General features: G+C 66.4%; 51 protein-coding genes and 2 pseudogenes (2 of these 53 cut by a window edge). 23 read left to right on the plus strand and 30 right to left on the minus strand.

The features are described 5' to 3' along the window. Positions 1-115 carry the 3' portion of a DUF2252 domain-containing protein gene (locus CCZ28_RS09220; RefSeq protein WP_140217550.1) on the plus strand. It extends 1,079 nt beyond the left edge of the window, so 115 of the gene's 1,194 nt are visible here — the last part of the coding sequence; the start codon falls outside the window, past its left edge; its stop codon occupies positions 113-115. An 8-nt stretch (positions 116-123) separates the two neighbouring features. Here CCZ28_RS09220 and CCZ28_RS09225 read toward each other — a convergent pair whose 3' ends face one another. Next, entirely contained in the window at positions 124-828 is a 705-nt protein-coding gene (locus CCZ28_RS09225; protein ID WP_140217551.1) for an MgtC/SapB family protein, read from the minus strand. Between the two features lie 406 nt (positions 829-1,234). Between CCZ28_RS09225 and CCZ28_RS09230 the strand changes: the two genes are divergently transcribed. Continuing rightward, entirely contained in the window at positions 1,235-3,847 is a 2,613-nt protein-coding gene (locus CCZ28_RS09230) for an excinuclease ABC subunit UvrA (RefSeq protein WP_140217552.1), read from the plus strand. Here CCZ28_RS09230 and CCZ28_RS09235 read toward each other — a convergent pair. After that, positions 3,844-4,977, minus strand: a complete 1,134-nt coding sequence (locus CCZ28_RS09235) for an MFS transporter (RefSeq protein WP_240795281.1) — start codon at positions 4,975-4,977, stop codon at positions 3,844-3,846. The two genes, CCZ28_RS09230 and CCZ28_RS09235, sit on opposite strands and share 4 nt — an antisense overlap. A gap of 191 nt (positions 4,978-5,168) precedes the next feature. On the opposite strand from CCZ28_RS09235, the gene cobF reads away from it, so the two are divergent. After that, entirely contained in the window at positions 5,169-5,930 is a 762-nt protein-coding gene (cobF, locus tag CCZ28_RS09240; RefSeq protein ID WP_140217554.1) for a precorrin-6A synthase (deacetylating), read from the plus strand. A gap of 1 nt (position 5,931) precedes the next feature. Here cobF and CCZ28_RS09245 read toward each other — a convergent pair whose 3' ends face one another. After that, positions 5,932-6,450 (minus strand): GNAT family N-acetyltransferase, encoded by a 519-nt coding sequence (locus tag CCZ28_RS09245; protein ID WP_240795256.1) that lies wholly within the window; start codon positions 6,448-6,450, stop codon positions 5,932-5,934. 112 nt (positions 6,451-6,562) lie between these two features. On the opposite strand from CCZ28_RS09245, the gene CCZ28_RS09250 reads away from it, so the two are divergent. From CCZ28_RS09250 to CCZ28_RS09260, 3 genes are all read left to right on the plus strand, one after another. Continuing rightward, positions 6,563-6,973, plus strand: a complete 411-nt coding sequence (locus tag CCZ28_RS09250; protein ID WP_167509227.1) for a hypothetical protein — start codon at positions 6,563-6,565, stop codon at positions 6,971-6,973. Between the two features lie 89 nt (positions 6,974-7,062). Then, the gene (locus CCZ28_RS09255) at positions 7,063-8,442 is read left to right on the plus strand and encodes a PepSY-associated TM helix domain-containing protein (protein ID WP_140217555.1); all 1,380 of its coding nucleotides are present in this window, start codon (positions 7,063-7,065) and stop codon (positions 8,440-8,442) included. A 305-nt stretch (positions 8,443-8,747) separates the two neighbouring features. Beyond that, on the plus strand, positions 8,748-9,356 hold the full coding sequence (locus CCZ28_RS09260) for an FMN-dependent NADH-azoreductase (RefSeq protein ID WP_140217556.1): 609 nt from the start codon (positions 8,748-8,750) through the stop codon (positions 9,354-9,356). Positions 9,357-9,603: 247 nt separating this feature from the next. Here CCZ28_RS09260 and hutC read toward each other — a convergent pair whose 3' ends face one another. The 7 genes and pseudogenes from hutC to CCZ28_RS09290 all read right to left on the minus strand — a co-directional run bounded on the left by hutC (position 9,604) and on the right by CCZ28_RS09290 (position 16,887). Further along, positions 9,604-10,317: a histidine utilization repressor gene (gene hutC / locus CCZ28_RS09265; protein WP_140217557.1), complete on the minus strand. Its 714-nt coding sequence runs from the start codon at positions 10,315-10,317 to the stop codon at positions 9,604-9,606. An 82-nt stretch (positions 10,318-10,399) separates the two neighbouring features. Next, complete coding sequence (hutH, locus tag CCZ28_RS09270; RefSeq protein ID WP_140217558.1) at positions 10,400-11,932, minus strand: histidine ammonia-lyase; 1,533 nt, start codon at positions 11,930-11,932, stop codon at positions 10,400-10,402. Beyond that, positions 11,929-12,053, minus strand: a pseudogene (locus CCZ28_RS25085) (hypothetical protein); the annotation flags it as partial. The gene hutH and the pseudogene CCZ28_RS25085, both read right to left, overlap by 4 nt. Positions 12,054-12,403: 350 nt before the next feature. Beyond that, a complete protein-coding gene (locus CCZ28_RS09275) occupies positions 12,404-13,123 on the minus strand; it encodes an HAD family hydrolase (RefSeq protein ID WP_140217559.1) in 720 nt (239 codons plus the stop codon). Next, a complete protein-coding gene (locus CCZ28_RS09280; protein WP_140217560.1) occupies positions 13,120-14,814 on the minus strand; it encodes an ABC transporter permease subunit in 1,695 nt (564 codons plus the stop codon). The genes CCZ28_RS09275 and CCZ28_RS09280 overlap by 4 nt, the downstream gene beginning before the upstream one ends. Continuing rightward, on the minus strand, positions 14,811-15,851 hold the full coding sequence (locus CCZ28_RS09285) for an ABC transporter ATP-binding protein (RefSeq protein WP_140217561.1): 1,041 nt from the start codon (positions 15,849-15,851) through the stop codon (positions 14,811-14,813). The genes CCZ28_RS09280 and CCZ28_RS09285 overlap by 4 nt, the downstream gene beginning before the upstream one ends. Before the next feature lie 22 nt (positions 15,852-15,873). After that, on the minus strand, positions 15,874-16,887 hold the full coding sequence (locus CCZ28_RS09290) for an ABC transporter substrate-binding protein (protein ID WP_140217562.1): 1,014 nt from the start codon (positions 16,885-16,887) through the stop codon (positions 15,874-15,876). A gap of 266 nt (positions 16,888-17,153) precedes the next feature. On the opposite strand from CCZ28_RS09290, the gene CCZ28_RS09295 reads away from it, so the two are divergent. Further along, the gene (locus CCZ28_RS09295; RefSeq protein ID WP_140217563.1) at positions 17,154-17,963 is read left to right on the plus strand and encodes a DeoR/GlpR family DNA-binding transcription regulator; all 810 of its coding nucleotides are present in this window, start codon (positions 17,154-17,156) and stop codon (positions 17,961-17,963) included. Positions 17,964-17,984: 21 nt separating this feature from the next. Here CCZ28_RS09295 and CCZ28_RS09300 read toward each other — a convergent pair whose 3' ends face one another. The 3 genes and pseudogenes from CCZ28_RS09300 to CCZ28_RS09310 form a co-directional block, all read right to left on the minus strand. Further along, complete coding sequence (locus CCZ28_RS09300) at positions 17,985-18,866, minus strand: transglutaminase family protein (RefSeq protein ID WP_140217564.1); 882 nt, start codon at positions 18,864-18,866, stop codon at positions 17,985-17,987. Continuing rightward, a complete protein-coding gene (locus CCZ28_RS09305) occupies positions 18,866-21,346 on the minus strand; it encodes a circularly permuted type 2 ATP-grasp protein (RefSeq protein ID WP_140217565.1) in 2,481 nt (826 codons plus the stop codon). The genes CCZ28_RS09300 and CCZ28_RS09305 overlap by 1 nt, the downstream gene beginning before the upstream one ends. A gap of 2 nt (positions 21,347-21,348) precedes the next feature. After that, a pseudogene (locus tag CCZ28_RS09310) lies at positions 21,349-24,653 on the minus strand (DUF2126 domain-containing protein). Between the two features lie 198 nt (positions 24,654-24,851). Here CCZ28_RS09310 and CCZ28_RS09315 point away from each other — a divergent pair. Continuing rightward, positions 24,852-26,051, plus strand: coding sequence for a zinc-binding metallopeptidase family protein (locus tag CCZ28_RS09315; RefSeq protein WP_140217566.1), 1,200 nt, complete (start codon positions 24,852-24,854; stop codon positions 26,049-26,051). A 15-nt stretch (positions 26,052-26,066) separates the two neighbouring features. On the opposite strand, the gene CCZ28_RS09320 is transcribed toward CCZ28_RS09315, so the two are convergent. Together CCZ28_RS09320 and erdR are read right to left on the minus strand one after the other, a co-directional pair. Continuing rightward, on the minus strand, positions 26,067-26,447 hold the full coding sequence (locus CCZ28_RS09320; protein WP_205894653.1) for a diacylglycerol kinase: 381 nt from the start codon (positions 26,445-26,447) through the stop codon (positions 26,067-26,069). 126 nt (positions 26,448-26,573) lie between these two features. Continuing rightward, a complete protein-coding gene (gene erdR, locus CCZ28_RS09325) occupies positions 26,574-27,224 on the minus strand; it encodes a response regulator transcription factor ErdR (protein ID WP_140217568.1) in 651 nt (216 codons plus the stop codon). Positions 27,225-27,407: 183 nt separating this feature from the next. Here erdR and CCZ28_RS09330 point away from each other — a divergent pair, with 183 nt between their 5' ends. After that, positions 27,408-28,304 carry a DMT family transporter gene (locus CCZ28_RS09330; RefSeq protein WP_140217569.1) on the plus strand — a complete coding sequence of 299 codons (897 nt, stop codon included), beginning with the start codon at positions 27,408-27,410 and terminating at the stop codon, positions 28,302-28,304. A gap of 192 nt (positions 28,305-28,496) precedes the next feature. Here the strand turns inward: CCZ28_RS09330 and CCZ28_RS09335 are convergent, their stop codons facing one another. Beyond that, the gene (locus CCZ28_RS09335) at positions 28,497-29,237 is read right to left on the minus strand and encodes a tRNA-uridine aminocarboxypropyltransferase (protein ID WP_140217570.1); all 741 of its coding nucleotides are present in this window, start codon (positions 29,235-29,237) and stop codon (positions 28,497-28,499) included. A gap of 141 nt (positions 29,238-29,378) precedes the next feature. Between CCZ28_RS09335 and CCZ28_RS09340 the strand changes: the two genes are divergently transcribed. Then, entirely contained in the window at positions 29,379-29,786 is a 408-nt protein-coding gene (locus CCZ28_RS09340; RefSeq protein WP_140217571.1) for a quorum-sensing-regulated virulence factor family protein, read from the plus strand. A 15-nt stretch (positions 29,787-29,801) separates the two neighbouring features. Then, entirely contained in the window at positions 29,802-30,878 is a 1,077-nt protein-coding gene (locus CCZ28_RS09345; RefSeq protein WP_140217572.1) for a TIGR00730 family Rossman fold protein, read from the plus strand. Between the two features lie 230 nt (positions 30,879-31,108). Here the strand turns inward: CCZ28_RS09345 and recX are convergent, their stop codons facing one another. From recX to CCZ28_RS09360, 3 genes are all read right to left on the minus strand, one after another. Continuing rightward, entirely contained in the window at positions 31,109-31,549 is a 441-nt protein-coding gene (gene recX / locus CCZ28_RS09350) for a recombination regulator RecX (protein WP_437179198.1), read from the minus strand. Between the two features lie 219 nt (positions 31,550-31,768). Continuing rightward, positions 31,769-32,812: a recombinase RecA gene (recA, locus tag CCZ28_RS09355; protein ID WP_140217574.1), complete on the minus strand. Its 1,044-nt coding sequence runs from the start codon at positions 32,810-32,812 to the stop codon at positions 31,769-31,771. 87 nt (positions 32,813-32,899) lie between these two features. Continuing rightward, entirely contained in the window at positions 32,900-33,400 is a 501-nt protein-coding gene (locus CCZ28_RS09360; protein WP_140217575.1) for a CinA family protein, read from the minus strand. A gap of 164 nt (positions 33,401-33,564) precedes the next feature. Here CCZ28_RS09360 and CCZ28_RS09365 point away from each other — a divergent pair, with 164 nt between their 5' ends. From CCZ28_RS09365 to fdxA, 9 genes are all read left to right on the plus strand, one after another. Next, positions 33,565-34,608: a LacI family DNA-binding transcriptional regulator gene (locus CCZ28_RS09365; protein ID WP_140217576.1), complete on the plus strand. Its 1,044-nt coding sequence runs from the start codon at positions 33,565-33,567 to the stop codon at positions 34,606-34,608. A 61-nt stretch (positions 34,609-34,669) separates the two neighbouring features. After that, entirely contained in the window at positions 34,670-35,452 is a 783-nt protein-coding gene (locus CCZ28_RS09370) for a sugar phosphate isomerase/epimerase family protein (protein ID WP_140217577.1), read from the plus strand. After that, the gene (locus tag CCZ28_RS09375) at positions 35,445-36,374 is read left to right on the plus strand and encodes a sugar kinase (protein ID WP_140217578.1); all 930 of its coding nucleotides are present in this window, start codon (positions 35,445-35,447) and stop codon (positions 36,372-36,374) included. Before CCZ28_RS09370 ends, CCZ28_RS09375 begins: the two co-directional genes overlap by 8 nt. Positions 36,375-36,424: 50 nt before the next feature. Then, on the plus strand, positions 36,425-37,708 hold the full coding sequence (locus tag CCZ28_RS09380; protein ID WP_140217579.1) for an MFS transporter: 1,284 nt from the start codon (positions 36,425-36,427) through the stop codon (positions 37,706-37,708). Positions 37,709-37,723: 15 nt separating this feature from the next. Continuing rightward, positions 37,724-38,707, plus strand: coding sequence for a 2-hydroxyacid dehydrogenase (locus CCZ28_RS09385; RefSeq protein ID WP_140217580.1), 984 nt, complete (start codon positions 37,724-37,726; stop codon positions 38,705-38,707). A 52-nt stretch (positions 38,708-38,759) separates the two neighbouring features. Further along, positions 38,760-38,966: a hypothetical protein gene (locus CCZ28_RS09390; protein WP_140217581.1), complete on the plus strand. Its 207-nt coding sequence runs from the start codon at positions 38,760-38,762 to the stop codon at positions 38,964-38,966. Between the two features lie 79 nt (positions 38,967-39,045). Then, entirely contained in the window at positions 39,046-40,995 is a 1,950-nt protein-coding gene (locus CCZ28_RS09395; protein ID WP_140217582.1) for an ATP-binding protein, read from the plus strand. A gap of 93 nt (positions 40,996-41,088) precedes the next feature. Further along, positions 41,089-43,665, plus strand: a complete 2,577-nt coding sequence (mutS, locus tag CCZ28_RS09400; RefSeq protein ID WP_140217583.1) for a DNA mismatch repair protein MutS — start codon at positions 41,089-41,091, stop codon at positions 43,663-43,665. Between the two features lie 68 nt (positions 43,666-43,733). Then, positions 43,734-44,057, plus strand: coding sequence for a ferredoxin FdxA (gene fdxA / locus CCZ28_RS09405; RefSeq protein WP_007159459.1), 324 nt, complete (start codon positions 43,734-43,736; stop codon positions 44,055-44,057). Between the two features lie 407 nt (positions 44,058-44,464). On the opposite strand, the gene rpoS is transcribed toward fdxA, so the two are convergent. The 8 genes from rpoS to CCZ28_RS09445 all read right to left on the minus strand — a co-directional run bounded on the left by rpoS (position 44,465) and on the right by CCZ28_RS09445 (position 51,604). Beyond that, positions 44,465-45,457 carry an RNA polymerase sigma factor RpoS gene (gene rpoS, locus CCZ28_RS09410; RefSeq protein ID WP_140217584.1) on the minus strand — a complete coding sequence of 331 codons (993 nt, stop codon included), beginning with the start codon at positions 45,455-45,457 and terminating at the stop codon, positions 44,465-44,467. Positions 45,458-45,567: 110 nt separating this feature from the next. Then, positions 45,568-46,410 (minus strand): peptidoglycan DD-metalloendopeptidase family protein, encoded by an 843-nt coding sequence (locus CCZ28_RS09415; protein WP_140217585.1) that lies wholly within the window; start codon positions 46,408-46,410, stop codon positions 45,568-45,570. A gap of 171 nt (positions 46,411-46,581) precedes the next feature. Continuing rightward, the gene (locus CCZ28_RS09420) at positions 46,582-47,220 is read right to left on the minus strand and encodes a protein-L-isoaspartate(D-aspartate) O-methyltransferase (protein ID WP_167371488.1); all 639 of its coding nucleotides are present in this window, start codon (positions 47,218-47,220) and stop codon (positions 46,582-46,584) included. Positions 47,221-47,258: 38 nt separating this feature from the next. Next, positions 47,259-48,014: a 5'/3'-nucleotidase SurE gene (surE, locus tag CCZ28_RS09425; RefSeq protein ID WP_140217586.1), complete on the minus strand. Its 756-nt coding sequence runs from the start codon at positions 48,012-48,014 to the stop codon at positions 47,259-47,261. After that, complete coding sequence (gene truD, locus CCZ28_RS09430; protein ID WP_140217587.1) at positions 48,002-49,060, minus strand: tRNA pseudouridine(13) synthase TruD; 1,059 nt, start codon at positions 49,058-49,060, stop codon at positions 48,002-48,004. The genes surE and truD overlap by 13 nt, the downstream gene beginning before the upstream one ends. After that, the gene (ispF, locus tag CCZ28_RS09435; RefSeq protein ID WP_058766625.1) at positions 49,057-49,530 is read right to left on the minus strand and encodes a 2-C-methyl-D-erythritol 2,4-cyclodiphosphate synthase; all 474 of its coding nucleotides are present in this window, start codon (positions 49,528-49,530) and stop codon (positions 49,057-49,059) included. Before ispF ends, truD begins: the two co-directional genes overlap by 4 nt. A 66-nt stretch (positions 49,531-49,596) precedes the next feature. Beyond that, positions 49,597-50,451, minus strand: coding sequence for an S-formylglutathione hydrolase (gene fghA, locus CCZ28_RS09440; protein ID WP_167509228.1), 855 nt, complete (start codon positions 50,449-50,451; stop codon positions 49,597-49,599). Positions 50,452-50,491: 40 nt separating this feature from the next. After that, positions 50,492-51,604, minus strand: coding sequence for an S-(hydroxymethyl)glutathione dehydrogenase/class III alcohol dehydrogenase (locus CCZ28_RS09445; RefSeq protein ID WP_027597065.1), 1,113 nt, complete (start codon positions 51,602-51,604; stop codon positions 50,492-50,494). A 104-nt stretch (positions 51,605-51,708) separates the two neighbouring features. Between CCZ28_RS09445 and CCZ28_RS09450 the strand changes: the two genes are divergently transcribed. Continuing rightward, positions 51,709-52,611, plus strand: a complete 903-nt coding sequence (locus CCZ28_RS09450) for a LysR substrate-binding domain-containing protein (protein WP_437179199.1) — start codon at positions 51,709-51,711, stop codon at positions 52,609-52,611. 108 nt (positions 52,612-52,719) lie between these two features. Beyond that, positions 52,720-53,886 carry a baeRF3 domain-containing protein gene (locus CCZ28_RS09455; protein WP_140217590.1) on the plus strand — a complete coding sequence of 389 codons (1,167 nt, stop codon included), beginning with the start codon at positions 52,720-52,722 and terminating at the stop codon, positions 53,884-53,886. Here CCZ28_RS09455 and ispD read toward each other — a convergent pair. Together ispD and CCZ28_RS09465 are read right to left on the minus strand one after the other, a co-directional pair. After that, positions 53,883-54,608 carry a 2-C-methyl-D-erythritol 4-phosphate cytidylyltransferase gene (gene ispD / locus CCZ28_RS09460; protein ID WP_140217591.1) on the minus strand — a complete coding sequence of 242 codons (726 nt, stop codon included), beginning with the start codon at positions 54,606-54,608 and terminating at the stop codon, positions 53,883-53,885. The genes CCZ28_RS09455 and ispD overlap by 4 nt on opposite strands. Positions 54,609-54,612: 4 nt before the next feature. After that, positions 54,613-54,891, minus strand: coding sequence for a septum formation initiator family protein (locus CCZ28_RS09465; RefSeq protein ID WP_140217592.1), 279 nt, complete (start codon positions 54,889-54,891; stop codon positions 54,613-54,615). On the opposite strand from CCZ28_RS09465, the gene CCZ28_RS24430 reads away from it, so the two are divergent. Further along, on the plus strand, positions 54,890-55,030 hold the full coding sequence (locus CCZ28_RS24430; protein ID WP_167509229.1) for a hypothetical protein: 141 nt from the start codon (positions 54,890-54,892) through the stop codon (positions 55,028-55,030). The genes CCZ28_RS09465 and CCZ28_RS24430 overlap by 2 nt on opposite strands. Before the next feature lie 27 nt (positions 55,031-55,057). Here the strand turns inward: CCZ28_RS24430 and eno are convergent, their stop codons facing one another. Next, a protein-coding gene (eno, locus tag CCZ28_RS09470) for a phosphopyruvate hydratase (protein ID WP_140217593.1) crosses the window boundary here: on the minus strand, positions 55,058-55,933 show its 3' portion. It continues 414 nt past the right edge of the window; the window shows 876 of its 1,290 coding nt (coding positions 415-1,290); its start codon lies beyond the right edge, outside the window; the stop codon is at positions 55,058-55,060.

Consider the following 55,933-nt stretch of genomic DNA (forward strand, 5'->3'; position numbering starts at 1 on the left):
TACCCTGGACGCCCCGTCCTGGCTATGGAGCAGCGTGGTGCAACTGGTGGGCGCCCATGAGATGGGCTACCTGGAGCATTGCCGGCGTTATGCGCTGGAACATACGCAGGACTAGCACTGGCCTTACTCCAACCCCATCTCCCGCACCTGCCAGCGTGCCGAGGTCACGCCCTTCTCCTGGCAGATGCGGCTGACCAGCCGCTCCAGCTGGGCGGTGGCGCCGGAGTTGCCGAGCAGTTCGGCATGCACTTCCAGGCGGGTGGCGTTGGTCTGGTCCTGGCTGTGCAGGGATTGCAGGCGCAGGCCGCCGCCTTCCAGGCTGTGCAACATCAGGCTGCGCACCTGGATCTCGTCCTCGGCGCGGCAAACGATCTCCACGCCGAAGTGCAGCTCCACCTCGCTGGCCGGCACCACGTCCTGGTGATTCAGGCGCTGGGCCAAGTCGCGTAGCAGGATGTTGGCGCAGAGCACCACCAGCGTGCCGAGACCGGCCTCCAGCAGCAGCCCCATGCTGCACAGCACGCCGATGGCGGCGGTGCACCAGAGGGTGGCGGCGGTGTTCAGGCCGCGCACATTGAGGCCGTCGCGCATGATCACGCCGCCGCCGAGAAAGCCGATCCCGGAGACCACGTAGGCGGCGACATGGGAGGCGTCGGCCGCCATGCCCGGGACCGCCTGGGTCATCAATACGAACAGGCAGGCGCCGGTGCTGACCAGCGCATTGGTGCGCAGCCCGGTGAGGCGTTGGCGCAGTTGACGTTCGGCGCCGATCAGGGCGCCAAGGGCGAGCGCCACGAAGACGCGCAGCAGGAAGACTTTCCAATCCAAGATCCACCTCGCGTGCCGGCGAATGCCGGCGGGATCGTCGGCCTGGAGGCCGACCGGGGTTCAGGGTGCAGGAAGATCGAGACAGCACAGCGACAGCCCTCCCTGGGGAAGGGTGATCGGCATGGAAGAGGAAGGCAGGCATCGCCCGCTACCGCTCGCCCGGGCGGCGAGCCGGAGGCAGGAAGACTGCCGCAGGACTCGCCGCTCAGGCCCGTCGAGATCGACCGGGTTGACTGTCCAAGGCAGGACTCCTGAGGGTTGCTGTAGACGCCGCGGAAGGTAGCGCCGGCCCTTCCAGCCGGTCAATACGGTGAGCGCCGACCTATACCAATGCACGACGCAACCCGGCATTCTCGCCAGAGTCCCATCCTGTATAACTCCCGTTTCAGCGAGTCTTCGAGCCCCCATGCCCTCCTCTCCCCGTCCCGGTTTCGTCTCCGTCCGCGGTGCCCGCGAGCACAATCTGAAGAACGTCGACGTGGACATCCCCCGCGATGCGCTGGTGGTGTTCACCGGGGTGTCCGGCTCGGGCAAGTCGTCGCTGGCCTTTGGCACCCTCTATGCCGAAGCCCAGCGCCGCTACTTCGAATCGGTGGCGCCCTATGCGCGGCGGCTGATCGACCAGGTGGGAGTGCCCCAGGTGGAGGCCATCGAGGGCCTGCCGCCGGCGGTGGCCCTGCAGCAGCAGCGCGGCCAGCCGAGCAGTCGCTCGTCCATGGGCAGCGTGACCGGGCTGTCCAGCCTGGTGCGGATGCTCTATTCCCGCGCCGGCCGCTATCCGGCCGACCAGCCGATGCTCTATGCCGAGGACTTCTCGCCCAACACGCCCCAGGGCGCCTGCCCGAAGTGCCATGGTCTGGGCCGGGTCTACGAGGTGACGGAAGACTCCATGGTGCCGGACCCCTCGCTGACCATCCGCCAGCGCGCCATCGCCGCCTGGCCCACCGCCTGGGGCGGGCAGAATCTGCGCGATATCCTGGTCACCCTGGGCTATGACGTCGACATCCCCTGGCGCGACCTGCCGCAAGAGCAGCGCGACTGGATTCTCTTCACCGAAGAACAACCCACCGTCCCGGTCTATGCCGGCCTCACCCCCGAGCAGACCCGCGCGGCGCTCAAGCGCAAGGCCGAGCCCAGCTACCAGGGCACCTACACCGGCGCTCGGCGCCATGTGCTGCACACCTTCGCCAATTCCCAGAGCGCCAAGATGAAGCAGCGCGCGGCGCGCTTCATGATCGGCCAGACCTGCCCGCTGTGCCACGGTAAGCGGCTGACCCAAGCGGCGCTCTCGGTGACCTTCGCCGGGCTGGACATCGGCGAGCTGTCGCGGCTGCCGCTGGACGATCTGAGCGTGCTGCTGCGCCGGGTGGCCGCCGGCGATTTCGACGAGGCCGAGGAGCAGGCCGTATTGGCCGCCGAAACAGGCCGGCAGGACCGCGCCCGCCGCAAGGCCGCTGGCAGCAGTGACCACGCTGGCGCACCGGACGTCCGCCGTACGCCCGACCTGTCTCCCGAAAAACGCCTGGCCGCCCAGCGCATGGCCACCGAATTGCTGGAGCGCTTGCAGACCCTGACCCGCCTGGGCCTCGGCTACCTGGCGCTGGAACGCAGCACCACCACCCTTTCCTCCGGTGAATTGCAGCGGTTGCGCCTGGCGACTCAGCTGGTGTCCCAGCTGTTCGGCGTGGTCTATGTGCTGGACGAACCTTCCGCCGGTCTGCATCCGGCCGATGGCGAAGCTCTGCTGGAAGCCCTCGACGGCCTCAAGGCCCAGGGCAACTCGCTGTTCGTGGTGGAGCACGACCTGGCCACCATGAAGCGTGCCGACTGGCTGGTGGATGTCGGCCCCGCGGCTGGCGAAGGTGGTGGCCAGGTGCTTTACAGCGGCCCGCCAGAGGGCCTCGCCGAGGTCAAGGAATCGGTGACGGCGCGCTATCTGTTCGCCCCGCCGCAGCGCGAGACCCGACCGCCGCGCGAACCCAAGGGCTGGCTGCGCCTGGCCGGGGTCAGCCGCAATAACCTTCAGGGGCTGGACGCCGCCTTTCCGCTGGGCTGCCTGACGGCGGTGACCGGCGTCTCCGGCTCGGGTAAGTCCAGCCTGGTCAGCCAGGCGCTGCTGGAGCTGGTGGGCGCCGAGCTGGGCCAGGGCGCCGCCGAGGACGGTGACGAGGTGGTCGAGCTGGATGCCGATGCCCTGCCCGCCACCACCGGCCAGGTGGTCGGTGGCCTCGGCGGCATTCGTCGCCTGGTGCCGGTGGACCAGAAACCCATCGGTCGCACACCACGCTCCAACCTCGCCACCTACACCGGCCTGTTCGACGGGGTACGCAAGCTGTTCGCCGCCACCCCGGAGGCCCAGGAAAGAGGCTTCGATGCCGGGCGCTTTTCCTTCAACGTCGCCAAGGGCCGCTGCCCGACCTGCGAAGGCGAAGGCTTCGTCAGCGTTGAGTTGCTGTTCATGCCCAGCGTCTATGCCGCCTGCCCCACCTGCCAGGGTGCGCGCTACAACCCCGAGACCCTGGAGGTACGCTGGCAGGGCAAGACCATTGCCGAGGTACTGGGCCTGACAGTGGACGAGGCCCTGGCCTTCTTCGCCGAAGAAGCCGCAGTGGCGCGGGCGCTGCGGGTACTGGCCGATATCGGCCTGGGCTATCTGCGCCTCGGCCAACCGGCCACCGAACTCTCCGGTGGCGAGGCCCAGCGCATCAAGCTGGCCACCGAACTGCAACGCACCAGTCGCGGCACCACCCTCTATGTGCTGGACGAGCCCACCACCGGCCTGCACCCGGCCGACGTGGAACGGCTGATGCGCCAGCTGCACGGCCTGGTCGAGGAAGGTAATACCGTGGTGCTGGTGGAGCACAACCTGCAGGTGGTGGCCGGCAGCGACTGGCTGATCGACATCGGCCCCGGTGCCGGCGCGGCGGGCGGCCGCATCGTCGCCTGCGGCACGCCGCGCGAGGTGGCAGACGATCCCGCCAGCCCCACGGCGCCCTATCTGCGCCCCCTGTTCGACTAGCTGGCCAGCGGTGCGACGCTGCGCCGACAGGCGGCCAGCACCAGCAGGGTCAGCGCCGCCGCCAGGACGCCGAACTGGAAGGTGGCGGCGGAGCCGAGGAAGTGCCAGAGCGCGCCGGCGATGCTGCTGGCCAGCAGCAGGGCGATGCCGCTGACCAGGTTGAACAGGCCGAAGGCGGTGCCGCGCAATTCGGCCGGGGCGGTGCGCGCGACCATGGCGGCGAGCAGGCCCTGGGTCATGCCCATGTGCAGGCCCCAGAGCACGACGCCCAGGGCCAAGCCGATCCAGCCGCCGCTGAACGCCAGTACCAGATCGGCCAGGATCAGCAGCACCAGGCCCCAGGCCAGCAGCGCGCGATGACCGACCCGGTCGGACAGCGCCCCCAGCGGATAGGCCGACAACGAGAACACCAGGTGCATGCCCACCATCACCAACGGTACCAGCGCCAGGGGCACCCCCACCTGCTCGGCCTTGAGCACCAGGAAGGCTTCGCTGAAGCGCGCCAGGGTGAAGACGCCGCCGAGCATCGCCACCTGCCAGAAGGCCGCCGGCAGCTTGCGCAGCTGGCTGCGGGTGAGCGGATTGGTGCGTGCCTTGACGATGGCCGCCTTGGGCTCGTCCAAGCCGAAATACAACAGGGCCACCGCGATGAAGGCCGGGATCACCGCCACCCAGAACACCGCGCGGAAATCGTTGGCCCAGAGCAGCATTAACCCCACCGCCAGCAGCGGCCCGAGGAAGGCGCCAAGGGTGTCCAGCGATTGGCGCAGGCCATAGGCGGCGCCACGGATCTCCGGTGGCGTCACGTCGGCCACCAGGGCGTCGCGCGGGGCGCCGCGAATACCCTTGCCGATGCGATCCATGAAGCGCGCGCCGAACACCAGACCGGCGCCACTGGCCAGGGCGAACAGCGGCTTGCTCAGGGCGCCCAGGCCATAGCCCAGCACCGCCAGGCCCTTGCGCCGGCCCAGGTAGTCGCTGAGCACCCCGGAAAAGATCTTGGTGATCAGCGCGGTCGCCTCGGCCACCCCTTCGAGAATGCCGATATAGAGCACGCTCAAGCCCAGGCCGGTGGCCAGGAACAGCGGCAATAGGCTATGGATCATCTCCGAGGAGATGTCCATGAACATACTCACACCCCCCAGAATCCAGACCCCGCGGGGTATCCCTCGCCAGCTCGCCGTCATCGTCACCTCTGTCCTTCCCGTCCTTGCCTGGCAGTAGGCAAACCGGTCGAACGTAGCATGACGATTGTGGAGGTCTCTACGGAGAAGACATCCCTGGTTACACTGCGCGCTGCTCTTTCCATCGAGGCCACCCCATGAAAACCCTACTGGTCATCGGCATCGGCGCCGGCGATCCCGACTACCTGACCCTCCAGGCCATCGCCGCCCTCAATCGAGCCAGTACCTTCTTCCTGTTCGACAAGGGCGCGGAAAAGGACAGCCTGATCCACCTGCGCGAAACCATCTGCGCCCGTCATATCCGTGAGCGGGATTATCGCTTCGTCAGCGCGCCCATCCCCGAGCGCCGCCGCGAAGGCGACTACCGGCAGGCAGTGGACGACCTCAACGCCGCCAAGCAGGCGTTGATGGAGCAGATGATCGAGGAAGAATTGGCCGAGGACGATTGCGGTGCCTTCCTGGTCTGGGGCGATCCGGCGCTGTACGACAGCACCCTACGCATCCTGGCGGCGATCAAGCGCGAGGGCCGGCTGGACTTCGACTACGAGGTGATCCCAGGCATCTCCAGCGTTCAGGCCCTGGCCGCGCGCCATCGGGTACCGCTCAATCGCATCGGCCAGGCGCTGGAGATCACACCGGGGCGCCGCCTGCAGCGCTTCCCCGACCATCTGGACAGCCTGGTGGTGATGCTCGACTCGCACGAGGCCTATCGCCACCTGGACGATCCGCAGCTGTACATCTACTGGGGCGCCTACGTGGGCACGGCGGACGAGATCCTCATCGCCGGACGCCTGGTGGAAGTGGCCGAGGAGATCCACCGGGTGCGCAGCGCCGCGCGCGAAGAGCACGGCTGGATCATGGATACCTATCTGCTTTGTCGTGGGCCGGCGGACGCCTGAGCTACGTCTCGCCCGTCAGCCGCCGCTCCAGATGGATGGTCTGCCAAGGCAAAGCCGTTTCCCGCTCGACCACCTGGAAGCCCTGGGCTGTCCAGAAGGTCTCGGCGCCGGGCAGGAAGGGATGGGTGTGCAGATAGAAGCGCTGCACCGCCTCGCGTTCGGCCTGCGCCAGCAATTCGTGAAACAGCCGCCGCGCCAGGCCTTGCCGGCGGCAGTGCGGCGCCACGAACAGCCGGACCACCTCCATCACCCGCTCCCCTGGATAGGCCAGCCGTGGAAAACGCCGGTCATAGCGGCGGTAGGCGATGCTGCCCACGGGCGCTCCGGCGGCATCCCGCGCGATCAGCAGGCAGCCGCGATCCTCGCCATAGTGCTCGGCGAAGTCGGTCAGATCCGTCGGGACGCGCGTGGGATCGAGCCGGCCGGCGAACAGCTCGCGCGCGCTCGCCAACAAGAAGGCCGTCACCTTCGCGTCGGCCGCGGTAATCCGCTCCAGGGTAATGATGGGCGCTTCGCTCACGCTCTCCTCGCGTTCCTTTGCTAGCCATGGGCGCGACCTTTTGGCGCAGGCCAGAGCCCTTCCGGTCAAGCAGGGCTGTACGTCGTCCGGGACGATGATACAGTCCGCAGCCATGAAAACCCTCCGTTCCCCGCGCACCTCGCTCGCCTGGATGCTGCTCGCCTGCATCCTGTTGAACGGACTCGTCTGCGCCCTGGGGCACGGTCAGATGCTCGCCCGCTTCACGCTGCCGCTGCTTCCCGCCGCCAGCGCGGCGCACGCTCATCACCATCATGACGCGCAGCCCCTGCATGCCCAGGCGGACATGGCCGGCATGCACGCCAATCTGCCGGCCGGCAGCGCGACGACCCTCTCCCCCACCGGCGATTGCGTCTTCGCCGCCACCCTATTGCTGGCCACCCTGATCTTCGTCGTCCTGCAATGGCTGCTGCGTCCCGGCGATCCCCATCGCCGCCGCTACCACGGCGCCCTGCCGCCACCGCCGCGCGCGAGCCGCTCCACCCTCCATCCCCAGGCCCCCTGACACCCCGGTCGCGGAAAGCTGCTGTTCTCTTTTTCCGTAATCCTGCACGCGGTCAGCCTTCGGCCGCGTGTCGCTCCGTGGTGAACGTTATGACTTCGCACTCCTCCGCTCCGGCCGCCCAGGCGCCGGGGCCGCTGCTGCAGCTGCTGGCGCGGCTGCATTTCCTCATCGGCCTGTGCGTCGGCCCCTTCCTGCTGGTGGCCGCCGCCAGCGGCTTGGTGTATGCCCTCACACCGCAACTCGAGGCGCACCTCTATGCCGAGGCGCTGCATACCCCCAGCCGTGGCAAACCCCTGCCCCTGGCCGAACAAATCCAGGTCGCCCAGGCGGCGGTGGGCCCCGCCCTAACCCTGGGCGCGGTACGCCCGGCGCCTGCCGAGGGCGACACCACCCGGGTGATGTTCAACGATCCATCCCTGGGTGAATCGGCCCACCGGGCACTGTTCATCGATCCAGTCACCGGCGCCATCCGCGGTGATCTGGCGGTCTACGGCACCAGCGGCATCCTGCCGCTACGCACCGAGATCGATCAGTTCCATCGCAGCCTGTTGCTGGGCGACGTCGGTCGTCTCTACAGCGAACTGGCCGCTTCCTGGCTGTGGATCGCCGCGCTCGGCGGGCTGACGCTCTGGCTGGTACGCCGCCGCCAGCGCCGTCCGGCCCGAGGGCTGCGCGGCCTGCATGCCAGTACCGGGCTCTGGCTGCTGGGCGGCCTGTTGTTCCTTTCCGCCACCGGCCTGACCTGGTCGAACTATGCCGGCGCCAACATCGGCCTGCTGCGCGCCCACTACGGCTGGTCCACCCCCAGCGTGAAGACCGCCCTGGGCAGTGCGGCCATGCCGGCCATGACCCATGACGAACACGCCGGCCACCATGATCATGGCGCCATGCCCACCCCGCCGGTCGCGTCCCTGGACCCGGCTACCTTCGACCGGGTATTGGCGACCGCGCGGGCAGCCGGGATCGACGCCGGCAAAGTGGAGATCCGCCCGGCTCGCAGCGCCGACAAGGCCTGGACGGTAAGCGAGATCGACCGCCGCTGGCCCACTCAGGTGGACGCCGTGGCCATAGATCCCAAGGATCTGCGCGTGGTCGACCAAGTGCATTTCGCCCAGTACTCGCTGCCGGCCAAGCTGACCCGCTGGGGCATCGACGCCCACATGGGCGTGCTCTTCGGCCTGGCCAACCAGTTGGTGCTGGCGGCCATCGCCCTGGGCTTGCTGGTGATGACCGTTTGGGGCTACCTGCTCTGGTGGCGCCGTCGCCCCACTCGCAATCCGGCGCAGCCCGGCCTGATCGCCCTCTGGCGCCAGCTGCCGTTGATGTCGCGCGTGCTGGTACCCCTGGTGGCCCTGCTGCTCGGCCTGTGCCTGCCAGTGCTCGGCGGTAGTCTGCTGCTGTTCCTGGTGGTGGACGCCCTGCTCGGCCTGCGCCGACCGGCCTTGCGCGTGGAAGCCGGGCCGGCCTGACCTGGCCGGCTGTTGCAAATCTCTCCCCCTGGGAGAGGGCCGGGGTGAGGGCGTGCCCAGTGCCTAGGACTTGCCCCGGCACGTTGGGCTTCGCTGCGCTCTGCCCAACCTACGATGAATCCTGCCTGCTCCTGATCAACCCCCTCTCCCTCCGGGAGAGGGTTGGGGTGAGGGTGCGTACCCAGACCCTCAACATCCTGAGAACCGCATCCCAGACCACCCATCGGCACAGCCTCCACCCGGCTGACGAACCCCGCTCCACCACCTATAGTTATCGCGATGTCCATCAACCCAAGGAGCTAGCCATGCCCCGCCTGCTACACGTGATAGGTTCGCCCCGCCAGGATCGTTCCGCATCCCTGGAAGTCGCCAACGCCTTCATCCAGGCCTGGCAACGGAAGCACCCGGACAGCGAGGTCGATACCCTCGACGTCTGGCATTGCGACCTGCCGGAATTCGACGGTCCCGTGCTGGATGCCAAGTACGCCGGTATCCAAGGCCAGTCGCTGAGCCCCGCTCAGGAGCAGGCCTGGAGCCAGATCAAGGAACTGGCGCAACGCTTCCATGCCGCCGATGTATTGCTGTTCGGCGTGCCCTGCTGGAATTTCGGCATTCCCTACAAGCTCAAGCAGCTGTTCGACGTGGTCAGCCAGAAGGACCTGCTGTTCACCTTCGACGACCGCGGCCTCAACGGCCTGCTCGGCGGCCGCCAGGCGCTGGTGATCGCCGCTCGCGGCGCCGCCCTGGATCGCCAGGAGCACCAGGAATCCTATCTGCGTACCTGGTGCGAGATGGTCGGCATCGACCGGATGCACACCGTGGTGCTGGAAAAGACCCTGTTCGGTCCCGAGATCGACCAAGCCTCGCGCGACCAGGCCAGCCAGGAGGCCGTGGCGCTGGTGGACAGGCTCTGATCTCCCCAACCGCTACCTAACCGGAGATCCCCTCACCCCAGCCCTCCCCCACAGGGAGAGGGGGCGGTCTGGAGCGAGCAAGGACTTACGTAGGTTGGGTTGAGCGCAGCGAAGCCCAACACCCACGGCAGAACCGGAGCCACCCTCACCCCAACCCTCTCCTACAGAGGGGGCGGTCGGGAGCGAGCAGGAACTTACGTAGGTTGGGTTGAGCACAGCGAAGCCCAACATCCCAAAGCACGCCCGCTCAGCGATGCCGGGTGGTCGAACTCAGCTTGTATCTATCGCCCGGATGCAACAGCCGCACGTAGCTCACCAGATGCTCGTCCGACCAGGTGCGGCGGATCATCGACAGGCAGGCGGCGCCCTTGGCGATGTCCAGCCAGCGGGCGGTCTCGGCCGTTGCCAGCACCGCCTCGACGATGTGCTCGACGTCGCTGATCGGGCAACTGGCCACCAGCACCTCGTTGGGCGTTTGGCGGCTGAAGTCACTCTGCAGGTAATGCGGCACCCAGCGCGGATTGACGTAGCGATCCTCCAGCTGGATGGCCACACCGTCCTCGAGATGCACCAGGATGCTATGGAACACCTCGGCGCCCAGGCGCAGTCCCAGGCGCAAGGCCACCTCATCGTCGGCCGCCAGGGCTTCGCAACGCAGTACGCGATTGCTGTAGACCCGCCCGCGGGCGCGCACTTCGGCGGCGATATTCATCACCTCGTGCAGCGAGGATTCCGCCTTGCGCTCGATGACGAAGGTGCCGAGTCCCGCCTGGCGCGTCAGGTAGCCCTGTTGCACCAGGTGGGTGATGGCCTTGTTGGCGGTCATGCGGCTGACGGCGAAATCCCGCGCCAGCTGTTCCTCGGTGGGAATCTGGTGATGCACCGGATAGACACCGCTCTGGATGCGCTCGAGCAGGAAGGCTTCGATCACCTTGTAGCGAGGGGGTGTCGTGCTGCTCACGCGAACTCCAGGGGTAGGAAAGGAAGCCGCGAATGATAACGCGCGGCCCGGCGGCGTGCCTGCCGGGTCGGCCACTATGCGATCAGAGACTCGGCAAGAGTCTCGCCGGCACCAGCTCGTTCAGGCAGCCGCCCGCCAGCAGGGCCACGGCGCGCTCGATGTCCGGGGCGAAGAAGCGGTCCTCCTGGTAATAGGGCACCTCGGCGCGCAACAGACCACGCGCTCGCTCCAGCGCCGGGCTGGTCTTGAGCCCGGTACGGAAGTCCAGACCCTGGCAGGCGCCCAGCCATTCGATGGCGAGGATGCCCCGCACGTTGTCGGCCATGGCCCAGAGGCGCTTGCCGGCGTTGGGTGCCATGGACACATGATCTTCCTGGTTGGCCGAGGTGGGCAGGCTGTCGACGCTGGCCGGATGGGCCAGCGCCTTGTTGTCGCTGGCCAGGGCGGCGGCGGTGACCTGGGCGATCATGAAGCCGGAGTTGACCCCGCCGTTCTCCACCAGGAAAGGCGGCAACTGGGACATGTGCCTATCCATCATCAGCGAGATGCGCCGCTCGGACAGGGCGCCGATCTCGGCCAGGGCCAAAGCCAGGTTGTCGGCGGCCATGGCCACCGGCTCGGCGTGGAAGTTACCGCCGGAAATCACCTCGAACTCCTCGGCGAACACCAGCGGGTTATCGGAGACGGCATTGGACTCTACCTCCAGCACCTCGGCGGCCTGGCGCAACTGGGTCAGGCAGGCGCCCATCACCTGGGGCTGGCAGCGCAGCGAGTAAGGATCCTGCACCTTGTCGCAATTGCGGTGGGACTGGGCGATTTCGCTGGTCTCGGTGAGCAGCGCACGGTAGGCCGCCGCGGCATCGATCTGGCCGCGCTGCCCGCGGGCGGCATGGATGCGCGCATCGAAAGGCGCCCGCGAGCCGAGCATGGCCTCCACGCTGAGCCCACCGCAGACGGTGGCCGCGGCATAGAGATCCTCGGCCTCGAACAGGCCGCGCAAGGCATAGGCGGTGGAGACCTGGGTGCCGTTGAGCAGCGCCAGGCCTTCCTTGGCCGCCAGGGTCAGGGGTTCCAGCCCGGCTATCGCCAAGGCCTCGCTGGCCGGCAGCCACTGGCCACGATGGCGCGCCTTGCCCTCGCCCAGCAGCACCAGCGACAGATGCGCCAGGGGCGCCAGATCACCCGAGGCGCCCACCGAGCCTTTGAGCGGAATATGCGGATAGACCTCGGCGTTGATCAAAGCCACCAAGGCGTCGATCACCTGGCGGCGGATGCCGGAGAAGCCACGCGCCAGGCTGTTGACCTTGAGCCAGAGGATCAGCCGCACCAGGGCGTCGTCCAGGGGTTCGCCGAGGCCGGCGGCATGGGACAGCACCAGCGAGCGCTGCAGCTTCTCCAGGTCATGGGGGGCGATGCGGGTCGAGGCCAGCAGGCCGAAACCGGTATTGATGCCATAGGCGGTACGGCCCTCGGCGAGGATGCGCTCGACGCAACCGACGCTGGCGTCGATGGCCGCGGCGGCACCCTCGGCCAGGACCAGGGTGACGGGCTGGCGATGGATCTCGCGCAACTGGGCCAGGGTCAGGTGGCCAGGCTGCAGGGTCAGGGTGTTCATGGGTGGACTCCAGTGTCGATCATGGGCAGCGTCAGCCCCTGCTCCCGGGCGCAATCAATGGCGGTTTCATGACCGATGTCGGCGTGACGCCTCACCCGGTGGCCGGATCGTTGTGCAGCACTCCGCGCTTGCCTACCGACTCGGCGCAGAAGTCGCACGTCGCTCCCCTAGAGGTGGCCAATCTTCCCCGTACCGCCGTGGAAGCGGATGGGTCCATCGGCCATCGAACAGGATTAGGTTGAGCCAGAGCGGGAGCGTTGCGACTACCAAGGACATGACAGACCGCCTCATTAATGTATATACATTTAACGAGATAAAGCCATCAGGTCAAGCACCGGGAACGGAAAGCACCATCTCGAAAGGTCGGAGCACCCGAGAAAGGTCTATACGTTAGAGATGAAGGGGCCGAAACCCAGGCAAAAAAAAGCGCGACCGCCATGGGGATGCCGGTCGCGCCGCCCTCCCCCGTGGCTAGGGCAGCGCTACGAGTTGGTCCAGATCCAATGCCGCGATGCTGGGCAGGCAAAGGTCGGCGACAGGCGCCAGGGTCTCGCGCCGCCCGGTGCCGCTGAGCACCCCGACCCGCAACCCAGCGCCGCCCGCGGTGGCCATGGCCATGTCGTGCAGATTGTCACCCACCACGGCGATTTGCGCGGGCGGGATGCCCAGCGCCTTGGCGAAGCCCAGCAGCATGCCCGCTTCGGGTTTCCAGCCGTAGCCGCTGTCATAACCCGCCACGTAGCTGACCAGTTCCTCCAGGCCGAAGGTACGCAGCATGAGCCGAATGGCCGCCTCGCTGTCGCTACTGGCGATACCGATGGCCAGGCCCCGCGCTGCCAGCCGTTCGAAGAAGACCCGCAGGTCGGTGACCGGCACCGCCTCGCTGGCGACGCCCTGGAACAGGGTATCCAGCGCTTGGATCAAGGCCTCCAGCTCGAAAGGACTGCCGGCGGCGATCCAGGCTTCGGCAATTTCCCGGGTATTACCGGCGGCGAACAGGCTATCGGCCTGGGTGAGCCCACTGGCAGCATCCATCCCGCCCACCCCCAGCAGACGCTGCGCAAGATCGACATCGCCCGCAGCCGCGAGCTTTGCCGCCCGGCGATTGGTCGGTCCCCAGGACTGGTGGTAGTCGATCAAGGTCCCGTCCTTATCGAACAGGATGGCTCTGATGGGCGTGGTCGTTTTCATCGGATCAGTTTCACGTCTTTGGCGCCGGCGAGCAGCAGGATCAATCGGACGATCAGCAGGCAGGCACCCACCGTGGCCATGATGCACACGGAGAAAGCCGCCGCCTGGTTCATGGCGCCCCGGTCGGACAGTTGCAGCACCGCCACCGAGGCGATCTGGGTGGATGGCGTGATCAGGAAGATCAGTGCCGACAGCGAGACCATGGCGCGCATGAAGTAGAACACCCACACCCCCAACAGCGTCGGCCAGAGAATCGGCAGGGTGACCTTGCGCAGGGTGCGCAACACCCCGGCACCGAGCATCCGCGAGGCTTCGTCGTAGCTCTTGCCCACCTGGGTCAGGCTGGTGTTGGTGATCAGGAACGCCTGGCTGTGGTTGTAGTAGACGTTGAGGATCACCATCGACAGCAGGGTGCCGTAGAGCACGTGCAGCGGATTGACCGGGTTGTTGAGCATCAGCACGTAGCCCAGGCCCAGCACCATGCCCGGCACCGCCGAGGGCAGGATGGCCAGCAGCGACAGCAGCGGCGTGGTCGGGCCGGGGAACTTGGTGACCACGATGGCGCCCAGCCCGGCCATGATCACACCCAGGGTGGCGGTCAGGGTGGCGATCAGGATGCTGTTCCACAGCGGGGTGATGCCATCGGCGAAGTCGAAGGCGTAGTGCTTGAAGGTCGGCGTCAGGTTGTAGGGCCAGAGGGTGACGAAGCTGGTCACCACCACGATGCCGACGATGCTCAGCATGATGGCTGCGAAGCCATAGAGGTACAGCCCGAAGCCCAGGTCACGAGCGCGGTCCGGACGCGGTTCCAGCGGCCGTGACTGGGGTGCGATCAGCGAGGTCTGTCGCCGGGTGATGCGTTTCTCGAGGATCTTGGCGATCATCGCCGGGATCAGGAGCACCACCCCGATCACCGCCCCCAGGGCGAATTGCGCCTGGCCGATCACCTGGTTGTACATCTCGGTGGCCAGCACGTTGAAGTCGCCGCCGATCAGCATGGCGTTGCCAAAGTCGGTGAGCACCAGGGTGAAGCAGACGAAGCAGGCGGCGGCCAGGCCGTAGAGCGTCGGTGGCAGGGTGACGGTGCGGAAGGTCCGCCAGTGGCTGGCGCCCATCACCCGGGCGCTCTCGTAGGGTCGCGCATCGGCGATGGCCAGGGCCGCCGAAAGGATCAGGAAGGCGTAGGGAAAGGCGTAGAAGAGGTTGGCGGTGACGATGCCGTGGAAGCCATAGATGTTGATGTCCAGGCCCAGATAGCGGTTGATGGCGCCATTGCGGCCGAACAGCAGGATCAGCCCCTGGCCCTGTACCAGCGAGGGAGCGAACAGCGGCATCAGGGCGACCAGCCGCAGGAAGCCCTTGCCCTTGACCAGGGTGCGCTGCAGGCCGTAGGCGTAGCCATAGGCCAGGACGATCACCAGCACCGTGGTGAGCCCGGCCATGCCGACGCTGTTGCCGATCAGGCCCCAGAAGCGGGCGCTGGCGAAGGCATTGGTGAAGTTGGCCAGGCCCGTTCCGGTCGGGGTTTCGGTGCTGCGGATCAGGATGGTGGCGATCGGCATCACCAGGAACAGCAGCAGACCGGCCAGCACCACCCCGGTCAGCGTCCAGCGTACCAGCCGGTCCTCGCCGACACGCTTCATGGGCAGTCGGGTCGCACTGGCGCGCTCGGGGATATCGACACTACTCATGACAGCCTCCGCAGGGACAGCATCGGCAGGTGCATGGAGATGGGATCGTCCAGCCGGACCGGCGCGCGGCGGCCGTGCAGTTCGGCCACCACGGGGGAACCGCCGGTGGCCGGTTGCATGGTCACTCGGGTGAGATTGCCCAGGTAGGAGATGTCGGTGACGCGGCCCGCCACGACGTTCTCGCCGGTGCGCTCCGCCGTACCCAGTTCGACATGCTCTGGGCGCAGGCAGACACGCGAACCGCCCTGGGGCCCGGCATCGCGCAGGCGCAGGGGTGCCTGGCCTAGCCAGCTGCGGCCTTGGTCATCGGTTTCGACGTCGAGGAAATTCATGCGGCCGATGAATTCCGCGACGAAGGTCGTACGGGGCCGGTCATAGAGTTCGTCCGGCGTGCCAACCTGCTCGATGCGTCCATTGCGCATCAGCACCACCAGGTCGGCCATGGCCAGGGCTTCTTCCTGGTCGTGGGTCACCATGATGGTGGTGATGCCGAGCTTTTCCTGCACGGCCTTGATCTCGGTGCGCAATTCCTCGCGCACCTTGGCGTCCAGGGCCGACAGCGGTTCGTCGAGCAGCAGCAGCGAAGGCCGCGGCGCGATCGCCCGTGCCAGGGCGATGCGCTGTTGCTGACCGCCGGAGAGCTGGTGCGGCAGCTTTCCGGCATGGGCGTCCAGGTGCACCATCTTGAGCATGGCGGCGACCCGCTCGGCCATTTCCGCCTTCTTCCAGTTGCGGCATTCCAGGCCATAGGCGACGTTTTGCGCCGCCGTCAGGGTCGGGAACAGCGAATAGGATTGGAAGACGATGCCGAAGTTGCGCTCCTTGGCGGTGGTGCTGAGCACGTCTTTCCCGTCGATCTCGATGCGGCCATCGCTGGCCTCGTCGAGGCCGGCGATGATCCGCAGCAAGGTGGTCTTGCCACAGCCGGACGGGCCGAGGAAGCAGACGAACTTGCCCGAGGGAATCTCCAGGGAGACGTTATCCAGAGCCGTCACGCTATCGAAGCGCTTGGTCACACCGCTGATGGTCAGTTTCATAGTGCCTCCGGAAAGCCCTTACTTACCGCTCGTACTTCTTCTGCCAGGTCGCGATGGTCTCGGCACGATCAGCACTTGCCTTGGCGAAGTCCACCGGATAGAGCACCTTGGACACATCGGCCGGCAATCCCGCATCGCGGAAGTTCTTCGGCATCTCGCCACCCGGGATGGTCACGATGGCCTTCCACTTGTAGTAGGCGTTGGCCGCCGCCGGGCTGACGGTCCAGTCCAGGAAGCGCTTGGCGGCTTCCTGATGCTTGGAGGCCGCGACCAGGCCGTTGGTCTCCAGCTCGTTACCGGCGCCTTCCGACGGAATCACCATGGTGATCGGATAGCCTTCGGCGATGTTCTTGATGGCGCGCAGGTCGAAGGACAGGCCGACGGTGTATTCACCGGACGAGGCCACGTTGCACGGCCGCGAGCCGGACTTGATGTATTGGGCGACGTTCTTGTCCAGCGCGTCGAGGAAGGTCCAGCCCTTTTCCGGGCCCATCATCTGTAGCAACGAGGCGATCTGCACGTAGCCGGTCCCCGAGCTGGCCGGGTTGGGCATCACCACCTCGCCCTTGAACGCGGGGGCGGTCAGGTCCTTCCAGGAGGTGGGCATCGGCAGCCCTTTCTGCTTGAGGCGCTCGTTGTTGACGCAGAAGGCGGCCATGTAGCCGGTCACGGCGAACCACTTGCCCTTCGGATCACGGAACTGCTTGGGTACCGCATCGATGCCCTTGGGCTGGTAGGGCTCCAAGGTGGCAGAGATACGCGGATCGACCATGGAGGACGCCGCCATGCCCCAGATCACGTCATGCCGGGGATTGGCCTGCTCGGAAAGGATACGGGCCACCAGATCACCCGTGGACAGTCGGAGCATCTGGATATCCAGATCCGGCATCGCCTTTTTCGCCTCGGCCAGGAAGGCTGCGGCCTCGTCTTCCTCGTAGGCGGTGTATACCGTGATGGTTTCGGCCAACGCAGAGCCAGCGAAGGTCAGCAGGGCCAGGGACAGGGTGGTACGACGCAAGATTCCGAAGCAACGCATGGTGTTTCTCCCGATTGAAATGGCTGGCAGAGGTAAGTAGAGCAACCACAGGAAGAAAGTATTTTTTCTAATATTTATGACAGTACGAATGTTGTTTTAAGAAATTTCACCTGAGGTATTCCAGTCATTTTTGATCAATTGTCGTTTCTGGATAAAAACTCCTATCTTTGCCTCCAAGAACGACAGGAACGATCACTGTCATCCCAACACTGTTACGCTCCAGCCCCACGCCGCTGGATCACATCCCCGCTTGTCCGAGGTCGATCATGAGTTCGTCATCCCCTCTCCCCTCTCAGTCCGAGCAGCCCGAGCTGGGCAAGAAAGGACGGCGTCAGCAGGCGTTGCTGCAGCTTCTCGAAGCGACCAGCTATGTCTCCGTCGAACAGATCGCGGAACGCTTCCAGATCACCACCCAGACCGCCCGGCGCGACATCGCCGATCTCGCTGCCCAGGGGCGCGTGACGCGGCATCATGGGGGGGTTGCGCTGGCGCTGGGCATCGATGTCGTCACCTATCGGCAACGGCGGATCGAGCGGGTGGAGGCCAAGCGCAGGATCGCGCAGGAGGTGGTGGCTCTGATTCCGGATGGGGCCTCGGTGTACCTGGATTGCGGCACGACCTGCGAGGCCATCGCCGACGTCCTGGTGCAGCGCTCGGGACTGAAGATAGTGACCTGCAACCTGCGGGCGGCCTCGTTGCTGGCGGAACGCACGGATTTCACCATCGCCGTGCCGGGTGGCTTCGTCCGTAATGCCGACGGCAGCGTCTTCGGTGAGGGCGCGGCGGATTTCTTGCGGCGCTTTCGCTTCGACCTGGCGATCATCTCGGTCAGCGGCATCGAGATGGATGGCCGCATGGCCGACGACGACCACCAGGAAGTGGCCCTGGCGCGTACCGCCATCGCACTGTCGCGGACGGTGCTGCTGGCGGTCGACAGTTTCAAGTTCGGCCGCAGCGGCCTGGTCGAGTTGGGCAATCTGCGTGACGTGTCGCTGCTGGTCACCGAGGCCGCGCCACCGGCCGAACTGATACCGGTCATTGCCGAAGGCAAGGTCCGGGTACAGGTCTGCCGTTAGGCATCGACCAGGCAGCGGGCGCTACAGGGGTGTTACCGTCACCTCCACCGCCGGATCATGGCTGCCGCCGCCGAGGATCACTCCACGCAGGGGCGAGACATCGGTGAAATCGCGCCCCCAAGCCAGGGTGATGTGTTCGAGATCCGGCAGGACATCGTTGGTGGGATCGAAGTCGACCCATCCGAGCACCGGGCAGTGCACGCTGACCCAGGCATGGGACGCATCGGCGCCGATCAGCCGCGGCTTGCCGGGCGGCGGCCGGGTCAACAGGTAGCCGCTGACGTAGCGGGCCACCAGCCCCAGGCCGCGCAGGCAGGCCAGCATCAGATGGGCGAAGTCCTGGCAGACACCGTGGCGGTGCTCCAGCACCTCGCGCAGCGGTGTCGCCACCTGGGTAGCGGTGGCGTCGAAGCGGAATTCGCGATGGATCTTCTCCATCAGCGCCCGGCAGCCCAGCAGCAGCGGTCGGCCCGCGGGGAAGCAGTCCGCGGCGAAGCGGGCGAAGATCCGGTCGATGGGCACCGCCGGCGACTCGAAGCGGAAGTGGTGGACGTCCAGGGCCACGGTGGCGGCCGGATAGCGCAGGCCGTCGCGCACCTGTTCCCAGGCGGGCGAGTCCTCCAGCCGTAGCCCGGCGCGGGAATCCACCTCCACCTCCAGGTCGGTACCTACGTAGAGTTCGTCGTGCGGACGCTCGAAGGCCAGCCGCGTCAGGGGATTGCCGAAGGCATCGATGGCGTCCTGGCGCTGGGTCGGCGCGGGCAGGATGGCCAGTTGCCGGGACAGGCAACGTTGCCAGGCGCAGTCGCGCGGCAACAGGTGCAGCAATTGCTGCGACAGCGACACCGGGGCCTCGTAGCGGTAATGGGTGTCGTGCTGGATGCGATAGCGAACCTGATTCATCACATGGATACCGTTCGCTGGCTCACGGCGTCGACATGGGCGAAGCAGCGATAGATGACCCGCTCGGACAGCTGACCGCTGGCATCGGCGATCTGCCGCAGCAGGCGCGCCAGGCCCTGCTGCACCTCGACCCGGCCGACGTCGCCGAACAGGGTGCTTTCCAGGGTGCCGAGGTCGAAACGGCGCAGGCGATCATAGGCATCGTTCAACGCCGGGTCGCGCGCCAGGCCGTGATAGCGCTCCAGATGCTCCACGGCATTGATCAGCGCATGCACCTGGAAGCGGATCGAATAGGGGTTGTGCTCGTGCAGCATCAGCAGGTCCAGCACCGGGATCAGTTGGGGCGCCGCCTGGTAGCGGGAGCGGTAGGTGATGATGCTGTTGCCCAGTTCCAGCAGCCATTCCAGCCCGGCCGCATCCCAGGTGGCGCCGCCTTCGAGGAAATGCGCCATGCTGCCGGCGAGGAATTGCACCCGCTCGATACGCCGGCCGATCATCAGGAAGCGCCAGCTCTCGTCGTGGGTCATGTCGTCGAAGGTGAAGCCGGCCACCGCCGCCAGCGCCATCACCAGGCGGTTGAGGCTTTGCAGTGCCTCGCCCGGCTCGCTGCCCACCTGGCCCAGGCCGCGGGCCTCGCGCTCCACCTCGCGGATGGCGCGCCAGTTTTCCGGTGACAGCCGCCCGCGGACCTGGGCCGCGGCCCAATGCAGGCGTTGCAGGTTGGCCCCCAGGCCGCTGGGAAACTCGCCCGGGCCGAGCGCCGCGTGCAGCTGTTCGGCGAGGGTGCCCTCTTCCGGCAGCAGTTCCAGGGCCATGGCCAGTTCGATGGCGGCCTGCACCGCCGGGCCCTGGTCGTCGGCATCCAGGTAGCGACTGAGCACGATGCGTAGCAGCCGCGCGGCATCCTCGCAGCGCTCGCTGTAGCGACCGTACCAGAACAGATTCTCGGCAGTGCGTGAGGGCAGGAAGGGATCCTTGCGTACCAGATCGCGTACGCCCAGGACCCGGGCGCTCGGCACCTCGGTCGCGCTGCGACCGCCACCCAGCACCCAAGTGTCCTTGCTCGAACCGCCGCGCTGCATGGAAACCACCTCGGCGCCTTCGTGGGCGACCCGGGTCAGGCCACCGGGCATCACCCAGTAGCCGCCTTCGCTGGCCACCGCATAGACGCGCATGCCGATGGCCCGCGATTGCAGGCTGCCGCCCTGCCAGACCGGCGCCCGGGACAGCTGGATGCGCTCCTGGGCGACATAGGCATGGGGTCGCGCCTCGATGCGCTCGCGCAGGGCAGCACGCTCCCCGGCATCCAGTGCCTTGCCGAACACCGGCTCGAAGCGCTGGGAAGGATAGGCCGGCTTGATCACCAGTTCGCCCAGCCGCGCCAGGGCCTCCTCCCGCACCGGCGTCTCGCCGCACCACCAGGTGGCGACGGCGGGCAGTGTCAGGGTTTCGCCCAGCAGCGCCTGGCACACTCCCGGCAGGAAACCCAGCAGACCGGGCGACTCCAGCAGGCCGCTGCCCAGGGCGTTGGCCATGATGACGTTGCCCTGGCGCACCGCCTCCAGCAGACCGGGCACGCCCAGGGCCGAATCGGTGCGTAGCTCCAGCGGATCGCAGAAGTCGTCGTCCAAGCGGCGGAACACCGCATGGACACGTCGCAGGCCGCTCAGGGTCTTCAGATAGAGGCAGGCGTTGCGCACCGTGAGGTCCTGGCCTTCCACCAGGGGGAAGCCCAGCTGCCGCGCCTGGTAGAGGTGCTCGAAATAGGTCTCGTTGTAGCGGCCGGGGGTGAGCAGCACCGCCAGGGGCGCCTCGTCGCCGGTATCCAGCCCGGCGCTCAGGGTGCGTTGCAACGCCTGGAAATAACCGTTCAGCGACTGCACCTGCAGGTCGCGGTGCAACTCGGGAAAGGCCCGCGCCACGATATGCCGGTTTTCCAAGGCGTAGCCGGCACCGGAGGGCGCCTGGGTACGGTCCGCCAGTACCCACCAGCGACCATCCGGCGCCCGCGCCAGGTCCACTGCGTAGACGTGCAGCCAGGTATCGCCCGGCGGCCGCAGGCCCTGGCAGGCCCAGAGAAAGTTGTTGTGGCCGAACACCAGTTCGGGCGGCAGCAGGCCCTCGCGCAGCAGGCGCTGCTCGCCATAGAGATCACCCAGCACCCGGTTCAACAGCCGCGCCCGTTGCGCCACCCCGGCGGCCAGCGGCGCCCACTCCTCCGCCGAGATCAGCTGCGGCAGCAGGTCCAGGGCCCAGGGCCGATCGCTGCCCTTGGGATCGGCGTAGACGTTGTAGGTCACGCCGTTTTCCTGGATCTGCCGGGCGATCAGCGCCTGGCGCTGGTCGAGCTGTGCCGGGCGCAGACCGGCCAGGTGGCCGTAGAAGCGCCGCCAGGTCGGACGCACGCCACCGCGGGGGTCCCAGAGTTCGTTGAAGCTGCCGGCCGCCTCGAGGGCGGCACGTGGGGGGGTTGGGTGCATGTCTAGTGCGGTCGGCTGACGTGGGTCTGACGCAGATCCAGGGTGAAGGGCGTTTCCAGACTGCTGTCGAGGGGCAGCGGCACCTGGCGTCCGGGGGTGTGCCCGAAACGGAAGAACCGCGCCAGGCGTCGGCTTTCCGCCTCGTAGGCGTTGACCGGTAGCGTAGCGTAATTGCGACCACCGGGATGGGCCACATGATACTGGCAACCGCCCAGGGAGCGCTGCATCCAGGTGTCCAGCAGATCGAACACCAGGGGCGCATCCACCCCCAGATTGGGTTGCAGCGCCGATGCCGGCTGCCAGGCGCGGAAGCGCACCGCGCCGACGTACTCTCCGACCCGCCCAGTCGGCCGCAGCGGCACCCGGGCGCCGTTGCAGAGCAAGGCATAGCGATCGGGCGCCAGGCCGGTGATCTTCACCTGCACCCGCTCCAGGGAGGAGTCGACGTAGCGCACCGTCCCGCCGATGGCGCCTTCCTCGCCCAGCACGTGCCAGGGCTCCAGCGCCTGGCGCAGTTCCAGCTCGATACCCTTGACCGCGAAATCGCCGTACTTGGGAAAGCGGAATTCGAAGTGCGCGGCGAACCAGGCGGGATCGAAGGCATAGCCGGCCTCGCCCAGCTCGGCGAGCACGTCCTGGAAGTCCTCTTGGATGAAATGCGGCAGCAGGTAGCGGTCGTGCAATTCGGTGCCCCAACGCGCCAGCCGCTCGGGGTATAGGGCTCACGCCAGAAACGCGCCACCAGGGCGCGCAGCAGCAGTTGCTGCACCAGTTGCAGGCGGCCGTGAGGCGGCATCTCGAAGGCGCGCAACTCCAGCAGGCCGAGGCGGCCGCTGGCGCTGTCGGGCGAATAGAGTTTGTCGATGCAGAATTCGGCGCGGTGGGTGTTGCCGGTCACGTCCACCAGCAGGTTGCGCAGCAGGCGGTCCACCAGCCAGGGCGGGCAGTCCGTGCCCGGCGCCGGGAATTGGGCGAAGGCCAGTTCCAGTTCGTAGAGGGCATCGTTACGCGCCTCGTCGACCCGCGGCGCCTGGGAGGTCGGACCGATGAACAGGCCGGCGAACAGGTAGGACAGCGAGGGATGGTTGTGCCAGTAGCTGATCAGGCTGCGCAAGAGATCGGGGCGGCGCAGGAAGGGTGAATCGGCCGGCGTCGCCCCGCCGAGCACGCAATGGCTGCCGCCGCCGGTGCCGGTGTGGCGGCCATCGATCAGGAACTTCTCGCTGGTCAGGCGCGACAGGCGCGCGGCCTCATAGAGGAATTCGGTCTGCTCGACCAGGGCATCCCAACTCGCCACCGGATGGATGTTGACCTCGATGACACCGGGATCGGGCGTCACCCGGAAATTGATCAGCCGGGCATCGCGCGGCGGTTCGTAGCCTTCGAGCACCACCGGGCAGCCCAGCGACGCGGCGGTGTCCTCGATGGCGGCGACCAGCTCCAGGTAATCCTCCAGCCGCGCCAAGGGTGGCATGAACAGGTACAGCCGGCCCTCGCGCGGTTCGGCGCAGAAGGCGGTGCGGACGATGTCGGCAGCCGAGGTGAAGGCCTCCGGGGCGGTCTGGGCGGCTTCCCGCACTGGCCGCGGCTGACGCCAGCGCTCCTGCAGACGGATGGGATCGGGCAAAGGCGCCAGCGGCTGGTTGGGATCGGTCGGATGCAGGTAGGGATAGTCTTCTTCGCGCACCCAGGGCTGGGAATCCAGCGGCAGGCGATAGCCCAGCGGCGAATCACCCGGCACCAGGCGGCACTGTTCCTCCCGCAGGAACCAGGGCCCGCTGCGCCAGCCGTCCTCGGCGGCGGTACGGGCCAGCGGCAGCACGTAGCCCACCACCTGATCCAGGCCTTGGGCGAACACCCGGCGCAGGCGCTCGCGCTCCAGCGGATCGCTCAGCCGCGCATCGCTGGCGTCGACGTTGATCGGCAGACGCTGCTCGCGCCAGAGGTAGTAGAGCCAGTCTTCGAAGGCCGGGAAGCGGTGCTCGTCGGCCACGCCCAGACGCTGCGCCACGCCGCGCACGAAACGCTCGGCCAACTCGGCATCGGCGCCGTAGTCGAGGCGTTCGTCGGCGAGCAGCGCCGAATCGCGCCACAGCGGCTGGCCGTCGGCACGCCAGAAACAGTTGAGTGACCAGCGCGGTAGCTGCTCGCCGGGATACCACTTGCCCTGGCCGAAATGCACCAGGCCCTTGGGCGCATAGTGCTCGCGCAGGCGGTGGAACAACTTGGTGGCCAGACGGCGCTTGTTCGGCCCCAGGGCGGCGGTGCTCCACTCCTCGTCGTCGGGATAGTCGAGAGCGACGAAGGTGGGCTCGCCGCCCAGGGTCAGGCGTACGTCCTGCACCAGCAGGTCGCTGTCCACCCGCTGGCCGAGGGCGAGGATGTCCCGCCACTGGTGCTCGTCATAGGGCCGCGTCACCCGCGGCGCTTCCCACAGGCGTTCCACCGCCATATGGTGCTCGAAGGTGCATTCGCTCTCGCTGACCAGCCCGGAGATCGGCGCCGCCGATGCCGGTTCGGGACTGCAAGCCAGCGGGATATGCCCTTCGCCCGCCAGCAGTCCGCTGGTGGGGTCCAGGCCGATCCAGCCCGCCCCGGGCAGATAGACCTCGCACCAGGCGTGCAGGTCGGTGAAGTCCACGGCGGTCCCCGAAGGACCGTCCAAGGCCTTCTGGTCGGCCGTCAGCTGGATCAGGTAGCCGGAGACGAAGCGGGCCGCGAGGCCCAGGTGGCGCAGCAGCTGCACCAGCAGCCAGGCGCTGTCGCGGCAAGAGCCCGAGGCCTTGTCCAGGGTTTCCTCGGGCGTCTGCACCCCGGGTTCGAGGCGGATCAGATAGGCTACGTCGTGGCTGAGGCGCTGATTGAGGGCGACCAGGAAATCCAGGGTCGGCACCGGTTCACGGGAGATCTCGGCGAGGTAGCGGGTGAACGCCGGCGTGGCCGGCAGGCATTCGCGGAAGGCGCTCAGCTCGCGGCGCTCTTCTTCGGCATAGGCGAAGGGAAAGCGCTCGGCGTAGGGCTCGAGGAAAAAATCGAAGGGATTGAACACCGCCATCTCGGCGACCAGGTCCACTTCCACGCGGAACTCGCGGGTAGACTCGGGGAACACCAGACGGGCCAGGTAATTGCCCTGGGGGTCCTGCTGCCAATTGATGAAATGCCCTTCCGGCTGCACCCGCAAGGCATAGGAAAGGATCCGGGTCCGGCTATGGGGCGCCGGGCGCAAGCGGACGATCTGCGGGCCCAGTTCCACCGGGCGATCATAGGCGTAATGACTGACGTGCTGCAGGGCGACATGGATGGACACAGGGAGACTCCGTTCACCGGTTATGCGGAAAGTTAAGAGCAAATCTCGTGCCCCGGAATCCAGGCAGGGCCGCAAAGGGCCTAACGCGCGGGTCAGGCGACGAACAACCCGGAACTCCAAGCGCCAGCCACTCTACTAAATCGCTAGTACGATGCCAGCGTTTCGCTGGTCGTCGGTCGTCCTCGCCAGGTATCCCTCATGCGTAATTTTCTTGGAAGCTACAGTTCGAACCGTTTGCAGCGCAACGCCTTACGGGCTCTGCCCGTCCAACGCAAGGTCGCCAACTGCACCTGCGGCCAGTCCATCTTCTTTCCCAACAGCGAATGCCTGGCCTGTGGCAATGCCCTGGGCTATGCCCCGGATCAGGGCACGCCGACCGCCCTGCAGCCCGTCGACGGCGGCCTCTGGCAATTGCCGGAGACCTCGAGCAGCCTCTACCGGCGCTGCGCCAACCTGGATACCCCAGCGGCCTGCAACTGGCTGGTACCGGCCGATGCGGGCAGCGAATTTTGCCTGGCCTGCCAACTCAACAACACCATCCCGGATCTGTCCTTCGAAGGCAATGGCGAGCGCTGGCGCAAGCTGGAGCTGGCCAAGCGCCAACTGGTCGCCCAGTTGCTGGGCCTGGGCCTGCAGGTGATCCCGCAGAGCGTGGATGCCGAGCGTGGACTCGCCTTCGACTTTCTCGCGCCCGATGCCACCGGTACGCCGACCACCGGTCACGCCAACGGCCTCATCACCCTGAATATCCTCGAAGCGGACGACGCCCACCGGGAAAAGGTGCGGGCCGACATGCACGAGCCCTATCGCACCCTGCTCGGTCACTTCCGTCATGAGGTCGGTCATTACTACTTCGATCGCCTGGTCACGGGCACCGATTGGGAAGAACCCTTCCGCGCCCTGTTCGGCGACGAGCGCGCCGACTACGGCCAGGCTCTGGAGCGCCACTATCAGCAAGGCGCGCCGGCGGATTGGGAAAGCCAGTACGTCAGCGCCTACGCCACCATGCACCCCTGGGAGGACTGGGCGGAGACCTGGGCCCACTACCTGCACATGATGGATACCCTGGCCACCGCCGCCAACCTCGGCATGAATGCCACCACCACCCAGCTGGATTTCCAGCCGTTCACCCGCGAGGCGCTGTACGAGGCCGAAGACCGCAGCGACGATGAATTCCTCGGTTTCGCCAACGCCTGGATCGAACTGGCGGCCATGCTCAACGAGCTGTCGCGCAGCATGGGGCAACCGGATTTCTATCCCTTCGCGCTACCGGCGCCGGTGATCGCCAAGCTGCACTTCATCCACAAGGTCATCCATTCGGCGCAACCCAGCGTGCTGGAACAGGGACTGGCGACCGACCAGACCGCCGCTGGGGCAACGCTCGGGGCAACCGTCTGACCGCTGCCGTCCTGCTCAGCCGAGCAGGACGATTCCCCAGACCGCGGCGATGATGAACATGGCCACGAACTGCGCGGCGCTGCCAAGATCCTTGGCGTTCTTCGACAGTTCGTGCCAGTCCAGGGAGATGCGGTCGACCACCGCCTCGATGGCGGCGTTGAACAGCTCGACCACCAGCGACAGCAGACAGACCGCCACCAGCAGGGCCCGCTCGCCGCGGCTCACATCCAGCCAGAAGGCGATGGGCAGCAACACCACATTGAGTGCCACCAGGGAACGAAATGCCGCTTCCTGGCGGAAGGCCGTGCGCAAGCCCGCGAGGGAATAGCCCGTCGCGTTGATGACCCGGCGTAGACCGGTCTTGCCTTTGTAGGGAGAAATCACCGAGAGCTCCATCAGCAGGATCGAACCGCTGCCGCTGGCAGACGGCGGGTAGAGAAAGCGTGAAAGCTGGCGCGCGAGCCTGGCCTGGCCGCCGACAGGACGAGGCCGGGCAAGGCCGCGCGGGTAACGCCACCAGGCCTAGTTGGAGGTGCTCTCCAATTGCTGCAACAACAACGCCGCCTGGGTCCGGGTGCGGACGCCCAGCTTACGGAAGATGGCCGTGGCATGGGCCTTCACCGTGGCTTCGGAGACGTTCAGCTCGAAGGCGATCTGTTTGTTCAGCAGCCCCTCGCACAGCATGGTGAGTACCCGGAATTGCTGGGGTGTCAGGCTGGCGAGGCCGGCGCTGGCGGCCTTGGCCTCTTCGCTGAGGGCGGCAGCGCCCTCGACCTGCGGTGGCCACCAGGTATCGCCATCCAGCACCTGATTCACCGCCTGCTGCAGGGTGCTCAGATCGCTGGACTTGGGAATGAAGCCACTGGCGCCGAACTCCCGGGCGCGCTGCACCACGGCGGGTTCTTCCTGGGCCGAGATCATCACCACCGGCACCTGCGGATACTGCCCGCGCAACAGCACCAGGCCGGAGAAGCCGTAGGCACCGGGCATGTTCAGGTCGAGCAGGACCAGATCCCAGTCGGTACGGTCGGCCAGGCAGGCCTGGAGTTCGGCGATGTCGGCCACTTCGGTGAGCCGCGCCTGAGCGCCCAGGCCAAGGGTGAGCGCCTGCTGCAGTGCGCTACGGAACAGCGGATGATCGTCCGCGATCAGGATCTGATAGGCAGCCGCCATGGTGTAGCTTTCCTTCTTGTAATAGGGGTCGCGTAGACCAGGCGCCTGGCGCGCCGGCTGCGTTCAAGATGGCGCCAGCATGCCGAACGACGCGGACGGGAGCAAGGCCGGACGGACCGCGAGCGGTAGGCAAAGGCCCGGCGGTTGCGGCACAGTGGTGCTTTTTTGCCAAAGAGATACCCGATGCCCAGCGCCGCCCTCCGTGCCGACTTGCTCATGCTGCTCACCGCCCTGATCTGGGGCAGCGCCTTCGTCGCCCAGACCGGCGGCATGGAGCATATTGGCCCCTTCCTCTACACCGGCCTGAGATTCGCCCTGGGTGCCTTAACCCTGGTGCCGCTGCTGCTGTTCCTGCGCCGGGGCGGACGGCAGCAACCCTTCACCCGGGATACCCTCAAGGGTGGCCTGTTGATGGGCCTGGTGCTGACCCTGGGTATCAATCTGCAACAGGTCGGCCTGCTGTTCACCAGCGTGACCAACTCCGGCTTCATCACGGGACTGTACGTCATCGTGGTACCGCTGTTGGGGCTGCTGCTCGGTCAGCGCAGCTATGTCGGCACCTGGGTCGGCGCCTGCCTCGCGGTGGTCGGCATGGCACTGCTCAGCATCGGCGACAACTTCCAGGTCGCCGCGGGCGATCTGCTGCAAATGGCAGGCGCCCTGGCCTGGGGCGTGCACGTGCTCTTGGTGGGGCACTACTCCAGCCGCCACGACGCCACGGTGCTGTCCATCCTGCAATTTCTGGTCTGTACCTTTCTGAGTCTGCTGCTGGCGCTGGTCTTCGAGCCCATCCAACCGGCTCAGATCGGTCTGGCCCTGCCTGAGCTGCTCTATGGCGGAGTGATCGCCGCCGGCATCGGCTACACCCTACAGGTCTTCGCCCAGCGTGGCGCCATCGCCTCGCACGCGGCGGTCATCTTTTCCCTGGAAGCGGTATTCGCCGCCTTCTTCGGGTCCTGGCTGCTGGGCGAGTCGCTCAGCGGTCGCGGCTATCTGGGTTGCGCCCTGATGTTCGCCGGCATGCTGGCCGCCCAGCTCTGGCCGCGGCAGCAGCCGGTGGAAGCCAAGCCGGTCAATTAGCCCGCAGAGCCTGCTCATAATCTGCTGCGCGTCGGCCAAACTGCGTTGAAAATAGCCTGGCAGGCCAGCCCCGCCTGGGCGGCCCCGTCGCAATGCTCATTTACCACTCGTAAACTCGTTCGCGAGCCCGGTCCGCTTCCTCAGCTATTTTCGCGGGGCCGCCTAGGCCTTGTTTGGCTCTAGCTCGCGAGATTATGAACAGGCTCTTAGGGTCTTCAGTTGCTGGCTGGCGGGACTGTCCGCCGCCAGCGGCAGATGGTGCTTGGCATCCAGATAGCGCTCGCTGAAGACGTCCAGATAGGCTTCCAGCAGTCGCCCGGCGGGCGCCTCTCCGGCCAGTTCCAGGCACAGGGCCGCCACCTCGGCGGTGCAGAGATGCTCGCCCCGGGTGGAACGCCGCAACCGATAGCGGGACAGGGCATTGGGCTGGAAACTCAGCACCGGCAGGCCGTCCAGATAGGGACTCTTGCGAAACATCTTGCGCGCCTCGGTCCAGGTGGCATCCAGCAGCACGAACAGCGGGCGCTTGCCGGGCGCCAGGGGCAGACTCTCCACCACCCGTTCGGGCGCAGCGTATTCGCCGGGAAACACCAGTAGCGGCTGCCACTCGGGTTGCTGCAACAAGGCTGGCAGCGCCGGATCGACGGAGGTCCGACTCCAGCCGAAGGCATGGGTGTCGGCCACCACGTCGGCGATCAGCCAGCCGGTGTTGCTCGGCTTGAGCGGCTCCACGTCGTGCATCAGCAGGCACATCCCGGCGTGGGTCTGGCGTAGTGGACGCAGGTCGCAGAGGCAATGACTGGGCGCCAGCCGGCACTGCGGACAACGCGCCATGCGTGAACCGCGCGCGATGAAAGGCTTGATGCTACGCGCCAGGCGCTCCTGGCGCAGACGAGCCACGGCATGCAAGGGGATATCGGGGATAGAGATCATGCCGGGCTCACAGGCAAAAGCGCAGTTTACCAGAGCGATCAGGATGCCCACGGCGGCCAGGCGAGGTACCCTGCATAGACGCTGTGCGAACCCCTGCCCGTGACCACGGTCGAAACGGGCTCCTCTACGCTGGAGATTACGATGCCTCGTTTTGCTTTGCTCGTCCTGATGCTCGCCCTGCCCTTCACCGTCCAGGCGGCCGAGTCGCTCAAGGAACATGAGCTCAACCAGATGCTGCGCAAGGTGGCCGCCGAGAGTAGCCAGGGCACGCCCCGCGCCATCAACGAAGACATCCTCGACCGCGGCTACACCGTGGAGGGCAAGCAGTTGATCGACCACCTGAGCGTTCGTCCGGCCCACGCCGCGCGCATGCGCGAGAATCCGGCCACGGTGCGGGTGCAGCTCGCCGAGAGCGTCTGCCAGAGCAACGGCTATCGCCAACTCCTGGCCCGCGGCGCCACCCTGGTCTATGACTTCACCGAATACCAGACCAACAAGCCCATCATGGTCGAGCGCTTCCAGGCGGCCGACTGCGGCCTGGGCCAGTAAGAGAACCTTCGCCCCATGTCCGAGGACAGCGACGACAGCTATCTGGCCCGTCACGTGGAGCCCAGCGCCGCCGATCTCGGTCAGCGGATCGATGAACTGCTGCAGCACGCCCTGCCCGGTGGCAGCCCGAACCTCGCGCTCTACCGCGAGATGCTGGAGACGGTGGTGCGCATGGCGCAGACCAATCCGGCGCGCTGGGATGCCAAGATTATGCTGCAGACGCTCAAGGAGCTGGAGCAGGCCTTCCGCAGCCTGGAGCGTTTCCGGCGGCGGCGCAAGGTCACGGTGTTCGGCTCGGCGCGGACCCGGATCGACCATGCCCTCTATGGGCTCGCCCGCGAACTGGGCGCTGCCCTGGCGCGACGCGACATGATGGTGATCACCGGTGGCGGCGCCGGCATCATGGGTGCGGCCCACGAGGGCGCCGGCCCCGAGGCCAGCCTGGGCTTCAACATCACCCTGCCCTTCGAGCAGCGGGCGAACCCGACCATCGAAGGCACGGATCACCTGCTGTCCTTCCACTTCTTCTATGTACGCAAGCTGTTCTTTCTCAAGGAAGCGGACGCCCTGGTGCTCTGCCCGGGCGGCTTCGGCACCCTGGACGAGACCTTCGAGGTGCTCACCCTGATCCAGACCGGCAAGAGCCCGCTGGTGCCGCTGGTCCTGCTGGATACCCCCGAAGGCCATTTCTGGGACGACACCCTCGCCTACCTGCAGCGCAATCTGCTGGAGGAAGGCTACATCCTGCCGGCCGATCTCAAGCTGGTGCGCCTGGTCCGCTCGGCCGAAGCGGCAGCAGCCGAGATCGAACACTTCTATGGCAACTACCACTCCACCCGCTGGCGCGATCAACGTTTCTACGTCCGCCTCAAGCACCCGCTGACGCCCGCCTGCCTGGGGCGCCTGGCCACCGACTTCGGCGACCTCTGCCGAACTCCCGGCTTCACTCAGCTGCAGCCGGGGGAAGGCACCGCCGACGAAGCGGAATTCGCGCATCTGACCCGACTCACCTTCGACTTCCACGGCCGCCATTATGGTCGGCTACGCGAGCTGGTGGACGAGCTCAATCGACCGGAACACTGGGCTGCCTGAAAGGCACGCCCGGTAGGTTGGCACTGAGCGGAGCGAGGCCCAACGTCTCCAAGCCGAGCACGGTGTGTTGGGCTTCGACGATAAAACCGTCTCAACCCAACCTACAGGACGCCCATCTCTCCATACCGTAGGTTGGCGCTGAGCGCAGCAAGGCCCAACAGCCCGGCACCGTTGGGCTTCAACGATGAATCTGTCTCAACCAGCCTACAGCGACGCCCCGACCGCCCGCTCTAGCGTCGGCTCAACACCCGACTGATCCCATCCATGGCGTAACCGCGATAGGCCAGGAAGCGGCCCTGCTTGGCGCGCTCCTTGGCGTCGGCTGGTGGTGTACCGAACTTCTTGCGCCAGACCTCTTCCAGTTGCGCCTGCCAGTCCACCTCGGACTCACGCAAGGCGGCCTCTATCTGGTCGCGCTTCAGGCCGCGCTGGCCCAACTCCTCGCGGATACGCAGGGGGCCATAGCCGGCTCGGGCCCGGCTGGCGATGTAGCTGTCCAGGTAGCGGCTTTCATCGAGCAGGCCATCTTCGGCCAGGCGATCCAGCACCGGGCCGAGCAGGCTCTCCTCGGCGCCGCGCCGACGCAGCTTACGCGACAACTCCTCACGCCCGTGCTCGCGTCGCGCCAGCAGGTCCATGGCGGCCAGGCGGATGGCGGCGGTGGTATCCATTGGATTGCCCAAGGTAATTCCCCTTAGAACCTGCTCAAAGTCTGCTGCGCGTCGGCCAAACGGCGTTGGAAATAGCTTCGGAATGCTCATTTACCACTCGTAAACTCCGCTTCCTCAGCTATTTCCGCCTTGTTTGTCGCTAGCTCGCGAGACTTTGAACAAGTTCTTATGCAAAAACCCCCGCACGGGGCGGGGGTCGTTTAGCTCTCTGCAGCGTGATCAGAAGTCGACGTCGGCGTCTTCTTCAACAGCCACTTCGGCTTTCTGATTGGTCGGCTGGCTCAACAGCTTCTCGCGGATAGCCTTGTCCACGGCAGCCTTGACCTCGGAATTGTCCTCCAGGAACTTGGCGGCATTACCCTTGCCCTGGCCGATCTTGCTGCCCTGGTAGCTGTACCAGGCGCCGGACTTCTCGATCAGGCCCAGCTGTACGCCCAGGTCGATGATCTCGCCGTTCAGGTAGATACCCTTGCCGTAGAGAATCTGGAACTCGGCCTGGCGGAACGGCGGCGCCACCTTGTTCTTGACCACCTTGACGCGGGTTTCGCTACCGATCACCTCGTCGCCTTCCTTCACCGCGCCGATGCGGCGGATGTCCAGACGGACCGAGGAGTAGAACTTCAGGGCGTTACCGCCGGTGGTGGTCTCGGGGTTGCCGAACATCACGCCGATCTTCATGCGGATCTGGTTGATGAAGATCACCAGGCAGTTGGCGTTCTTGATGTTGCCGGTGATCTTGCGCAGCGCCTGGGACATCAGGCGCGCCTGCAGACCCACGTGCATGTCACCCATCTCGCCTTCGATCTCCGCCTTGGGCACCAGGGCTGCCACGGAGTCGACGATGATGACGTCGACCGCGTTGGAGCGCACCAGCATGTCGGTGATTTCCAGGGCCTGTTCACCGGTGTCCGGCTGGGACACCAGCAGATCGTCGACATTGACGCCCAGCTTGCCGGCGTAGTCCGGGTCCAGGGCGTGTTCGGCGTCGACGAAGGCGCAGGTAGCGCCCTGCTTCTGGGCCTGGGCGATGACCGACAGGGTCAGGGTGGTCTTACCCGAGGATTCGGGACCGTAGATCTCGACGATCCGGCCCTTGGGCAGGCCGCCGATGCCGAGCGCGATGTCCAGCCCCAGGGAGCCGGTGGAGATCGCTGGAATGGCCTGGCGCTCGTGATCGCCCATGCGCATCACGGTGCCCTTGCCGAATTGCTTTTCGATCTGTCCCAAGGCCGCGGCCAGGGCGCGCTTTTTGTTGTCGTCCATTAGATTCCTCTCAGAGAAAGAAGGGGCCAGACGGCCGTGGATACCTGTATAAGTGAACAGTATTAAACCATAGTCGCCACCGGGTTGCTACACCTGGGCGGCTTTTTCCTCGTCCAGAAACGCCAGAACACCCTGCAGGGCGCGGACCTGGGTCTGGTGGCGTACGGCGGCCCGATCACCGGCGAAAACCTGCCGTTCGGTACGCAGGTTTTCGCCATCCAACCAGGCAAGCCAGACGGTGCCTACCGGCTTGCCAGGCACCGCGCCACCCGGTCCGGCGATGCCGCTCACCGCCACCGCGAAGCGGGCATTGGCACGGCGCTGGGCACCGCGCGCCATGGCGACCACCACCTCTTCGCTGACCGCCCCGACCTGATCGAACAGGACGGCGGGGACGTCGAGCTGCAGCGTCTTCTGCCGATTGGAATAGGTGACGAAACCGGCCTCGAACCAGGCCGAGCTACCCGCGATACGGGTGATCGCCTCGGCGATACCGCCCCCGGTACAGGATTCGGCGGTGGTAACCTGGGCACCGGCCGCCTGCAGGGCTTCCCCCAGGCGTGTGGCGAGACTATCGATGGCGTCCATCAGCACCTCTCTTGCAAAAGCGGACATAGCACGTGACCGCGGCAGGGCACCTCCTGCGGCGACCACTGGTCGGCACGCACCTTAGACCGGCTTGCCGGCCAGCGGCAGAAAAGATTTACTGAAACCGGTTTCAGGCACCTACAAAATCCTAACAGCGGTACGCCATGAACGATGTCTTTCTTCCCGGCCTGCGCGCTTCCCGCGCGACCATCGCCGAAGTGGCCGCCGCCGCCGGCGTGTCCAAGGCCAGCGTATCCCGCTATATCAGCGGTGATCGCCGCCTGCTGTCCGACTCCCTCGCCGCCCGTATCGAGCAAGCGGTGACCGCCCTAGACTTCCAGCCCAACCAGATGGCCCGTGGCTTAAAGCGCGGTCGTAGCCGGCTGATCGGCATGCTGGTGGCCGATATGCTCAACCCCTACTCCACCGCGGTGATGCACGGCGTGGAAACGGCGTGCCGCCAGCAGGGCTATTCGCTGTTGATCTGCAACACCGACCAGGACGCCCGCCAGGAACGCCAGCAACTGGCCGCGCTGCAGTCCTACAGCATCGAAGGCCTGATCGTGAACACCTTCGGCCAGCACGCCGCCGATCTGCGCCAACTGGGCAGCCGGCTACCCCTGGTCTTGCTGGATCGTGAGTTGCCAGGGATCGAGGCCGATCTGGTCGGGCTGGACAACTACCAGGCTATCGCCACAGGGGTCGCGCATCTGCAGCAGCAGGGCTATCGCGATCTGCTGCTGGTGAGCGAACCCCTCAACGGCACCAGCTCCCGCGTCCAGCGCCTGACCGCGTTCGAAGCCCTGCTGGTCGAGCACCCCAGCTGCCAGGGCGCCCATTGCACGGATGCCAACGATCCCCAGGCGCTCCAGGCCGCGCTCGCCGGCTTCCTGGCCAGCCCCGGGCCTGGCCCCAAGGCCGTGCTCACCGCCAATGGCGTGGCGACCCTGGCGACGACCCTGGCACTGCAAGCCCTGGGCGAACCCCTGTTCGAGCGGATCGGCTTGCTGGCGCTGGACGACCTGGACTGGTTCCCCCTGGTCGGCGGTGGCATCAGCGCCCTGGCCCAGCCCACCCACGCCCTGGGCGTCGCCGCCTTCGAACGGCTGCAACAGCGTATCGAGGGCGACCGTAGTGCGCCGACCCAACAGACCTTCAGCGCGGAGTTGCGTATCCGTCAGTCGACTCGCGCCCGGAACTGCTCGTAATCGAGGGCACCTTTCGCCCTTTTGCTCGTCTTTTGATGAAACCGGTTTCAGGAGAACAACAATGCCACCGGAGATCGCCATCACCACCTCGGCCTTTGGTGCCGACGCGGTGCGTAGCCAAGGCCAGGCCGCCTGGCTCGACCTCATTGCCGCAGCGGGCGCCACCCATGTGGAGATCCGTGCGGAGCTGTTCAACGCCGATCCCGATCTGGCGGCCCTGCGCGACGCCATCGCGGCGGCGGACCTCGGCTGCGTCTATTCGGTGCCGCTGGAACTCTGGCCCGAAGCGGGCGCCGGCCTGTCGCCGCGCCTGCCCCAGGCCCTCGCCGACGCCCGCCAACTGGGCGCCGACACCCTCAAGGTCTCGCTCGGCCACTATCGCCCTGCCACCGATCTGCGCGCCCTGGCCGAGTGGCTGGACGACAGCGGCCCGCAACTATTGGTGGAAAACGACCAGACCGCCCAGGGTGGCCGGGTCGAGCCGCTGCGCGCCTTCATTCAGGCAGCCCGCGCGGCCGGATTGCCGGTGGGGCTGACCTTCGACATCGGCAACTGGCGCTGGCAGGACGAGGACCCGCTGCAGGCCGCCCGCCTGCTCGGCCCGGATGTCCGTTACCTGCATTGCAAGGCGGTGCGCCGGCGGGCGGGCGGGCTACACGCCGTGCCGCCGGAGGCCGCCGACCTGCTGGCCTGGCAGGGTCTATTGGCGCACTTCCCCGTGGGCCTGCGGCGCGCCATCGAGTTTCCCCTGCTGGGCACCGATCTGCTGGCCGAGACCCGTCGCCAGGTGGCTGCCCTGCGTACCCTGGACGCACCTGCCTACGAGGAGCGCCGCCATGGCTGAATTCGACATCCTCGCCTTTGGCGAAACCATGGCCATGTTCGTGGCCGAAACCCCCGGTGATCTCGCCAGCGTCGGCCAGTTCGGCAAGCGCATCGCCGGTGCCGACAACAATGTGGCGATCGGCCTCTCCCGCCTGGGTTTCAAGGTCGCCTGGCTGTCGCGGGTCGGCAACGACTCCTTCGGTCGCTTCGTGCGCGCCACTCTCGAAGCCGAGGGCCTGGACTGCACGCGGCTGAAGGTCGACCCCCGGCACCCCACCGGCTTCCAGCTCAAGTCGCGGGTCGCCGACGGCAGCGATCCGGTGGTCGAATACTTCCGCCGGGGTTCGGCGGCCAGCCATCTCAATATCGAAGAGGATTTCGATACCGGCCTGCTCAGGGCGCGCCATCTGCACGCCACCGGCATTCCGCCGGCGCTGTCGCCCAGCGTCAGGGCCTTCAGCCGCCATCTGCTGGAAGCCATGCGCGGCGCCGGGCGCAGTATCTCCTTCGATCCCAATCTGCGCCCCTCGCTGTGGGACAGCGAAGACCAGATGCGCCGCGAACTCAATGAACTCGCCGGCCTGGCCGACTGGGTCCTCCCCGGCCTGGCCGAAGGGCGGCTACTGACCGGCTACGACAGCCCGGCGGACATCGCCGCCTTCTACCTCGACCGCGGTGCCCAGGCGGTAGCCATCAAGCTCGGTCCGCAAGGCGGCTACTGGCGCACCGCCACGGCGGAAGGCGAGGTACCCGGTGTCACCGTGGCCGAGGTGGTCGATACCGTCGGCGCCGGCGATGGCTTCGCCACCGGTTTCGTCAGCGCCATGCTCGATGGCCTGGACGTGGCCGCCGCCGTCGCCCGCGGCAACTGGATCGGTGCCCGCGCCGTGCAGGTGGTCGGCGACATGGAGGGCCTGCCCCGCCGCCACGAACTCCCGTGATCCGTACCTGAAATTCGACACCCGACAAGAACAATCAAGCAGGTGATCCCATGAACGCTTCCCCTCTCGCTCCACGCCGCTGGTGGTATCTGATGCCGGTGGTCTTCATCACCTACAGCCTGGCCTACCTCGACCGGGCCAACTACGGTTTCGCCGCCGCCTCGGGCATGGCCGACGACCTGGGCATCACCCCGGCCATGTCGTCGCTGCTGGGCGCGCTGTTCTTTCTCGGCTATTTCTTTTTCCAGGTGCCTGGCGCCATCTATGCCGAGAAGCGCAGCGTCAAGCGGCTGATTTTCTGGAGCCTGATCGGCTGGGGCGGACTCGCCACCCTGACCGGCCTGGTGCCGAACGTCACCTTGCTCATCGCCATTCGCTTCCTGCTGGGCGTGGTCGAGGCGGCGGTGATGCCGGCGATGCTGGTCTATCTCTGCCACTGGTTCACCAAGCGGGAGCGCTCGCGGGCCAACACCTTCCTGATCCTCGGCAATCCGGTGACCATCCTCTGGATGTCGGTGGTCTCGGGCTATCTGATCCATGCCTTGGACTGGCGCTGGATGTTCATCATCGAAGGCCTGCCGGCGGTGATCTGGGCCTTCATCTGGTGGCGCGTGGCCGCCGAGCGCCCCAAGGACGCCAAGTGGCTCGATCAGGCGGAGAAGGCGCGCCTGGAGGCCGCCCTGAAGGCCGAGCAGCAGGGCATGAAGCCGGTGAAGAACTATGCCGAAGCCTTCCGCTCGCCCAAGGTTATCCTGCTCTCGCTGCAATACTTCTGCTGGAGCATCGGCGTCTACGGCTTCGTCATCTGGCTGCCGTCGATCCTGCGCCAGGGCGCCCACCTGGACATCGTCCAGGCCGGCTGGCTGTCGGCGCTGCCCTACCTCGCCGCCGTGCTGGCCATGGTTGGCGTGTCCTGGGCATCTGATCGCCTGCAGAATCGCAAGCTGTTCGTCTGGCCGCCGCTGCTGATTGCCGCCCTGGCCTTCCTCGGTTCCTTCGCCCTGGGCGGCCAGCACTTCTGGTGGTCCTATGCGCTGCTGGTGGTCGCTGGTGCCTGCATGTACGCCCCCTATGGCCCCTTCTTCGCCATCGTCCCCGAGATTCTGCCCGGCAACGTCGCCGGTGGCGCCATGGCGCTGATCAACAGCATGGGCGCCCTGGGCTCCTTCGCCGGCTCCTATCTGGTGGGCTACCTCAACGGCGTGACCGGTGGACCCGGGGCCTCCTTCGGCTTCATGGGTGGCGCCCTGCTGGTCGCGGTGGTGCTGACCCTGCTGCTGCGCCAGGGGCCGGCGCCGGTCGCCGCATCTCTCAAAGCCGCTCCCAGTCACTGACAGGAAGTCCCATCCATGAAAAAGAAGGTGATCCACTACAAGGCCCTTTCCCCGGCCCTGACCGCACGGCTGGCAGAAGCCTTCGACCTGGAGTACGTCGACGTCAAGGCACCCGGCGGCGAAGCCCGGCTGCGCGAGCGCCTGCCCGAGGCCCAGGGCCTGCTCGGCTCCAGCTTCAAGCTGCCCCCCGAGCTGCTGGACCTGGCGCCGAAGCTGGAGGCCATCGCCAGCGTCTCGGTCGGTTTCGACAGCTACGACCTGCCCTACCTGGAGCGCCGCGGCATCCTGCTCTGCAACACCCCGGACGTGCTCACCGAAAGCGTGGCCGATGCCGCCTTCGCCCTGCTGCTGGCCACGGCGCGGCGCATCGTCGAACTGGCGGATTGGGTCCGCGCGGGGCAGTGGCAGGCCAGCCTCGGCGAGGAGCTCTTCGGCTGCGACGTCCATGGCAAGACCCTCGGCCTGGTCGGCATGGGTCGTATCGGCCAGGCCATCGCCCGGCGCGCCCACCTGGGCTTCGGCATGCAGGTGAACTACACCGCCCATGCCGCCAAGCCGGAAGTGGACGAACGCTACGGGGCGCGCTTCCTGGCCCTGCCGGAGCTGCTGGCGAGCTGCGACTTCCTCTGCGTCACGGTACCGCTGAGCGACGAGACCCACCATCTGCTCGGCGCCGCCGAACTCGCCCAGTTGCCGGCCCACGCCATCCTGATCAACGTCTCCCGCGGACCGGTGATCGACGAAGCCGCCCTGATCGCGGCCCTGCAGGAGGGCCGCCTGCGCGGTGCCGGCCTGGATGTCTTCGACCACGAACCCGTGGCAGCGGACTCGCCACTGCTGCAACTGCCCAACGTGGTGCCCACGCCACACCTGGGCTCGGCGACGCGGGAAACCCGCGAGGCCATGGCGCGCTGCGCGGTAGACAACCTGCTGGCCGCCCTCTCCGGCCAACGCCCGGCCAATCTGGTCAATCCAGCGGTCTGGACGCGGCAGAAGTGAGTCTTGGCCGGCATTTGCGGTCATAGCACTATCACCCCCACGGAGAACGACCATGACCGCCTTCGACGATCCCCACGCCTTCGTCAACCGCGTGCGCGAACAGGCTGCCGACGCCGAGCGCAGCGGCGACATCCCGCGGCTGTTGCAACTGGTCGACGAACTGGCCTCGGCCTTCGAGCGCCAGGCCCGCAGCACCGCCCGGGACAACGCGGACGTCGTCCGTGCGGTGGAAGAGTTCGAGCGCCATGAGGGCACCTGATCAACTCATGACGCCTGACTGTTCCGTCGTGCCCTCTTCAAGTAGCGTGACGGACCGGCGTCTCGAGGTCTAAGCCTTAGTGTCCATCTCCACCCCCACCCTGCTCGGCCGGCTGCTGCAGCTGGCCCCGCGGGATGCTCCCGCCCCCTTGCGCTATCTGGGCGCGGCGCTGCTCATCGCGCTCGCGGCCGGCATCCGCCTGAGCCTGGGCATCGACAGCCTGCCTTACCTGCTGTTCATCCCCTTCATCATGACCACAGCCTTCTGGTTCGGCCTGGGTCCGGGGATCTTCGCCACGCTGCTGGCGGTATTGCTGGCCGAGACGCTATTCGTCAAGGCGCCGGCCTACTTCGCCCTCTTCTCCGAGCGCTGGGTATCCCACGCGCTGTTCGTCTTCGTCAATGTGGTCATGGCGGTGGTCTGCGTCGCCCAGCGCCGCAGCCTGGAATCCCTCTACCGCTTCGCCGGCAACCTGGGCGAGCAGGTGACCTTGCGCACCCGCCAGCGCGACCTCATCTGGCAAGCCAGTCCGGATCTGATCTGCACGGCGAGTCTGGAAGGCCAGTTGCTCGACCTCAACCCGGCCTGGACCAGTACCCTGGGCTGGACCGAAGAACAGCTACGCCGGGAGCCCTTCATGGCCTTCGTCCATGCCGATGATCGGACGAGTACCGAGGCCGCCCTAGCGCGACTGGCGACCGGCGAGCCGGTGTTCGGCTTCGAGAATCGCTATCGGCATCGCGACGGCGGCTATCGCTGGCTGTCCTGGAATTCGGTGCTGCAGGACGGGCTCATCTACTCGACCGTGCGCGAAGTCACCGCCATTCGCGAGCAGCAGGCGGCGCTCCAACACGCCGAAGAGCAGTTGCGCCAGAGTCAGAAGATGGAAGCCGTGGGCCAATTGACCGGAGGCATCGCCCACGACTTCAACAACCTCCTGACCGGAATCATCGGCAGCCTGGACATGCTGTCCCTGCGTCTCGAACAGGGGCGCTTCACCGATCTGCAGCGCTACGCCAGTTCGGCCAAGGGTGCCGCGGAACGCGCCGCCGCCCTCACTCATCGCCTGCTGGCCTTTTCCCGGCGCCAGGCGCTCGACCCCACGGCGACCCGCACCAACGACCTCGTACGCGGCATGGAAGAACTCATCCGCCGCTCGGTTGGCCCGCACATCCAGATCCATAGCGAGCTGGCCGAGGACCTGCACATCACCCTGTGCGATCCGCATCAGCTGGAGAACGCCCTGCTCAACCTGTGCATCAATGCGCGGGATGCCATGCCCGATGGCGGCATGCTGCGCATCGTCACGGCCAATCAGCGGCTGGACGACGACCAGGCCGCGGCCCTCGAATTGCCCGCCGGCGACTACGTGACCCTGGCCGTGGTCGATACCGGTTCCGGTATGGCCCCCGAGGTGCTGGCCCGTGCCTTCGACCCCTTCTTCACCACCAAGCCGGTCGGCATGGGCACCGGCCTGGGCCTGTCGATGATCTATGGCTTCGCCAAGCAATCCGGAGGCCTTACCCACATCGCCTCGACGCCGGGAGCGGGCACTACCGTCACCCTCTACTTGCCGCGCCTGGCCGAAGTCGAATCCCTTCCCGTCGCGCCACGGCCGGCCGCGCTGGCGCGTTATCCCGCCGGCCTGACGGTACTGGTGGTGGACGATGAACCCATGGTGCGCACCCTGGTGGATGACGCCCTGCGCGAGCACCGAATCCAGACCCTGGAGGCGACCGATGCCACTACCGCGCTGCGGGTACTGGAGTCCGCTACGCCACTGGACCTGCTGATCGCCGACATCGGCCTGCCGGGCGGCCTGAGCGGCTGCCAGCTGGCAGCCCTGGCCAAAGAACGGCGACCGGACCTCAAGATCCTGCTGATCACCGGCTATGCCGAGGCCCAGCTACCCGGTGAATCCACCGCCCTGGCGGGCATCGAGGTGCTGGCCAAGCCCTTCACCCTCGAACGCCTCCTGGCCCAGATCGACCTGCTCCTGGGCGAACGCGACAATCAACCACCCGCGTGAGACCCGCCGGCTGAACGATCCGGGGCCGACAAAAGCCGTGAGTTATTGGACAATACGCGGCTATCCAACAGGCAACCGGATCTGACTACCCGCATGAGCGACCTCTCCGCGCACACGCCCATGATGCAGCAGTACCTCAAGATCAAGCATCAGCATCCCGAACAACTGCTGTTCTATCGCATGGGCGATTTCTACGAGTTGTTCTACGACGACGCCCGGCGCGCGGCCAAGTTACTCGACATCACCCTGACCGCCCGCGGCGCCTCGGCCGGCAAGTCCATCCCCATGGCCGGCATCCCCTTCCACTCCGCCGAAGGCTACCTGGCTAAGCTGGTCAAACTCGGCGAGTCGGTGGTGATCTGCGAGCAGATCGGCGATCCGGCCACCAGCAAGGGCCCGGTGGAACGCCAGGTGGTGCGCATCATCACCCCCGGTACCGTCAGCGACGAAGCCCTGCTCGACGAGCGCCGCGACAACCTGCTGACCGCCGTGCTGGGCGACGAGCGCCTGTTCGGCCTGGCCGTGCTGGACATCGCCAGCGGCCGCTTCACCGTGCAGGAACTGGCCGGCTGGGAAACCCTACTGGCGGAGCTGGAACGCCTCAACCCCGCCGAATTGCTGATCCCCGACGACTGGCCCGCCGGCCTGCCCGCCGAGAAGCGCCGCGGCGTGCGCCGCCGGGCACCCTGGGACTTCGATTGCGATTCGGCGCTGAAGAGCCTGTGCCAGCAATTCGGCACCGGCGACCTCAAGGGCTTCGGTTGCGACAAGCTGGGCCTGGCCATCGGCGCCGCCGGCTGCCTGCTGGCCTACGCCAAGGAAACCCAGCGCACCGCCCTGCCGCACCTGCGCAGCCTGCGGCACGAGCGCCTGGACGACACCGTCATCCTCGACGGCGCCAGCCGCCGCAACCTGGAACTGGACGTCAACCTGGCCGGCGGTCGCGACAACACCCTGCAATCGGTGGTCGACCGTTGCCAGACCGCCATGGGCAGCCGCTTGCTTACCCGCTGGTTGAATCGCCCCTTACGCAACCGCGCGGTGATCGAAGCGCGCCAGGATGCCATCACCTGCCTGCTGGAAAGCTATCGCTTCGAGGCACTGCAGCCGCAACTCAAGGACATCGGCGACCTGGAGCGCATCCTCGCCCGCATCGGCCTGCGCAACGCCCGTCCGCGCGACCTCGCCCGCCTGCGCGATGCCCTGGCTGCGCTGCCGGCGCTGCAAGAGGGGCTGACGCAGATGATCGCCCCCCACCTGCTCGACCTGGCCAAGAGCATCCAGACCTATCCGGAGCTGGCCGCCACCCTAGCGCGCGCCATCATCGACAACCCGCCCGCGGTGATCCGCGACGGCGGCGTCATCAAGCGCGGCTACGACGCCGAGCTGGACGAGTTGCAGACCCTCAGCGAGAACGCCGGCCAGTTCCTCATGGACCTGGAGGCGCGCGAGAAGGCCCGCACTGGCCTGCAGGGCCTCAAGGTCGGCTACAACCGCGTCCACGGCTACTTCATCGAGATCCCCAGCAAGCAGGCCGAGTCGGCGCCGGCCGACTACATCCGCCGCCAGACCCTTAAGGGCGCCGAACGCTTCATCACCCCGGAACTCAAGGCTTTCGAAGACAAGGCGCTGTCCGCCCAAAGCCGCGCCCTGGCGCGGGAGAAGGCCCTCTACGAAACCCTGCTCGACGAACTCATCGGCCACCTGGCACCGCTGCAGGACAGCGCCGCCGCCCTGGCCGAACTGGACGTCCTGGCCAACTTCGCCGAACGGGCGCTCAATCTGGACCTGAACAAACCAAGATTCGTCGAGGAGCCCTGCCTGAAGATCGGCCAGGGTCGCCATCCGGTGGTGGAGCAGGTGCTGGAAACGCCCTTCGTCGCCAACGACGTCACCCTGGACAACGACACCCGCATGCTGGTGATCACCGGCCCGAACATGGGCGGTAAATCCACCTACATGCGCCAGACCGCCTTGATCGTGCTGCTGGCCCATGTCGGCAGCTTCGTCCCGGCGGCCAGTTGCGAACTCTCCCTGGTGGATCGCATCTTCACCCGCATCGGCTCCAGCGACGACCTGGCCGGTGGCCGCTCCACCTTCATGGTGGAGATGAGCGAGACCGCCAACATCCTGCACAACGCCAGCGAACACAGCCTGGTGCTGATGGATGAGGTCGGCCGCGGCACCAGTACCTTCGACGGCCTGTCGCTGGCCTGGGCCGCCGCCGAGCAACTGGCGCGGCTGCGCGCCTGGACGCTGTTCGCCACCCACTACTTCGAACTGACCGTCCTGCCGGAAGGCCAGCCGACGGTGGCCAACGTCCACCTCAACGCCACCGAGCACAACGATCGCATCGTCTTCCTGCACCATGTGCTGCCCGGCCCGGCCAGCCAGAGCTACGGCCTGGCCGTGGCGCAGCTGGCCGGTGTGCCCGAGGACGTCATCCTGCGCGCCCGCGAGCACCTCGCCCGCCTGGAAGCCGCCAGTTTCAACGGAGAAGTCGCCGGTGCGCCAGCGGTGAGCGCACCGCCCAAGACCCGCCCGCTGCAGGCCGATCTGTTCGCCAGCGCCACCCATCCTCTTATCGAGGAACTGGAACGCTTGCAGCCAGACGACATCACACCCAGAAAGGCCCTGGAGCTTATCTACGAATGGAAAAAGCGTATCTGAGTTAACGGATACGAGGGGCCTGGCAATGCTGCTAGAATTCGCCGCCTTAGCCTGAGGAGAATGAGCAGATGACCTTCGTCGTCACTGACAACTGCATCAAATGCAAATATACCGACTGCGTGGAAGTCTGCCCGGTGGACTGCTTCTACGAAGGCCCCAACTTCCTGGTGATCCACCCGGACGAGTGCATCGACTGCGCCCTGTGCGAGCCCGAGTGTCCGGCCCAGGCGATCTTCTCGGAAGACGAGGTACCGGCCGGCCAGGAAGCCTTCATCGAGCTCAACAGTGAGCTGGCCAACATCTGGCCGAACATCACTGAGAAGAAGGATGCCCTGCCCGACGCCGCCGAGTGGGATGGCAAGCCCAACAAGCTCCCCCAGCTCGAACGCTAGACGTCGCCTGAAAAATCCAGGCAATAAAAAAAAAGGGGGCGGATCGCTCCGCCCCCTTCGTCCCTGTCCCTGAAATCCTGCCACCGTCCTGGTGAACCTCGTCCTGAGGTGTTCCCGATCCGCGTCCTGCCGATCCGTGTCGTCCTGAACACAGAGCCGATACTACTCTTGTACCGAAGACTGGCAATCTGCCATGCCGCTCGGCACCCGCCCGCCCAGCTCCAGGCCAGAAATAAAAATCCCTTACGTAACAATCACTTGAAATCGGCACTGCAAACCAATCGAGGCTTTCCGGCAATCCTCGGCGCCTCCCGCTTACGCGCTCTGTAAGCCGAGACCTACAGTGCGACGCAGAAAAAAGCCCGGATTAATCCGGGCTTCGTTGGGTTGGCGTTCAGCTAGTGGCGTCAGAACAGCGCATCGCTGGACAGGCCGTTACGCTCGAAGATCTCTCGTAACCGCTTCAGCGCCTCGACCTGGATCTGCCTGACCCGCTCGCGAGTCAGGCCTATTTCCTGCCCCACCTCCTCCAGGGTGCAGGCTTCGTGTCCGCGCAACCCGAAGCGACGAACCACCACTTCCCGCTGCTTTTCCGGCAGCTCTAGCAGCCACTGGTCGATGCTCTGGTTGAGATCGGAATCCTGCAGCAGCTCGCAAGGATCGGTGGGTCGGTCATCGGTGAGGGTATCGAGCAGGGTCTTCTCGGAATCGGGGCCGAGCACCATGTCGACCGAGCTGATGCGCTCGTTCAGGCCCATTACCCGCTTCACGTCCGCTACCGGCTTTTCCAGCAGCGCCGCGATCTCTTCCGGCGAAGGCTCATGATCGAGCTTCTGGGTCAGCTCCCGCGCCGCGCGCAGGTGCAGGTTGAGTTCCTTCACCACGTGGATGGGCAGGCGGATGGTACGGGTCTGATTCATGATCGCCCGTTCGATGGTCTGCCGAATCCACCAAGTGGCGTAGGTCGAGAAGCGGAAACCACGTTCCGGATCGAACTTCTCCACCGCACGGATCAAGCCGAGGTTGCCCTCCTCGATCAGATCGAGCAGTGACAGGCCCCGGTTGATGTAGCGCCGCGCGATCTTTACCACCAGCCGCAGGTTGCTTTCGATCATGCGCTTGCGCCCGGCGGGATCGCCGCGTTGCGCCAGCCGCGCGAAATGCACCTCTTCGGCTGGCGAGAGCAGCGGAGAGAAGCCGATTTCATTGAGATAGAGTTGCGTGGCGTCGAGTGCCTTGCCGTAGTCGGCCAGCTTCGCCCCGCGCAAGACCTGATTGCCGCGCCCGGACAGCGCCTTGCCCATGGCGGTATCGGCAGATTCCTCACCGATGCGGTTGGAATCGAGAAGCAGAACGTCGTCTCCGAGGTCGTACTCGGTTTCTTGTTTAATCTGGATCATCTTGAGTAACCCTTGCTCGTCTGTGCTTCGAGCCAGGGCGTACCGATACGTTGCCGATGCGCCATGACTCGCCCCCAAAGGATTGCGAGATCGAGTCGGCGCCTAGCGAATCAGCGATTGGGCAGGAACTGCAAGGGATCCACCGGTTTGCCCTGACGGCGGATCTCGAAATGGAGCTTGACCCTGTCGGTACCGGTCGAACCCATCTCGGCAATCGTCTGCCCTATCTTGACACGCTCACCTTCCCGAACCAGCAACCTACGGTTGTGACCGTAGGCACTGACGTAGGTTTCGCTGTGTTTGATGATAACCAGTTCTCCATAACCCCTCAGACCGTTGCCCGCGTACACCACGGTGCCGTCGGCGGCGGCCATGACGGGCTGTCCTTCCTGCCCGGCGATGTCTATTCCCTTGTTCAGCGTACTGCTGGCGGAGAAGCGACTGATCAAAGTACCTTTCGTCGGCCAAGCCCAACCGGCAGCCGATTGGGGCACGTCGCGGGTGGGCGTCTGGGCAGGTGTCACCGGGGTCGGTGGGGGCGCCTCGGGCAGATTCGCGGTCACCACCGGCGTGGCGGCGCTGGGATTCGAGGTGACCGGGGGTGAAGTCGGCACCGGCGTCGCGACCGGATGCCCCGTCGCTGGGCCAGTGGCGACCGTCGCCGGACGCCGGATGATACGGCTGGAACTACTGGCGGTCGCCGTGGAACCGCTGCCAAAGCGGATCACCTGGCCGACGTGGATGACATAGGGCGCACTGAGGCCATTTTGCGCCGCCAGGGCACGCCACTCCCAGCCATTGCGGGAAGCGATGGAAAACAGGGTGTCGCCGCGTTTGACGCGATATTGACCGGAGGTGACCTGGGGAACGCCACCGCGGCTATCGCCACGTTCGACCACCGGCGCCCGCGAGCCCGAGGTCGAGCAGCCCGTCAGCAACAGGGCCACGAGCAACCCCGCCAGCCAACCCGCTCGCCCTCGTCCTGGAAATCCTTGCGCTCGGGCCTTCACCCGTTCCTCCCGCAGAGTCTGATCATCTAGCGTCCGGTCACCCTGCCGGACTCAAGCGGTCGCAACCGCCAGGCTGCCTTGGAGCCCGACGCGCAGGTAACGTTCCCGGGTCTCTCACTGGGCCAGGGGCCCGTTGAGCAGCGGCACGAAACGCACGGCGTTGAGTTCATGGCGAACGAAGCCGTCGTCCTGGCGCACGATCAGCAAGAGCTTCTGCTCTTCGTCGACGCCTACCGGAATCACCAGGCGGCCACCTGGCGCCAACTGGTCGAGCAGTGCCTGGGGCACTTCGCGAGCGGCCGCAGTGACGATGATGCCATTATAGGGTGCCAGTGCCGGCCAGCCTTCCCAGCCATCGCCCCAGCGGAACACCACGTTGCGCAGATTGAGTTCGAGCAGGCGCTCCTTGGCACGATCCTGCAGCGATTGGATGCGCTCGACGGAAAACACCCGCTCCACGGTCTGCGCCAGGATGGCGGTCTGGTAGCCGGAGCCGGTGCCGATCTCCATGACCTTGTCCAACGGCCCGCCGGCGAGCAGCAGCTCGGTCATGCGCGCCACCATGAAGGGCTGGGAGATGGTCTGGTTGTGGCCGATGGGCAGCGCGGTGTCCTCGTAGGCCCGGTGCGCCAGGGCCTCGTCGACGAACAGATGACGCGGCGTGCGACGGATCACCTCCAGCACCTGGGCGTTGGACAGCCCTTCCTCGTAGAGTCGCTGGATGAGCCGCTCGCGGGTGCGCTGGGACGTCATGCCGATGCCGTGTCTTTGCATATGCTCTTGCCCCTGATTCATGCCAGCAGCTCCGTCAGCGCCGACAGGCCGGCGAAGCCCTCGCGGAAGGTACGGTCGAACTGCAGCGGCGTGACCGATACATAGCCCTCTAGTACAGCATGGAAATCCGTACCTGGGCCGCCGTCCACCGCATCGCCCGACACGGAGATCCAGTAGCCTACCTTGCCCCGCGGATTGACCTCGCGCACCGGCGGCTTGGCCTGGGCCCGATGGCCGAGTCGCGTGAGCTGCACACCCTTGATCTGCTCCAGCGGTAGATCGGGGATATTGACGTTGAGCACCGTACGCGGCGGCAGGTCGAAACGCTCGTGCAGGGCGACGATACGGGCGGCGATCTCCGCCGCGACGGCCATGCGCTCGGCACTGCGCGATACCAGCGAGAAAGCGATGGCCGGACGGCTGAGGAAGCGCCCCTCCATGGCCGCAGCCACGGTACCGGAATAGAGGACGTCATCGCCCAGGTTAGCGCCCAGGTTGATGCCGGCCACCACCATGTCGGGTGTCTCTTCCAGCAGCCCGTTCAAGCCGAGGTGAACGCAATCGGTGGGCGTGCCGTTGACGCCCAGGTAACCGTTGGGCAAACGCTGGGGATGCAGCGGCCGGTCCAGAGTCAGGGCGCTACTCACACCGCTCATGTCATAGAGCGGCGCAACCACCTGGCACTCGTAGTCCGCACGGGCGGCGAGCGCGGCATGCAGCGCGGCGATACCGGGGGCGAGTACCCCATCGTCGTTGGCGATCAGAAGTCGCATGGATGTTCCGTCTGCCCCGCCTCGCCGAGCGTTACCAGCTCGCGAACCACTGCGGTGGCGAAACAGCCGGCCGGCAGGACGAATTCGATTTGCAGAATGTCAGGAGCGGGATAATGCCACGTCAGGCCGCCGATGGGGAGGCGCAGGATGCGCCGTTCATGCGACAGGCCGGCACCGGCCAGCCAGGCGGGCAGCTCTCCGGCGGCCTCTGCCACGCCTTGCTCGAGGCTGGCAGCCGGGCCTGCTACCGGCGAATCCCCTTTGCCCCAGAGTGGACCTGTGGGGTGCAGGTCGAGGGCCGCGAGGCGCGGATCGGCCAGATCCGCGGCGGTCGCCGGGAACTGACTGCGGCTATCGGTGAAGGCCAGCAGGTCACCTTCACGAACCTGATTCCAGGAGCCTTCGGCGACGCGCTTTGCCAGAACCTGATTGAATAGCCAGCTGCGCGCGGCGGACAGGGTGCGCGAACGGCGGTTGCGCTGCTCGGGCAGGCGCTGGTCGCGCGCGCAGTCCCGGGCATCGGCCAGGTTGCTGCCCTGGTAGCCGAAACGCTGCGGCCCGAAATAATTGGGCACGCCCTGGGCGGCGATGGCCTGCAGTCGAGCCTCCAACGCTGCCGGATCGGCCTTGAGGCCAGTCAGGCGCAGGCGGAAGCCATTGGCAGCATGGGCGCCGCGCTGCAATTTACGACGATGCCGGCCCTGCTGCAGGATCACCAGCGTCTCGTCACAGGCGGCGGCCAGCTCCGGATCGGCCTTGCCGGGCAGATGCAGGCTGAACCATTGCCGGGTCAGCGCCTGGCGATCCTTGAGTCCGGCGTAGCTGATCGCCCGTTGCGGTACGCCAGCGGCGCGGGCCAGACGACGCACGGCCTCTTCGGTATTGAGGCCACGCTTCTCGACCCACAGCCAGAGATGCTCGCCATCGCCACTGAGCGGGATGTCCAGCACCTCATCCACCTGGAAGTCTTCGGCACTGGCCTTGAGGATTGCCTGGCCACAGGGCTCGCCATGGGCACGCGGCCCGAGCAACTGATCTTCGGTCATAGGGGCAACAGCAGCGCCACGGCGTGCACGGCGATCCCTTCCTCGCGCCCGACGAAGCCCAGGCGCTCGGTGGTGGTGGCCTTGACGTTGACCTGGCCCAGCTCGACCTGCAGGTCTTCGGCGATGGCCTGGCGCATGGCTTCGATGTGCGGTGCCATCTTGGGCGCCTGGGCGGCGATGGTGCCGTCGACGTTGCCCACCTTCCAGCCCTGCTCCCGGACCAGGCCGACCACGTGGCGCAGCAGCACCCGGCTGTCGGCACCCTTGAAGCGCGGATCGGTATCGGGGAAATGCTTGCCGATGTCGCCTAGCGCCGCGGCACCCAGCAGGGCGTCGGCCAGGGCATGCAGCAGCACGTCGCCGTCGGAGTGGGCGACCAGGCCGTGGTGGTGGGGAATACGAATGCCACCGAGGGTAATGAAGTCGCCCTCGCCAAAGGCGTGAACGTCGAAACCGTGACCTATGCGCATGAAAAAAGACGCCCTGGAAAATGACAGGGCGTCGATTCTACCGGCTGAGGACAGCTCCCGTCGCCTTCAAGGGGCGGTGAGAGCCGCCGCATGGTGCCGCAGATGGTCGTCGATGAAGCTGGCGACGAAGAAATAGCTGTGGTCGTAGCCAGGCTGCAGACGCAGCTCCAGCGGATGGCCGACGGCTTCCGCGACGCGTTGCAGGGCCTGGGGCTTGAGCTGTTCGGCGAGGAAGCTGTCCTGCTCGCCCTGGTCGACCAGCAGCGGCAGGCGCTCCTCGGCCTGCTCCAGCAGCGCACAGGCGTCCCACTCGGCCCAGGTGCTGCGGTCCTCGCCCAGGTAGTTCGAGAAGGCCTTGTGCCCCCAGGGACAATCCAGCGGATTGACGATGGGCGAGAAGGCCGACACCGAGCGATAGCGGCCCGGATGCCGCAGAGCGCAGATCAGCGCACCATGGCCGCCCATGGAGTGACCACTGACGCCGCGGCGATCCGAGACCGGGAAATTGGCTTCGATCAACGCCGGCAGTTCTTCCACCACGTAATCGTGCATGCGGTAGTGCTTGGCCCAGGGCTGCTGGGTGGCGTTGACGTAGAACCCCGCCCCCAGGCCGAAATCCCAGGCCTTCTCGGGATCGTCCGGTACGCCTTCGCCACGCGGACTGGTGTCCGGCGCCACCAGCACCAGGCCCAGCTCGGCGGCCAGGCGCTGGGCGCCAGCCTTCTGCATGAAGTTCTCATCGGTGCAGGTCAGCCCCGACAGCCAGTAAAGCACCGGCAGGTCGTTGCGCGCCTCCGCCTGGGGCGGCAGGTAGACGGCGAAGGTCATGTCGCAGTCGAGGCTGCGCGCACGATGGCGATAGCGTTTGTGCCAACCGCCGAAACTCTTGTTGCTGGAGAGCAGTTCGAGACTCATGGTCATCTCCCGTGCAGAGGGCGCCGCCGGGGCGCCCTTCCGGCGATCAGTAGTGGACGACGGTGCGGATGCTCTTGCCTTCGTGCATCAGCTCGAAGGCTTCGTTGATCTGCTCCAGGCCCATGGTGTGGGTGATGAAGGTGTCCAGCGGAATCTCGCCGCTCTGCGCCTTGCGCACGTAGCCCGGCAGTTCGCTGCGGCCCTTGACGCCACCGAAGGCGCTGCCGCGCCAGACACGACCGGTCACCAGCTGGAACGGCCGGGTGCTGATCTCCTGGCCGGCACCTGCCACGCCGATGATCACCGACTCGCCCCAACCCTTGTGGCAGCATTCCAGCGCCGCGCGCATCAGGTTGACGTTGCCGACGCACTCGAAGCTGTAGTCGACGCCGCCATCGGTCAGCTCGACGATGACTTCCTGGATCGGCTTCTGGTGATCCTTGGGATTGATGAAGTCGGTGGCACCCAGTTCACGGGCGATGTCGAACTTGGACGGGTTGATGTCGATGGCGATGATGCGGCTGGCCTTGGCCATCTTGGCGCCGATGATGGCCGCCAAGCCGATGCCGCCCAGACCGAAGACGGCGACGGTGGCGCCCTCTTCCACCTTGGCGGTGTTGAGCACGGCGCCGATGCCGGTGGTCACGCCGCAACCCAGCAGGCAGACCTTCTCCAGCGGCGCCTCCTGGGGGATCTTGGCTACCGATACCTCCGGCAGCACCGTGTATTCGGAGAAGGTGGAGCAGCCCATGTAGTGGTAGATCGGCTCGCCGTTGTAGGAGAAACGGGTGGTGCCGTCGGGCATCAGGCCCTTGCCCTGGGTGGCGCGCACCGAGCTGCACAGGTTGGTCTTGCCGGATTTGCAGAATTTGCACTGGCCGCATTCGGCGGTGTACAGCGGGATGACGTGATCGCCCACCGCGACCGAGGTCACGCCCTCGCCCACCGCCTCGACGATGCCGCCGCCCTCGTGACCGAGGATGCAGGGGAAGACCCCTTCGGAATCCTGGCCGGACAGGGTGTAGGCATCGGTGTGGCAGACGCCGGTGGCGACGATGCGGATGAGCACTTCGCCGGCCTTGGGCGGCTCGACGTCCACTTCGACGATCTTCAGGGGCTCGTTGGGCGCGAAGGCTACGGCAGCGCGGGACTTGATCATGGTCGACTCCGACAGGACGAAAAAACGAAGGAACCAGTTTAGACGCCTGAAATCCTGGAACAATCGGGCATACTGGAATTCATTTTTGCCATAGAGAAACAATCATGGGCTGGGAAGGGATCGACGAATTCGTCGCGGTAGCGAGCACCCTGCATTTCGGCCAGGCCGCCGACCGCCTGGGCAGCTCGACCTCCCATGTCAGCCGCCAGGTGGCGCGCCTGGAAGAGCGCCTGCAGGCGCGACTGCTCTATCGCAGCACCCGCAGCGTGGTCCTCACCGAGGCCGGCCATACCTTTCTGCAACACTGCCGACGCTTGCAGGAAGCCCGCGACGAAGCCCTGCGCGAGGTGAGCGATCTTTCCAGCCAACCCAAGGGGCTGATCCGCATGACCTGCGCCGTGACCTATGGCGAGCGTTTCGTCGTGCCGCTGGTCAACGACTTCCTCGCTCGCCATCCCGAAGTCAGCCTGGAGCTGGACCTGACCAACCGCACCGTCGACCTCTTGCACGAAGGCTACGACCTGGCCATCCGCCTGGGCCGCCTGGCCGACTCGCGCCTGGTGGCGACGCGGCTGGCGCCGCGGGAGCTCTATCTGTGCGCCGCGCCGAGTTATCTGGAACGCTACGGCGCGCCCCATACCCTGTCCGAATTGAGTCGGCATCGTTGCCTGGTGGGTACCAGCGACATCTGGAGTTTCCGCGAAGAGGAGCGCGAGGTGCTGCACCGGGTGCAGGGTTCCTGGCGCTGCAACAGCGGCCAGGCGGTGCTGGACGCCGCCTTGCGTGGCTTCGGCCTGTGCCAGTTGCCGGACTACTACGTGCTGCCGCACCTGGCCCGCGGCGAGTTGCGCGCCCTGCTGGAAAATCGCCAGCCACCCAACACCGCCGTCTGGGCCCTCTATCCGCAGCGACGCTTTCTCTCACCCAAGATCCGCCTGCTGGTGGAGCATCTCAAACAGGGGTTGAGTACACCGCGCCCCCGGGGTCGCCACACATCCGGAAGCTGAGCGCAGCGGAGGAACCGCGCCTTTCCACGGGCCTTCGAAACAGGTGTCGGTCGTCGCGGCACCGCCCCTCCCGGTGGCGCCGCGGCGTCTCTTGCAGCCGGAGGTCCCATGAACGACACCCTCGATCATCACGCACTCGCCACCTGGATGAAGGCGGCGGTTCCACCTTGCCTGTCGCTCTATTTGCCCACCAAGCGCGCCTTCCCGCAACGCGAACAGAACGTCATCCGCTTCAAGAATCTGCTGCGCACCGTCGAAGCCGAGGTGCGTCAGCGCTTCCCCGAGGCCGATACCACCGCCCTGCTCGCCCCCTTGACCGCTCTGATCGACGACGCCGACTTCTGGAATCATCCACGCGGCGGCCTGATCATCCTGCGGGACCGCGATCATCTGCACCTGCTCAAGGTAGCTGGCGGCGTACCGGAAACGGCGATGGTCAACCATCACTTCCACCTGCAGCCACTGCTGCAACTGGCCCAGACCACCGGCCGCTATCAGGTGCTTTGCCTGTCCCGCGATCATGCCCGCCTGTTCGAAGGCAGCCGCGACAACCTGGTGGAGCTCGAACTGGCCGAAAGCGTGCCCCGGACCCTGGAAGAGGCCTTGGGCACCGACCTGACCGAAGGCAACCAGCGTGGCCTGCCCCAGGGTTTCGGCCGGGCCAGCGAGCGCGGCGACGCCATGCAGCACAATGCCGGCGGCATCAGCAAACATGACGAGCAGAATGTCGATCGCGAACGCTATTTCCTGGCCCTGGATCGGGCCCTCACCCGCGAGCACTCGCAGCCGAGCAAGCTACCCCTGTTGCTCGCCGCCTTGCCGGAGCATCAGGCGGTCTTTCGCCGGATCAGCAACAATACCCTGCTATTGGCCGAGGGACTCGCGGGCGATCCGGGACCGCTCGACAATGAGGCCCTGAGACGCAAGGCCTGGGCGGTCATGGCGCCGCATCTCGATCGGCATCTGGGCGAATTGCTGGATACCTATGCCCAACGCCAGGGCCAGGGCCTGGCCTCGGATCGGCTGGAAGAGATCGGCGGCGCCGTACTGGATGCCCGGGTCGACACCTTGCTGGTGGAAGCCGACCGGCGCATTCCCGGCCACCTGGACTTCGATCGCCGCTTGCTGGTGCCTTCCGACCCGGCCGGCGCGAACACCGAGGACCTGCTGGATGAACTCAGCCTGCAAACCCTGCAACAGGGTGGCCAGGTACTGGTGCTGCCGCGCGAGCGAATGCCGGGCAAGACCGGCGCCGCAGCCATCTATAGATTCTAGGAGGCTGGCGTGTCCGCCAGGGCATCGAGCTGCCAGCTGCGGCGCAGCCACTCCAAGTCTTCCGGCCGGGTGATCTTGAGATTGTCCGGCCGGCCTTCCACCAGGCGCGGCGCCAGGCCCGCCCATTCCATGGCCGAGGCCTCATCGGTCACGGCGACGCCGGCCGCCAAGGCATCGGCCAGGGCTCGACTCAGCGGCCCGAGACGGAACATCTGCGGCGTATAGGCCTGCCAGACCAGGCTGCGATCCAGGGTAGCCGCGACCCGGCCATCGGCACCGGCGCGCTTGAGAGTATCCCGCACCGGCACGGCGAGCAGGCCGCCCACGTCATCGTCCGCCAGGCAGGCCAACAGTTGGTCGATGTCGCTGCGCTGCAGGTTGGGACGCGCGGCATCGTGCACCAGCACCCAGGCGTCGTCCGCCACGCCTTGGGCGCTCAGCAGTAACAGCGCCGACAGCACCGAACTGGCGCGCTCGGCGCCGCCTTCGGCGCAGCGAATGCGCGCGTCCTGGGCGAGGGGCAACTGCGGCCACCAGGGATCGTCGTTGGCCAGCGCCACCACGATGCCCTGGGTGCCAGGATGCTCGAGGAAAGCCGCCAGGGTGTGTTCGATGACGCTACGGCCGGCCAATTCGAGGTACTGCTTGGGGCGATCCGCGCGCATGCGCGAACCGACGCCAGCGGCCGGCAGGACGGCCCAGAACGAGGGTGCAGGAGTCATCTATTTATTTGGATTGCAGGAAGAGGGTTTCGCCCTGTTTGACCATGCCGAGTTCGTGGCGGGCACGCTCCTCGACGGTCTCCATGCCTTTCTTGAGCTCGACGACCTCGGCTTCGAGGATCTCGTTGCGCTCCAGCAGGCGCCTGTTCTCGCCGTTCTGGTCGGCGATCTGCTGCTTGAGTTCGCGCACCTGGGCGAAGCTGCCATCACCGACCCACAGGCGATATTGGAGACCGCCGAGTAGCAGGAGCAGGAAGGGAAACAGCCAATAGGGACTTCGCATGGACGGTACGGATTCGCGGACGGCGGATGCCGCAAAGGACGGCGGCAAAAACGAAAACAGGATAGAAGCCCGGCTCTACGCTTGTAAACTGGGCATCTATCCTGTGGTTCGTCAGACGATTCAGGAGGCGACGAACTGAATCCCCGCCTCCGCGCTCGCGCAGCCCTTAGCTACGGAACTCGGCACGGCCGCGGTAAGGCGCCTTGGCACCCAGTTGCTCTTCGATACGCAGCAGCTGGTTGTACTTGGAGACGCGGTCGGAACGGCACAGCGAACCGGTCTTGATCTGACCAGCGGCGGTACCCACGGCCAGGTCGGCGATGGTGGAGTCTTCGGTCTCGCCGCTGCGGTGGGAGATCACCGCGGTGTAGCCGGCGGCCTTGGCCATCTGGATGGCTTCCAGGGTTTCGGTCAGGGAGCCGATCTGGTTGAACTTGATCAGGATCGAGTTACCGATACCCTTCTCGATGCCTTCCTTCAGGATCTTGGTATTGGTGACGAACAGGTCGTCGCCCACCAGCTGCACCTTGCTGCCGATCTTGTCGGTCAGCGCCTTCCAGCCGGCCCAGTCGGACTCATCCATGCCGTCTTCGATGGAGATGATCGGGAACTGCTCGGTCAGGCCAGCCAGGTAGTCGGCGAAACCGTTGGCGTCGAAGGCCTTGCCTTCGCCGGACAGGTCGTACTTGCCATCCTTGTAGAACTCGCTGGAGGCGCAGTCCAGGGCCAGGGTGACATCGGTGCCCAGCTCGTAGCCGGCCTTCTGCACGGCTTCGGCGATGGCGGCCAGGGCATCGGCATTGGAGGCCAGGTTCGGGGCGAAACCGCCTTCGTCACCCACGGAGGTGCTCAGGCCACGGGCCTTCAGCACTGCCTTGAGGTGATGGAAGATCTCGGCACCCACGCGCAGGGCGTCGGCGAAGCTCTTGGCGCCGACCGGCTGGACCATGAATTCCTGGATGTCGACGTTGTTGTCGGCATGCTCACCGCCGTTGATGATGTTCATCATCGGTACCGGCATGGAGTACTGACCGGGGGTGCC

The organism is Pseudomonas oryzihabitans, assembly GCF_006384975.1.
Lineage (GTDB): Bacteria > Pseudomonadota > Gammaproteobacteria > Pseudomonadales > Pseudomonadaceae > Chryseomonas > Chryseomonas psychrotolerans_B.

Excerpts from the sequence above, each read along its gene's own strand:
- ispF (WP_058766625.1), bottom strand. The coding sequence starts at position 49,530 with ATGCGCATAGGTCACGGTTTCGACGTTCACGCCTTTGGCGAGGGCGAC.
- CCZ28_RS09450 (WP_437179199.1), top strand. The coding sequence starts at position 51,709 with ATGGGCTGGGAAGGGATCGACGAATTCGTCGCGGTAGCGAGCACCCTG.
- CCZ28_RS09380 (WP_140217579.1), top strand. The coding sequence starts at position 36,425 with ATGAACGCTTCCCCTCTCGCTCCACGCCGCTGGTGGTATCTGATGCCG.
- CCZ28_RS09235 (WP_240795281.1), bottom strand. The coding sequence starts at position 4,977 with ATGTTCATGGACATCTCCTCGGAGATGATCCATAGCCTATTGCCGCTG.
- recA (WP_140217574.1), bottom strand. The coding sequence starts at position 32,812 with ATGGACGACAACAAAAAGCGCGCCCTGGCCGCGGCCTTGGGACAGATC.
- CCZ28_RS24430 (WP_167509229.1), top strand. The coding sequence starts at position 54,890 with ATGGACGGTACGGATTCGCGGACGGCGGATGCCGCAAAGGACGGCGGC.
- CCZ28_RS09375 (WP_140217578.1), top strand. The coding sequence starts at position 35,445 with ATGGCTGAATTCGACATCCTCGCCTTTGGCGAAACCATGGCCATGTTC.
- CCZ28_RS09255 (WP_140217555.1), top strand. The coding sequence starts at position 7,063 with ATGACTTCGCACTCCTCCGCTCCGGCCGCCCAGGCGCCGGGGCCGCTG.
- erdR (WP_140217568.1), bottom strand. The coding sequence starts at position 27,224 with ATGGCGGCTGCCTATCAGATCCTGATCGCGGACGATCATCCGCTGTTC.
- CCZ28_RS09260 (WP_140217556.1), top strand. The coding sequence starts at position 8,748 with ATGCCCCGCCTGCTACACGTGATAGGTTCGCCCCGCCAGGATCGTTCC.
- CCZ28_RS09370 (WP_140217577.1), top strand. The coding sequence starts at position 34,670 with ATGCCACCGGAGATCGCCATCACCACCTCGGCCTTTGGTGCCGACGCG.
- CCZ28_RS09290 (WP_140217562.1), bottom strand. The coding sequence starts at position 16,887 with ATGCGTTGCTTCGGAATCTTGCGTCGTACCACCCTGTCCCTGGCCCTG.
- CCZ28_RS09280 (WP_140217560.1), bottom strand. The coding sequence starts at position 14,814 with ATGAGTAGTGTCGATATCCCCGAGCGCGCCAGTGCGACCCGACTGCCC.
- rpoS (WP_140217584.1), bottom strand. The coding sequence starts at position 45,457 with ATGATCCAGATTAAACAAGAAACCGAGTACGACCTCGGAGACGACGTT.
- truD (WP_140217587.1), bottom strand. The coding sequence starts at position 49,060 with ATGACCGAAGATCAGTTGCTCGGGCCGCGTGCCCATGGCGAGCCCTGT.
- CCZ28_RS09340 (WP_140217571.1), top strand. The coding sequence starts at position 29,379 with ATGCCTCGTTTTGCTTTGCTCGTCCTGATGCTCGCCCTGCCCTTCACC.
- CCZ28_RS09330 (WP_140217569.1), top strand. The coding sequence starts at position 27,408 with ATGCCCAGCGCCGCCCTCCGTGCCGACTTGCTCATGCTGCTCACCGCC.
- CCZ28_RS09300 (WP_140217564.1), bottom strand. The coding sequence starts at position 18,866 with ATGAATCAGGTTCGCTATCGCATCCAGCACGACACCCATTACCGCTAC.
- CCZ28_RS09315 (WP_140217566.1), top strand. The coding sequence starts at position 24,852 with ATGCGTAATTTTCTTGGAAGCTACAGTTCGAACCGTTTGCAGCGCAAC.
- CCZ28_RS09250 (WP_167509227.1), top strand. The coding sequence starts at position 6,563 with ATGAAAACCCTCCGTTCCCCGCGCACCTCGCTCGCCTGGATGCTGCTC.
- CCZ28_RS09285 (WP_140217561.1), bottom strand. The coding sequence starts at position 15,851 with ATGAAACTGACCATCAGCGGTGTGACCAAGCGCTTCGATAGCGTGACG.
- ispD (WP_140217591.1), bottom strand. The coding sequence starts at position 54,608 with ATGACTCCTGCACCCTCGTTCTGGGCCGTCCTGCCGGCCGCTGGCGTC.
- CCZ28_RS09420 (WP_167371488.1), bottom strand. The coding sequence starts at position 47,220 with ATGACGTCCCAGCGCACCCGCGAGCGGCTCATCCAGCGACTCTACGAG.
- hutH (WP_140217558.1), bottom strand. The coding sequence starts at position 11,932 with ATGAACACCCTGACCCTGCAGCCTGGCCACCTGACCCTGGCCCAGTTG.
- CCZ28_RS09465 (WP_140217592.1), bottom strand. The coding sequence starts at position 54,891 with ATGCGAAGTCCCTATTGGCTGTTTCCCTTCCTGCTCCTGCTACTCGGC.
- CCZ28_RS09335 (WP_140217570.1), bottom strand. The coding sequence starts at position 29,237 with ATGATCTCTATCCCCGATATCCCCTTGCATGCCGTGGCTCGTCTGCGC.
- CCZ28_RS09345 (WP_140217572.1), top strand. The coding sequence starts at position 29,802 with ATGTCCGAGGACAGCGACGACAGCTATCTGGCCCGTCACGTGGAGCCC.
- CCZ28_RS09445 (WP_027597065.1), bottom strand. The coding sequence starts at position 51,604 with ATGATCAAGTCCCGCGCTGCCGTAGCCTTCGCGCCCAACGAGCCCCTG.
- CCZ28_RS09360 (WP_140217575.1), bottom strand. The coding sequence starts at position 33,400 with ATGGACGCCATCGATAGTCTCGCCACACGCCTGGGGGAAGCCCTGCAG.
- cobF (WP_140217554.1), top strand. The coding sequence starts at position 5,169 with ATGAAAACCCTACTGGTCATCGGCATCGGCGCCGGCGATCCCGACTAC.
- CCZ28_RS09320 (WP_205894653.1), bottom strand. The coding sequence starts at position 26,447 with ATGGAGCTCTCGGTGATTTCTCCCTACAAAGGCAAGACCGGTCTACGC.
- CCZ28_RS09390 (WP_140217581.1), top strand. The coding sequence starts at position 38,760 with ATGACCGCCTTCGACGATCCCCACGCCTTCGTCAACCGCGTGCGCGAA.
- CCZ28_RS09295 (WP_140217563.1), top strand. The coding sequence starts at position 17,154 with ATGAGTTCGTCATCCCCTCTCCCCTCTCAGTCCGAGCAGCCCGAGCTG.
- fghA (WP_167509228.1), bottom strand. The coding sequence starts at position 50,451 with ATGACCATGAGTCTCGAACTGCTCTCCAGCAACAAGAGTTTCGGCGGT.
- recX (WP_437179198.1), bottom strand. The coding sequence starts at position 31,549 with ATGGATACCACCGCCGCCATCCGCCTGGCCGCCATGGACCTGCTGGCG.
- mutS (WP_140217583.1), top strand. The coding sequence starts at position 41,089 with ATGAGCGACCTCTCCGCGCACACGCCCATGATGCAGCAGTACCTCAAG.
- CCZ28_RS09275 (WP_140217559.1), bottom strand. The coding sequence starts at position 13,123 with ATGAAAACGACCACGCCCATCAGAGCCATCCTGTTCGATAAGGACGGG.
- fdxA (WP_007159459.1), top strand. The coding sequence starts at position 43,734 with ATGACCTTCGTCGTCACTGACAACTGCATCAAATGCAAATATACCGAC.
- CCZ28_RS09455 (WP_140217590.1), top strand. The coding sequence starts at position 52,720 with ATGAACGACACCCTCGATCATCACGCACTCGCCACCTGGATGAAGGCG.
- CCZ28_RS09385 (WP_140217580.1), top strand. The coding sequence starts at position 37,724 with ATGAAAAAGAAGGTGATCCACTACAAGGCCCTTTCCCCGGCCCTGACC.
- CCZ28_RS09365 (WP_140217576.1), top strand. The coding sequence starts at position 33,565 with ATGAACGATGTCTTTCTTCCCGGCCTGCGCGCTTCCCGCGCGACCATC.
- surE (WP_140217586.1), bottom strand. The coding sequence starts at position 48,014 with ATGCGACTTCTGATCGCCAACGACGATGGGGTACTCGCCCCCGGTATC.
- CCZ28_RS09305 (WP_140217565.1), bottom strand. The coding sequence starts at position 21,346 with ATGCACCCAACCCCCCCACGTGCCGCCCTCGAGGCGGCCGGCAGCTTC.
- CCZ28_RS09230 (WP_140217552.1), top strand. The coding sequence starts at position 1,235 with ATGCCCTCCTCTCCCCGTCCCGGTTTCGTCTCCGTCCGCGGTGCCCGC.